The sequence below is a fragment of the Streptomyces xantholiticus genome (assembly GCF_014651015.1).
Classification (GTDB): domain Bacteria; phylum Actinomycetota; class Actinomycetes; order Streptomycetales; family Streptomycetaceae; genus Streptomyces; species Streptomyces xantholiticus.
Genome location: NZ_BMWB01000017.1, coordinates 1 through 57,671, shown reverse-complemented (window position 1 = coordinate 57,671; position 57,671 = coordinate 1). Strand labels below are relative to the sequence as shown.

Below are 57,671 nucleotides of genomic sequence, written 5' to 3'. Positions count from 1 at the left end.
TTCCCGATCATCCTGGCCCTGGTCCCGTTGTTCTACGTCATGAACAACATGGCCCTGCTCAACACGATCCACGGCCTGATCCTGGTCTACATCGCCTACTCGCTGCCGTTCACGGTCTTCTTCCTGACCGCCTTCTTCCGCACCCTGCCCTCGTCGGTGGCGGAAGCGGCGTTCATGGACGGCGCGTCGCACACCAGGACGTTCTTCCAGGTGATGCTGCCGATGGCGAAGCCCGGACTGATCAGCGTCGGCATCTTCAACTTCCTGGGCCAGTGGAACCAGTACATGCTGCCGACGGTGCTGAACACCGACGAGAGCAAGAAGGTCCTGTCGCAGGGCCTGGTCCAGCTGGCGGTGAGCCAGGGGTACAAGGGTGACTGGTCGGGACTCTTCGCCGGCCTGGTGATGGCGATGCTGCCGGTTCTCGCGGCGTACATCATCTTCCAGCGGCAGGTGGTCGCCGGGCTCACCGCGGGTGCGCTCAAGTAACGACGTCCACCCCGCCGCCTCCGTCCCGCCCGTCCGTCCGTCGCGCACCAGCGCGGCGGACGGGCTTTTCTCTGTGGCGGCCCCCACCGGGCGCCCCGCCCGGCCCGGACGGGGCGCAGGCCGGTTCCGTCGTGGCTCCGCGCTCATCGGAGTTTGACGCCGCTCAAGGTCTTGACGGAATAAGCCCGAAAAGGTTGAACTCAGAGTTCACAAGTTGGAGAGACGCCGGGCAAAGCCCTTCGGGCGTCCCGGCCGGGGGCGGTCGTCGCGCCGCCCACCGGGGGCAGGAGTGGATGAGTCAATGGAGACTCCGGGATCGCAGACATCTCTGCACCGGGCCAATCTCGAACGCGTCGTGCGCGCAGTCCGCATGGCGGGCTCGCTGACGCAGGCGGAGATCGCGAGGAGCACCGGCCTCTCCGCGGCCACCGTCTCCAACATCGTCCGCGAGCTGAAGGACGGCGGCACGGTGGAGGTGACCCCCACCTCCGCGGGCGGCCGCAGGGCCCGCAGCGTCTCGCTCAGTGGTGACGCCGGCATCGTGATCGGCGTCGACTTCGGCCATACGCATCTGCGCGTGGCGATCGGCAACCTCGCTCACCAGGTGCTCGCCGAAGAGGCGGAGCCGCTCGACGTGGACGCGTCGTCCGCCGAGGGTTTCGACCGGGCGGAGGCGCTGGTCAACCGGCTGATCGAGGCCACGGGTATCGGCCCGGGCAAGGTGGTCGGCGTGGGGCTCGGCGTACCGGGCCCCATCGATGTGGAGTCGGGCACCCTGGGCTCCACGGCGATCCTGCCGGGCTGGACGGGCATCAATCCGAGCGAGGAGCTGTCGGCCCGCCTGGGCGTGCCGGTCTACGTGGACAACGACGCCAACCTCGGCGCGCTCGGCGAGCTGGTGTGGGGCAGCGGCCGTGGGGTCAAGGACCTGGCGTACATCAAGGTGGCCAGCGGTGTGGGCGCCGGGCTCGTCATAGACGGTCAGATCTACCGGGGCCCCGGCGGTACGGCCGGCGAGATCGGGCACATCACGCTGGACGAGTCGGGCCCGGTCTGCCGCTGCGGCAACCGAGGCTGTCTGGAGACCTTCGCCGCGGCCAGATACGTGCTGCCGCTGCTGCAGCCGAGTCATGGGGCGGAATTGACCATGGAGCGCGTCGTGCAGCTCGCCCGGGAGGGCGACCCGGGCTGCCGCCGTGTCGTGGCCGATGTCGGCCGCCACATCGGCAGCGGCGTGGCGAACCTGTGCAACCTCCTCAACCCGAGCCGGGTGGTGCTCGGAGGTGATCTGGCGGAGGCTGGAGAGTTGGTACTGGGGCCGATCCGCGAGTCCGTCTCCCGCTATGCCATTCCCAGTGCGGCGAGGCAGCTCTCGGTGGCTCCGGGAGCTCTGGGCGGGCGTGCGGAGGTGCTCGGTGCGCTGGCCCTCGCACTCAGCGAAATGGGTGATTCAACACTTTTGCAAGGGTCTGACAGTGCGTCGCCGGTCGGCGCGCCCGCCTTCACTTAGATAACGAATGGCACCGTTGTCATCTCGTTAAGGATTTACTCCTTGACGCTGACGGCGGGGCCGAGTTGACTCCAAGCCACCTCGGCCGCAGCGACGCGGCCTCGTCAGGGAGGTTTCTCATCGTGAACGCACATCTGCGTCGTGCCGCTGTTGCTGTCGCCGCCACTGCGATGGCCGTATCGCTGGCCGCTTGCGGACAGGCCGGCGACTCGGGCGAGAGCACGAGCGAGTCGAGCCCCAAGAAGGGCGACGACATCACGATCGGCCTTCTCCTTCCGGAGAACCAGACCGCTCGTTACGAGAAGTTCGACAAGCCGCTGATCGAGAAGAAGATCAGCGAGCTCACGAACGGCAAGGCGAAGGTGGTCTACGCCAACGCCAAGCAGGACGCCACACAGCAGTCCCAGCAGGTCGAGACCATGATCACCAACAAGGTGGACGCCCTGATCCTGGACGCCGTGGACTCCAAGGCGATCGCCAACAGCGTGAAGAAGGCCAAGGACGCCAACATCCCGGTCGTCGCCTACGACCGCCTCGCCGAAGGCCCCATCGACGCCTACACCTCCTTCGACAACGAAGAGGTCGGCCGGGTGCAGGGCAAGGCCCTGCTCGAGGCCCTGGGTGACAAGGCCAAGGACGGCCAGGTCGTCATGGTGAACGGCTCGGTCACCGACCCGAACGCCGCGCTGTTCAAGAAGGGTGCCCACTCCCAGCTCGACGGCAAGGTGAACATCGGCAAGGAGTACGACACCAAGGAGTGGAAGCCGGAGAACGCCAACGCCAACATGGAGGCCGCGATCTCGGCCCTCGGCAAGGACAAGATCGTCGGTGTCTACTCCGCGAACGACGGCATGGCGGGCGGCATCATCACCGCCCTCAAGGCCGCCGGTGTCTCCCCGCTCCCGCCGGTCACCGGCCAGGACGCCGAGCTCTCCGGCGTGCAGCGCATCGTCGCGGGTGAGCAGTTCATGAGCGTCTACAAGCCGTACGCCCCGGAGGCCTCGGCCGCCGCCGAGATGGCCGTGGCGCTCGCCAAGGGCGAGAAGCTCGACGCGCTCGCCAAGGCCAAGGTCGACAGCCCCACGAACCAGGGTGTTCCGGCCGTGCTCGTCCCGGTCGTCTCGCTGACCCAGGACAACATCAAGGACACTGTCATCAAGGACGGCGTCTACACGGTCCAGGAGATCTGCACCGCGAAGCTGAAGGCCGCTTGTGACAAGCTCGGCCTGAAGTAGGCCCAGCTCGCCGGAGCCCCCGGGTCCCATCGGGGCGCTCCGGCTGCTTGCCGGGGCATGAGGCGCCGCGCCGGGACGCGCGAGTCCCGACGCCTCCGGAGCCGGAGTCCGGCCGGGGTGGCGACGTCCCGCAGAAACCTTTCGGTGCCCCGCCCCTCCCTTCAGCCCCCGCCGGGGGGCCGGGGCATCGGATGGAACGCTCGCCCGTTTCTTCGTATTTTCATTCCATACGCTCAGCCTCCGCCCCGCCTCACCCCGGCGGTGCGGCATCCCCGCCGGTCAGGCGGCGAAGGAGATGGTTCACGTGTCCGCTACGCCCGTGTTGGCGTTGCGCGGGGTCTCCAAGCGGTTCGGTGCCGTGCAGGCGCTCACCGACGTAGAGCTTGAGGTCCACGCCGGTGAGGTGGTCGCACTCGTCGGCGACAACGGCGCCGGAAAGTCCACGCTGGTCAAGACGATCGCCGGCGTGCATCCCATCGATGAAGGCGACATCGAATGGGAGGGCAGGCGTGTGGCGATCAACCGGCCGCACGACGCCCAGGCCCTCGGCATCGCGACGGTCTACCAGGACCTCGCGCTCTGCGACAACATCGACGTCGTCGGCAACCTCTACCTCGGCCGGGAGCTGCACAAGCGCGGCGTTCTCGACGAGGTCGAGATGGAGCGCCGTGCCCTGGAGCTCCTCAAGACGCTCTCGATCCGGATTCCCAGCGTCCGTATCCCGATCGCCTCGCTCTCCGGCGGTCAGCGCCAGACCGTGGCCATCGCCCGTTCGATGCTCGGCGAGCCCCAGCTCGTCATTCTCGACGAGCCCACCGCCGCACTCGGTGTCGAGCAGACCGCGCAGGTGCTCGACCTGGTGGAACGGCTCCGGGAACGCGGCCACGCCGTGATCCTCATCAGCCACAACATGGCCGACGTCAAGGCCGTCGCCGACAAGGTCGCCGTACTGCGACTGGGCCGCAACAACGGGATCTTCGAGGTCAAGTCGACCTCGCAGGAAGAGATCATCTCCGCCATCACCGGTGCCACGGACAACGCCGTGACCCGCCGTGCGGCGCGCAACGCGGAGGTTCAGAAGTGACCACAGAGAAGACCTCCACCGCCGACGCACCGGTCGTCAACCCGGACGCCGCGCACGACGCGCTCACGGCCGTCGACCCGCGGCTGCTGGTGCGCGAGCAGGGCCTCAAGGGCTACTGGTCGGAGTTCAAGCGGAAGATGCACGCCGGAGACCTCGGGTCCATCCCGGTCGTCCTCGGTCTGATCATCATTGCCGCGATCTTCCAGAGCATGAACTCGCAGTTCCTCTCGGCGAAGAACATCACCGACATCTCGGTCACCATGGTCGGCACCGGGATGATGGCCGTCGGCATCATCTTCGTGCTGCTGCTCGGCGAGATCGACCTGTCCGTCGGCGCCGTCAGCGGTGTCTCCGGCGCGCTGGTGGCCGTGCTCAGCGTCACCCACGGCATGAACGAGTGGCTCGCCGTACTCATCGCCCTCGTCGGCGGTGCGGCCATCGGCGCCCTGCACGGCTTCTTCTTCGCCAGGATCGGCGCGCCCGCCTTCGCCGTCACACTGGCAGGTCTGCTGTTCTGGCAGGGCTTCATGCTCCAGATGCTCGGTGACACCGGCACGATCAACCTGGACTCGGAGGGCGTGGTCGGCCGGATGACCACGTACTTCTTCTCCGACATCGCGGCCGCCTACGGCCTCGCCGCGGCCGCCGTGGCCGTGTTCTTCCTCTCGTCGTTCTTCGACAACCGCCGCCGTGAGGCCGCCGGCGTGCCGTCCCGGCCGCTGTCCGACACACTGCTGCGGACGGTGCTGCTCGCCGTCGTGGCCTTCGCAGCCGCAGCCGTCTTCAACCAGTACCGCGGTCTGCCGCTGGCCCTGGTGCTCTTCCTCGCCGCCCTGGTGGTCACGGACTTCGTACTCCGCCGCACCTCCTACGGCCGCAAGGTGTTCGCCCTCGGTGGCAGCGTCGAGGCCTCGCGGCGCGCCGGTATCAACGTCACCGCCGTCCGGATCTCGGTCTTCACCATCGCGGGCCTGTTCGCGGCCGTCGGCGGTCTGTTCTGGGCGTCCAAGATCGCGGCGGCCAACCAGAGCGCCGGCGCCGGTGAGCTGCTGATGAACGTCATCGCGGCAGCCGTCATCGGCGGCACCAGCCTCTTCGGTGGCCGGGGCCGCACCTGGAACGCGCTGCTCGGTGCGATGGTGATCGTCTCGATCCAGTACGGCCTGGCGCTGGAAGGCATCAGGACCCCGGTGGTCTACATGATCACCGGCGGTGTTCTGCTGGCGACCGTGGTGATCGACTCGATCACCCGTAAGACACAGAAGACCGCAGGTCGCGCCTAGTACCACCACACAGTGCCCGGCACCGCACCGCGGTGCCGGGCACTGCTGTGCCTACGTCATAGGCCTGAAACAGAACGCACGGCCCTGTGACCGAGCCCGTGCGCGGAACATTAGACTCGGTCAATCGGCAACGCACGATCAGCTTCGACTCGATCAGCTCGAAGGCAGCTCGAATGCAAGGAGGCACGGTGACACAGCCGCGCGCAGCGCGTCCTTCAAGGGTGGTGGGCGACGGGTCGGATCTGCTGTCCGGGATCAAGGGACCGCGTGACCTGGACCGGCTCGGCCCGGAGCAGTTGGAGCAGCTGGCCGCAGAGATCCGGACCTTCCTGGTGGACGCCGTCTCCAAGACCGGCGGACACCTCGGACCCAACCTCGGCGTGGTCGAGCTGACCATCGCCCTCCACCGTGTCTTCGAGTCCCCGAAGGACAAGGTCCTCTGGGACACCGGACACCAGAGCTACGTCCACAAGCTGCTGACCGGCCGCCAGGACTTCTCCAAGCTCAAGATGAAGGGCGGCCTGTCCGGCTACCCCTCTCAGGCCGAGTCCGAACACGACATCATCGAGAACTCGCACGCCTCCACCGTGCTCGGCTGGGCCGACGGCCTCGCCAAGGCGAACGAGGTGCTCGACAAGGACGACCATGTCGTCGCCGTCATCGGCGACGGGGCCCTCACCGGCGGTATGGCCTGGGAGGCGCTCAACAACATCGCCGCCGCCAAGGACCGCCCGCTCGTCATCGTCGTCAACGACAACGAGCGCTCTTACGCCCCCACCATCGGCGGCCTCGCCAACCACCTGGCCACCCTGCGCACCACCGACGGCTACGAGCGCTTCCTCGCCCGCGGCAAGGACCTCCTCGAGCGCACGCCCGTCGTCGGCAAGCCGCTGTACGGCACCTTGCACGGTGCCAAGAAGGGCCTCAAGGACTTCATCGCCCCCCAGGGCATGTTCGAGGACCTCGGTCTGAAGTACGTCGGCCCCATCGACGGCCACGACATCGAGGCGCTCGAGTCGGCCCTCGCCCGTGCCAAGCGCTTCCGCGGCCCGGTCATCGTGCACTGCCTCACCGAGAAGGGCCGTGGCTACCAGCCCGCGCTCCAGGACGAGGCGGACCGCTTCCACGCCGTCGGCAAGATCCACCCGGACACCGGGCTGCCCATCTCCAGCTCCGGCCTCGACTGGACCTCCGTCTTCGGTGAGGAGATGGTCAAGCTCGGCAAGGAGCGCGAGGACATCGTCGCCATCACCGCCGCGATGCTCCAGCCCGTCGGCCTCGACAAATTCGCCAAGGCCTTCCCCGACCGGGTCTACGACGTCGGCATCGCCGAACAGCACGGCGCGGTCTCCGCGGCGGGCCTGGCGACCGGCGGCGTGCACCCCGTCTTCGCCGTCTACGCCACCTTCCTCAATCGTGCCTTCGACCAGGTCCTGATGGACGTCGCCCTCCACAAGTGCGGTGTGACCTTCGTACTGGACCGGGCCGGCGTCACCGGCACCGACGGCGCCTCCCACAACGGCATGTGGGACATGTCGATCCTCCAGGTGGTCCCCGGCCTGCGGATCGCCGCCCCGCGCGACGCCGACCAGGTCCGCGCACAGCTGCGTGAGGCGGTCGAGGTCGACGATGCGCCGACCGTGGTCCGCTTCTCCAAGGGCGCGGTCGGCCCGGCCGTCAAGGCCGTCGGCAAGGCCGGCGGCATGGACGTTCTGCGCCGCGACGAGGCCGAGCGGCCCGACGTGCTGCTGGTCTCCGTCGGCGCCCTCGCCCCGATGTGCCTGGAGATCGCCGACCTGCTGGACGCCCAGGGGATCTCCACCACCGTGGTCGACCCGCGCTGGGTCAAGCCCGTCGACGAGGCGCTGGCGCCGCTCGCCGAGCAGCACCGGGTGGTCGTCACCGTCGAGGACAACAGCCGCGTCGGCGGAGTCGGCTCCACGATCGCCCAGGCGCTGCGCGACGCGGGCGTGGACGTGCCGCTGCGGGACTTCGGCATCCCGCCGCGCTTCCTCGACCACGCCTCCCGGGGCGAGGTGCTGGCCGAGATCGGCCTGACCGCACCGGACATCGCCCGGCAGGTCACCGGACTGGTCTCCAAGCTCGACGGCCGCATCGACAGCGAGGCCGTCGAACCCGCCCGCGACTGACACCGGCTCTCGGGTGCGCCGACCGGACCTCCGTCCGGTCGGCGCACCGAGCGGCATCGTCCCGTGCCCGGCGTGCCGAAACGACCTCGATGGCCGGAACCGCCGAACAGGCGCATGGACGCGCCTGTTGACCGACCGACAGGCCCGTCTCCAGCCGATATCGGGACACAGCGCGCCGATCGTGTGCGACGACGTGGCGGACTGTTCCCAGGGGGTACCCCCTGTAAGGGTGGTCCCTTCGGCCCATTCGGTCGAACCCACCCGTTCCGGCTCTCCACGGACCACGCACCGTCCCGATCATGGCGGGGACGACAAGTGTGGAGGTGCAGGGGTGAGCACAGATACCGACCCGTCCGGCGGCACGCAAGGGATCTTCCGGACCAAGCCAGTCGAGCAGTCGATCAGGGACACAGAAGAGCCGGAGCACGCACTCAAGAAGTCCCTCTCCGCCGTGGACCTCACGGTCTTCGGCGTCGGCGTCATCATCGGCACCGGCATCTTCGTCCTCACCGGCACCGTTGCCAAGAACAACGCCGGCCCGGCGACCGCACTCGCCTTCGTCGCATCCGGCATCGTCTGTGCCCTGGCCGCGCTGTGCTACGCCGAGTTCGCCTCCACGGTCCCGGTGGCCGGCTCCGCCTACACCTTCTCGTACGCCTCGCTCGGCGAGCTGCCCGCCTGGATCATCGGCTGGGACCTGGTGCTGGAGTTCGCGCTCGGCACGGCGGTGGTGGCCGTCGGCTGGTCGGGTTATGTGCGATCGCTCATGGACAACGTGGGGTGGAACCTGCCCGCGGGGCTGCAAGGCCCTGATGTGGAGGGCGGGACTTTCGACCTGCTGGCCTTCCTTCTCATCCTGGTGCTGACGGCGATCCTCGTCGTCGGCATGAAGCTCTCCGCACGGATCACCGCGGTGGTCGTGGCCATCAAGGTCGGCGTGGTGCTCATCGTCATCGTCGCGGGCCTCTTCTTCGTCAAGGCCGCCAACTACGACCCGTTCATCCCGCCGGCGCAGAGTCAGGAGTCCGGCTCCGGCTGGGATGCGCCGCTGGTGCAGCTGCTGTTCGGCTACGAGCCCACGAACTTCGGCGTCATGGGCATCTTCACCGCCGCGTCCATCGTCTTCTTCGCCTTCATCGGCTTCGACGTCGTGGCCACGGCGGCCGAGGAGACCAAACTGCCCCAGCGTGACATGCCGCGCGGCATCCTCGGCTCGCTGCTCATCTGCACCGTGCTCTACGTCGCCGTCTCCCTCGTGGTGACGGGCATGCAGCACTACAGCGAGCTCTCCGTCAGCGCGCCGCTCGCCGATGCCTTCAAGTCCGTCGGGGCACCGTTCTTCGCGGGCGTGATCAGTTTCGGCGCCGCGGTCGGCCTGACCACGGTGTGCATGATCCTGCTGCTGGGCCAGACGCGGGTGTTCTTCGCGATGAGCCGGGACGGTCTGCTGCCGCGGTTCTTCTCCGTGACCCACCCACGCTTCCGCACGCCCTACCGCCCGACGATCCTGCTCGGGGTGATCATCGCGATCGTGGCCGGCTTCACCAGCATCAACGAGCTCGCCACGCTGGTGAACATCGGCACCCTGTTCGCGTTCGTCGTCGTGGCGCTCGGCGTGATCATCCTTCGCCGCACCCGGCCCGACCTCCACCGCGCCTTCCGCACCCCATGGGTGCCGGTGATCCCGATCCTCTCGATCGCCGCGTCGGTGTGGCTGATGCTCAACCTGCCGGGCGAGACCTGGTTCCGTTTCGCCGTCTGGATGGCATTCGGCCTCATCGTGTACGCCGCCTACGGGCGCAGGAACAGCCGACTCGGTCGCCAAGGCGCAGACGCCAAGTACTAGCTCGACCAGGTCCCGTCCGGCGGGCGCACGGCGCGCGGGCCCACGCACCGCGCGCCGTGCGCCTCGGCACGCCGCCGAAGCTCCCGGTCCGCAGTGACGACCACACAGGTCCGGCCGGCCGCCGCCTGTACGGTATCCACGATCAGGTCGTCGCCGCTGCCGTGCGCCGACACCACCCCGACGCCCGGCACCGGGCCCACTCCGCGGGCGGCGCCCTCCACAACGAGCACCACCTCCAGCGGCCCGGGCCATCCGTCGATGCCCTCGGCAGCCACCCCCACCAGCCCGTCCCGCAACCGCTCGGCGGCCCCGCGCCGGTCGCGCCACCACGCGTCGGGAACGGAGCCGACGACGTTGGCGCCGTCGACGATCAGAAGTACGGGAAGTGTGTCCATGGGGTCAGGGTCGCAGGCCCGGGGGCGGACCATGGGAAGCCCCGGGCACCTGGTGGGATCCGGGTGCCCGGGGCTTCGGGAGAGGCTCGACGCTCGTCAGCCGCCCGTGGCGGGTGACTTCTTCGCGGATTCGGGGATCTCCGCGTCGTTGCGGATGGCCTTCCACAGCTCGGTCGCCTGCGGCTCGGCGGCGACGACACGGTTCGGGTCGATCTTGTCGTAGGCGACGGGGAGCATGATCGTCTCCATCGAGGCCGGGTCGACGCCGTCCATGCTGCGGGCGAATTCGGCGAGCTTGGTGAGCGAGTCGAGACCGGAGTCGGTCGTCAGCGACTGGGTGAGCGAGTCCGCGATCTTGTACGACTTGGTGGGACTGCCCAGCAGGTCCTGTGACTTGACCTCGCTGAGCAGCGCCATCATGAACTGCTGCTGCAAACCGATACGACCCAGGTCGCTGCCGTCACCGATACCGTGCCGCGTTCGGACGAACGCCAGGGATTCCGTGCCGTTGAGCTTGTGCGACCCGGTCGTGAGATCGAGGCCGGACTCCGTGTCGCGAATCGGCTCGTCGACGTTGACGGTCACTCCGCCTATCGCGTCGACCAGCTCCTTGAATCCGGCGAAGTCGATTTCCAGGTAGTGGTCCATCCGGACTCCGGACATCTTCTCCACGGTCTTCACGACGCACGCGGGACCGGCGAGGGAGTAGACGGAGTTGAACATCACGCGCTCTTTGGGCGGCAGGGCGGAGCCGTCGGACTTGACGCACTCGGGCCGGGCGACGAGGGTGTCGCGCGGGATGCTGACCGCCGTCGCGCTGGAACGGCCCTCGGGTATGTGGATCATGAGCGCGGTGTCCGAACGGGCGCCGCTGACGTCGCCCCCCGCGAGCCCGCCGTTGCCGCCGGCCCGGGAGTCCGATCCCAGCACGAGAAGGTTCTGACCGCTGGTCGGCAACTTCTGAGGCCGGTCGTCGCCGATGGCCTTGTCGAGGTCGACGCCCTTGATGTTGCCGTCGAGGCTGCTGTACAGCCAGTAGGCGGTGCCTCCCGCGGCCAGCAGGAGGACGAGCGCGACTCCCAGAGTGATCTTGAGACCGCGACGGCGCTTGCGAGGAGCGGATCTGCGCCGCTTCCTCCCGTGTCCGTCCCCCTGCGGGCCCGGTGGCGTGGCGGCGTCGTGGCTCATCCTGTCTCGAGTCCTCAAGTTCATTGCCCTGGAGGGGCGGTGGAATGCGTGGGACTCGGGTGGGGGGTGTGACCGGTCCTTGAATGCATGACTGACCGTGCACTATAGACAAATTTTCGACCTCCTGCGGTCGGTTACATTCTTCGGCGTTCAAAATCCCTCCACGTGCGGTCGCCGAATCGACTCGGCCTCACAGCCGGCAAGCACCGAAGGTGCCGTCCCACGGCCCGTCTTCATCACAGGCAAGGAACCTCGTGACCGACATACGTCCCGGAGTCGTCAAGGCAGTGATCCCCGCGGCAGGCCTGGGTACCAGGTTCCTGCCCGCCACAAAGGCGACGCCCAAGGAGATGCTGCCGGTCGTCGACAAACCGGCGATCCAGTACGTCGTCGAGGAAGCGGTCGCCGCCGGGCTCGAGGATGTGCTGATGGTGACGGGCCGCAACAAGCGGGCGCTGGAAGACCACTTCGACCGTCACTACGAACTCGAGCACGCTCTCGGGCGCAAGGGCGATGAGCGGCGTCTTTCCGCCGTGCGTCAGTCGTCGGACCTGGCGGCCGTGCACTATGTGCGCCAGGGGGATCCGCGCGGGCTCGGGCACGCCGTGCTCGCGGCGGCGGCCCATGTCGGCGACGAACCCTTCGCCGTGCTTCTCGGTGACGATCTGATCGATCCGCGCGACCCGCTGCTCTCCCGGATGATCGAGGTGCAGCGCGAGCTCGGCGGCAGTGTCGTCGCGCTCATGGAGGTACCGGAGAGCCAGATCCACCTGTACGGCTGCGCAGCCGTAGAGGTCGGTGAAGCTGCGGACGTGGTCCGCGTCACGAGTCTTGTGGAGAAGCCCGAGCCCGGCAAGGCGCCCAGTTCGTACGCGGTCATCGGCCGGTACGTACTCGACCCCGGCGTCTTCGAGGCGCTGCGGCGCACCCCTGAGGGGCGGGGTGGTGAGATCCAGCTCACCGATGCCCTGCAGCAGTTGACGCAGATCGAGGCGGCCGGCGGTCCGGTGCACGGGGTTCTCTTCAAGGGCCGGCGATACGACACCGGCGACCGCGGCGACTATCTGCGGGCGATTGTGAGGCTGGCCTGTGAGCGCGAGGACCTCGGTCCGGACTTCCGGCAGTGGCTGCGGGACTGGGTGCGGGACGAACTCTGATCGAGCGGCCGACTGATGGTCCATTTCCGGCTATTGCGGCATGTTTGCCTTTCTGTCGCTCCGTGTTCCGCTGCGTGGGGACAGGAATGCGCCCGGTGTTATTGTCGCCCAGTTCATGCAGGAGAGGTGGGTCCGAGGACATGGCGCGACGCAAACGTGCGGTGGTGGGTGCCGGCGTTCCCGTCTCCGGCCAGGACCTGTCCGGACCCGGGGTCGCCGCTGCCGTCGGTTCGGGATCCACGCCCACCGCGAGCTGGTTGTTCCTCGGTCGTGACGGTCGGCTGACTGCTTACTGCTCCGTGCCGGAGGGAATCGCCCGATGGACGGAGTCCGAGCCCGGGTCCACGAGGTGGATCGGCCCCGAGCTTTTCCCCGTGGACGACTGGACGGGGTATGCCGTCTTCAGTCAGGGATCGGACGGCTATGTCTACTTTGCCGGAATGCGGTACCGCGAAGGTGCCATGGGCGGCCGAGAGATCGTCTTCGCCACGCAGTTCCAGACGGGGCGCCCGCTCAGCGGATGGCATGTACTGGGTAACCCCTTCCGTGGAGAAGACGACGGCACTGCGTCCGAAAGGCTCGGCCACCCCTTCGTCGCCGCTGACGGTTCAGGCGCGCTCCATGTCTTCATCCACTGTCTCGGGCACTCGGTGCGCACCCGCAGGCGGGACCCCGGAGGCAACTGGGAGTCATGGGCGGGCATGGACAACAGATGGGTGCGTACGCCCCTGGTGGCGGTACCCACGTCCACGGGTTCGATCCAGGCCCTCGCGACGTACAGCAAGGGAGTCGTGCACTGGGCTCGAGACGCGTCGGACAAGGCCTTTCGCCTCCTCGGCCGCCCCGCCCAGCCCGCGGTCGAGCTGACTCATACGGGGCTGGAGACGGGGCCGGGAAGTGTCACGTTCTACTGGCGTCACCCGGCCGACGGTCAAGTCGTCGCATATCGCGCCCAGGCGGACGGGTCGAACGCGCCGGCTGTTCTGACGTCCCTGGGTGGAGCGGCGGGCGAGGGGCCCGTCGGCGCGGTGCGCGCATCGATCAACGGATACGACTGCACCGTACTGGTCCAGCGTGGCGCACACGGTGCCCCTGAGGTCGCCGCCTATCCCACCGAGGGGGAGGTGTACGGCACTTGGTGGGCGCCGGTCGGTGAAGCATGCGTCGGCTGGCCTGCCGTTCAGGTCGACGGCATGGGGCGTGTCGTGCTTGCGACGATTCGCCCCGATGGTGCCCTTTGGGTCACCCGTCAGGACATGCTCGACCCGGGCCTGGCCTTCGAGGCGTGGCGGGAAGTCGGCTGACCGCAGCCGTCGTGCGGAGAGTGGGATGCCTCACGTGTCGGCGTCCCTTTCGTGTGACGAGGTCGGCCCGTGACCCCCGATGACCTTGCTTTGTTGCGGAAGTTGGCCAAATCTTCCGTAATCGCACGCGATGATCCACGGCTGTTGTCGAATCTGATCGTGTCCTATTATGTGCGGGCCCTGTGAAGGACAGATAAGCGTTCACTGCCGTTCATCGACGGACAGCGCGCCATTTACGGGGCTGTTGGCAGAGACGCCGGTGAGGGCAGGTCTGCCAGCGGCCGACGTCGCCGTAGGCCGCCGCAGATTGATCAACGGAGGAGCGCGCTTTGTTCGATAGGCCTCGGCTGAGCATCGTCGTGCCCTTCATGGACGTCGAGCAGTACCTGGACGAGTGTCTGGAGTCGATCGCACGCCAGACGTTCAAGGAGCTCGAAGTCATTCTCGTCGATGACGGCTCGACCGACTCGTCGACCCGCATCGCGGGGGAGTTCTGTGCCCGTGACCCCCGCTTCAAGCTGATCCGGCAGGAGTCGCACGGCCCTGGCCACGCCCGCAACACCGGTATCCGCGCCGCTCACCCGGCGGCCGAGTTCCTCGCCTTCGTCGACGGCGACGACGTCATCCCGGAGTACGCCTACGAGCTGCTCATCCGCCGGCTCGAGGGTTCGGAGTCGGACTTCGTCTCCGGCAATGTGCAGATGATGAACTCCACCAAGAAGTGGCAGTCACCGCTCCACAAGGGCCCGATGGCGAAGGACCGGCGTCACACGCACATCACCCGGTTCGAGGCGCTGATCTACGACCGCACGGTCTGGAACAAGGTGTTCCGGCGCTCGTTCTGGGATCACCACTTCATTGCATTCCCGGAAGGGGTCCTGTACGAGGACTCCTGGGTGAACATGGTTGCCCACTTCCGTGCGAACAAGGTCGATGTCATCAATGACTTCGTCTACTTCTGGCGGCGCCGCGACGGTGCGGCCGCGCCTTCGATCACCCAGCGGCACACGGAGCTGAGCAATCTCCGTGACCGTGTCGCGGCCGTGCAGTCGGTCAGCCGGTTCTTGGGCGGCCATCGCTCCCGTGCGTTCCTCGAGCACAAGCGCAAGTACGACCTCGCGTGCCTGAAGTCGGACCTCATGCTGCATCTCAAGGTGCTGCCCGACGCGGACGAGGAGTACCAGCAGGCCTTCATGGAGTGGGCCAACCAGTTCCTCGACGAAGCCGACCCGGACATCATCGACGACCTCACCGCCGAAGCCCGGGTCAAGTGGCATCTGGTCCGCTTCTGGAAGCTCGACGAGCTCCTCGAGGTCATCGCGTTCGAGCGGAAGGGCGGCCCGATCCCGGTGCGCCGCCGCTTCCGCCGCTACCTCAACTACCCCTACCTCGGAGACCGCCAGGTCGGTGTCGACAAGAAGGCGTACCGGCTCGACAAGGAACTGTCCCTGCACGGCTCGGTCTCCGGCGCACACTGGAAGGGCGAATGGCTGCACCTCTCGGGCGCCGCCTACATCCGCTTCATCAACGTCCACAAGCGCCGGATGTCCGTGAAGGCCCTTGCCCTGCGGAACAAGAAGCAGGGGCGGACGCTCGTCACCACCGCGAAGACCACCTACTACCCGCAGGCCACCGAGCACTCCAACCAGAACCGCTACTGCTACGACTGGTCCGGCTTCGAGACCCGGATCGACACGACGCGGCTCAAGCGCAAGGGGCAGTGGGTGGAGGGCACCTGGGACGTGGCCGCCGGCGTGCTGAGCCGTGGTCTGTTCCGGTACAAGGGGCTGGCGCGTGGCGGCGCGGGAAGTGCCTCCAACCCTCCGTACCGCTATGTCGACAAGAACACCCGTATCGTGCCGCTGTTCCTTCAGGGAACGCTCAAGCTCCGCGTGGAAATCGTCCGGTGCCGCATCACACGTCACCGTGTCGTCGGCAACCGGCTCGAGCTCGGCGGTGTCTACCTCGGTCCCACCGTCCCCGAGTGGGGCAAGTTCCGGGTGCGCAGCCTCAGCGGCGCTGCCCAGCACGACTCCTGGGTCCACTTCACCCACGGCGGCGAGGGCTGGTGCACCTTCACCACCCGAATACCGCTCAGTGGGCTCGTCCCCGGTTCACGGGGCGAGGAGGACGACAACGTTCCCCGCTCCTGGGGCATGGGCAGCAACGGGTGGAAGACCACGCTGCACGTCGAGGGTCGCAAGGCGCCCATCTACCCCGTCATGGCGGAGGAGACCCCGGACGGCCGCTACCGAATGCCCCAGGCCCTCCAGGCGCCCGAGGGCGATCGCGAGGTGGTCGTACACCGCAACGGCTCCGGATATGTGGTCCTCTTCGAACGGGCCACGCTGCCCACGGCCACGCACGTCACCTGGCACGAGGACGGCTCGCTCGAGATCCACGGCAGGTACACGGCGGCCGACCGGTTGTCCGCGAGCGAGTACCTCGCCTCCCATGTGATCGTCCGCTCGCGGGCCCAGGGGGCCGAGCGGGAGTTCCCGATCGTCTGGAACCGTGACACGTTCCGGTGCGTGGTCACCCCGGCCGCCGTACGTACCCTCGCCGGCAGCATTCCGCTCGCCGGCGGGCGCTGGGACTTCTTCCTGCGTCGGCAGGACCTCTCCACGGTCGGGCCGGAGGAACGTCAGGAAGACCTGATGATCAAGCTCGAGCAGGAGCTCATCGGGGAGTTGCCACAGGAGTTCGAGCACGGTGGGCGACGCTACGATCTCCAGTCCGAGGCCTACGACCGCTTGTCGCTCCTCGTCCACTCGGCGATGCCCGACCACGCCCGCGGCCCGTACCGGCAGAAGCTGCTGCGCACCAAGGCCTACCCCGCGTCCCGTCGCCAGCCGGTGCGCGACGCCGTGCTCTTCGACGCCTTCAAGGGCAGCCAGTACTCCGACAGCCCCCGCGCCCTGCACGAGGAACTCGTGCGACGTCGCGTCGGCCTGGAGCACCTGTGGGTGGTGCGCGACGACCAGGTCCAGGTGCCGCCCACCGCGACGCCCGTGCGGATGTGGTCCCCCGAGTGGTACGAGGCCCTGGCCACCAGCCGGTACGTCGTCGCCAACAACCACCTCCCCGACTGGTTCCAGAAGCGGGAAGGCCAAGTCGTCGTGCAGACCTGGCACGGCACACCGCTGAAGAAGATCGGTCACGACATCGAGGCCATCCACTTCGCCGACCAGCGCTACCTGGAACGCGTCGAGAAGGAGGTGCAGAACTGGGACATGCTGGTCTCGCCCAACAGCTTCTCCACCCCGATCCTCAAGCGGGCCTTCGGCTTCCCCGGGGAGATGGTCGAGTGCGGCTACCCGCGCAACGACATTCTGCGCCGGCCCGGCATGGAGCGACGGGAGCAGGAGATCCGCCGCCGTATCGGGCTGCCGGAGGGCAAGCGCGTCGTCCTGTACGCACCGACCTGGCGCGACGACCAGTTCTACGCTCCTGGCAAGTACAAGCTCGACTTCCGCATCGACCTGGAGGCCGCCCGGGCCCGTCTCGGAGCCGACCACGTCCTCATGGTGCGCCGTCACCCCAACGTCGTGGACCCGGTGCCGGGCGCCGGCGACGGATTCGTCTTCGACGTCTCCGACTACCCGGACATGGCCGACCTCTCCCTGATCACCGACGTGATGATCACGGACTACTCCTCCCTGATGTTCGACTACGTCAACACCGGGCGACCCATCCTGTTCTTCACGTACGACCTGGACCACTACCGCGACACCCTGCGCGGCTTCTACTTCGACTTCGAGCACAGCGCCCCCGGCCCTCTCCTCTACACCTCGGATGACCTGGTCGCGGCCATCCGCGACATCGACCGGATTCAGGAGCTCTACGCCGAGCGGTACCGCTGGTTCCAGAACGAGTTCTGCGACCTGGACGACGGCTACGCCGCCGCGCGGCTCGCCGACCGGATGCTGGTCTCGGGTGACGATCTCTCACCCGAGCACGCGCAGGCACCGGCCGTCGGCACCGTCGACACCCGGCACGCAGGGCGGGCCATGACCCCGATCCGGTGGAGCCCCCAGCAGTGGTTCACCGCCCAGCGCCCATCCGCAGAGCTCGTCCGCGCGACGCCCACGCAGCAGCCTGCTCCGGCACACGATGCGGCTTCGCCGCAGCAGACGGCCGTCTCGCAACCGCCGCAGCAGCCGCACGCGCAGCTGCCGCAGCTCATGCCGGCGCGGCTCCAGCAGCCGACCGGCGGGCTCGCGCAGACGCCGCCCACCGGGGACCGGACCCACGAAGGCGTGATCGTGTGACGCCGACGGCTCCGCCGGCCGGCCGGCCGGCGGCGTTCCCGATCGTGCCGGACGGCCCCGGCACCCGATGACCACCCCGCCGTACGCGCCCCGGGCGCTCGGTCCCCTTCCCGACGCGAGGGCCGAGCGTCCCTTCGGCGTCGCCTCAGTCGCTGCCGGCGTCCACCCGGATCAACAGGGCCCGGTGATCGGAAACGCCCGTGTCGCGCACCGAGCACATGGTCCTCGGCAGTCCGGTGAACAGGTAGTCGAGCTTGCGACCGGAATCGTGCGTCGGGCGCCCGGACCGGTCGGAGGCGGACGCCTGGTCGCACTCCCGGTAGTTGCGGTAGACGCCCGCCGGCCACGCCCAACCGACCGGAGTGCGGTCCCCGGGCGGTCTGAGGTTGAAATCGCCGCCGAACACGGTGCGCCGCTCCGGCACCGCCGCCATCAGCGCCTTCAACTGGTCGTCCCGGTACTCGCGGCCGGGGTGCGCCCGGTCGCTGCCGGACATACTCAGGTGGGCGTTGCACACCCGGACGTCGTGGGCCGTGACCGTCGCGCACAGGATGCCCCGCTGCAGCCCGACCGCGGGCTGCGGCGAGGACACCACGCGCACCGAGGACAGCGGATGGGCCGAGAGAATCGCGAAGCCGGCCGCGCCCTGTCCGCGACCGTCGCACCCGACCGTGCGGTCGTGCCCGGTGCCGTCGCGCCAGGTGTAGGGCCGGAAGGACAGACTCCAGGACCGGCCGAGGGCTTTGCGCACCAACTCGATCTGCGCCGCGCACGTCTCCTGGAGGAGGACGACGTGTGCCCCGGCGTCGACGAACCGCCTCACCTCCTGCCCCTTGGCGGCGGCGCTTCCGGTGTGCGCGCAGCCCCACCGTTGGACGCCGCACATGTTCCAACTCGCCACCGTCAGAGTGCGGGTGGCGGAGAGGGAACGCGTCGGACTCGGGGCGGTCAGCACCGCTGTCGCGGTGACGAGGAGTACCGCCAGGGCGAGGGCAAAGGCCGCGGCCGGCACTCCACGGCGTCGGTGGAGGCCGGCCTGGAGCAGGGACGCCAGAAACATCTCGACATCATGTCCGATCAGCCGATCCAGCGCCAATGTGCCGACCCGTCCCCGTTTCCGGAGCGCCTGGTCCTGGGTGTGCCCGCCCGGCCGGCTCCGAAGAACCGTCATGAGACTGGAGTTCCGTAAATGTCCAAAGCACCCTCGAACGGGCGGAAGTTGTTCAACGGCATCGAGGCCTCGGGGACGTTTCCGGTCGAGTACCGCTTCTCCCACGCGAAGAGCGGCAACCGCCACCTCGTCGTGGTGTTCGCCAATTTCTCGGCGCCCGAGGACTACGGATGGTCCAACGGCGTCTTCGACAACGTACGCGCCAACATCCTGTGGATCCGCGACCGCTTCGACGGGATGAACGCCTATTACCTGTGCCGGAACATGGACTTCGGTCTGGCGGACTCGGTGCAGATGCTCATCGCCAACTTCGTGCGGGCGCTGCGGCTGACGCCCGACCAGGTCACCCTGTGGGGCGGATCCAAGGGCGGCAGTGCGGCCCTGTACTTCGGACTGACCTACGGCTACCGGAACATCGTGGCCATCGTCCCCCAGTTCCTCATCGGCGACGCCCTGGAGAAGCGGCACCCGAAGGTCTCCGCCTATATGCTCGGCGAAGGGACGCCGGCGCACAACGCACGGATCCTGGACGCGCTCATTCCCGATCTGGTGCGGAGCCAGGCGAACCGCGGCGCCAACATCTACCTGCTCTCCTCCCCGCAGGACGAGCACTACGCCGTGCAGGTGGAGCCGTTCCTCGGCATCTTCCAGGGTTACGAGAACTTCAACTACCTGCACAGCGAATCGCCGACGATCACCGGCCATGCCACGGCGACGAGGCGAAACGTGCCGGCGCTGGTCGGTCTGCTCAACCTGCTGGCCGACGGTTACGCCCCGCGTCTTGGATTCGCGCGCCACGCCCAGGAGGAGTTCGACCGCGACCAGTCGGCCGTCGACGCCTACCTCGGCGCCACAGCGAAGGTCCAGAGCGCCGCCGCGTTCCCGCCCCCGGTGGTCACGACCCCGGGCTTCAACAGTGAGGTTCCCGTCACCGGCCTCCGCTTCACGGGGCAGGCGCCCGGGGCGGTGCGGGTGAGCATGTGGGAGAACGGCAAGTTCCTGGCTTCTCCGCAGGTCGCCCCGGACGGCGCCTGGTTCTGGGAGCCGGAGAAGCCGCTGGCTCGGGGCAAGCATCTGGTCAAGATCTTCGCGGTGGCTCCGGCCGGCTTCCATTCGGCCCGGGTGGAGGTTCCCTTCACGGTGTCGGACCGGGTCGAGGTTTCCTACACGGCCGTGGAGGGGGCCCCCGGCCACGGCGCACCGCCGGCCGCCGTAGGGGCCGTGCATCCCGGTCACTTGCTCCGGCCGCCGGTCGTCTCGGCGCCCGGCCCCCAGCAGCAGGTGGCGACGGCGGTCGCATTCCACGGGCTCGCGCCGGGCGCGGCGCAGGTCCGCTTCCGTGGGAACGGCGGGCTCCTGGGCGCGGTCGTGGTCGCGCCGGACGGGAGCTGGGGCTGGGATCCGGGCTGGCCGTGGCCGGAGGGGCCGCACCTGGTCGAGGTCGTCGCGGTGGACGCGCACGGCATGGAGTCCCCGCCCACGCCGGCCGCCTTCACCGTCATGAACGCATCCGCGCCGACCGGATACTTCACGCCGGGGTACTGACGACCGACCGCCGCCGATTCCGAACTACTCACGAGTGGAAGCCGCACATGTCCAAAGCAGCGTCGAAGGGGCGCGACATCATCACCGGGATCGACACGTCCGGTGCGTATCCCGTCGAGTACCGGTTCGCCCACGCGAAGAAGGGCAACCGCCATCTGACGGTGGTGTTCGCCAACCTTGCCGCTCCGGACGACTACGGCTGGTCGACCGGTGTCCTCGACGACCTGCGGTCGAACATCCTCTGGATCCGTGACCGTTTCGAGGGCGGGCTCACCTACTACCTGTGCAAGGAGATGGACTTCGGCGTCGAGAGGTCCGTGATCGACCTCATCACCAGGGTGATGAGGTCCCTCGACCTGACGCCGAACGACGTCACCCTGTGGGGCAGTTCGAAGGGCGGCAGCGCCGCCCTCTACTTCGGGCTGCGGTACGGGTTCCGGAACATCGTGGCCTGTGTTCCCCAGTTCCTCATCGGCACCTTCGTACGGGAGGTCTATCCGAACGTCGGCCGGAGCGTGCTGGGCGAGGGTCTCGCGGAGCAGGACGTGCGGGTCCTCGACGCGGTCATCCCCGATCTGCTGAGGGCGGGCGCGAACCAGGAGGCCAACATCTACCTGGTCTCGTCTCCGCAGGACGAGCAGTACCCGACCCAGGTCGAGCCCTTCCTGGGGATGCTGCAGCGGTACCCCAACTTCAACTTCGTCTTCAGCGAGTCCCCGTTCATCACGGAGCACACCAAGGTGACCGTGCGGAACGTTCCGCCCCTCCTCGCGATCGGCTACCTGCTGGTCGACGGAATCGCGCCGCGCATCGGCACGATCCGCAACGGCTACGAGGAGCCCGACCGGGACACATCGGCCATCGACGCCTTCCTCGCCTCCACCGCGAAGGTGAAGGCGACGGACGCCTTCCCGCCCCCGGTGGTCACCGTTCCGGCGGCAGGCGGCATGGTGCCGCTCGCCGGTTCGCGCTTCACCGGGTACGCCCCGGGGGCGGTTCGGGTGAGCCTGTGGGAGAAGGGCAAGTTCCTGGGTTCGCCGAGCGTGGCCCCGGACGGCACCTGGGCCTGGGAGCCCGCCAAGCCGTGGGCCGGCGGGGAGCATCGCGTCAAGATCTTCGCGGTGGACCCGGCCGGCTTCCACTCGCCGACGAGGGAGGTCCCCTTCACAGCGGCGGACGGGGCCGCCGCGGCTACGAGTGCGGTTCCCGCCGGCGCCGTGTCCGGTGCGCCGGCACCGGTGCGCGGCCCGGTCCCCGCCGCACAGGGCGTGCTGCCGCCGGTCGTCTCGAGCCCGGGCCCGCGGCAGCAGGTGGCGGGGACGACGGTCGCCTTCCACGGCGTCGCCGCGGGCGCGGTGCAGGTCCGGTTCCAGCAGAACGGCGCGCTGCTGGGGATGAGCGGGGTCCGGCCGGACGGGAGCTGGGGCTGGGATCCGGGCTGGCCGTGGCCGGAGGGGCCGCACCTGGTCGAGGTCGTCGCGGTTACCGCGCACGGCATGGAGTCCCCGCCGGCCCCGGCCGCTTTCACCGTCATGAACGCGTCCGCACCGGCCGGGTACTTCGCCCCGCGGAACTGAACTCCGTCGTCGATTCCGAACTACTCACGAGTGGAAGCCACACATGCCCAAAGCAGCGTCGAAGGGTCGCGAGCTGATCCAGGGGATCGACACCTCCGGTGCGTATCCCGTCGAGTACCGGTTCGCCCACGCGAAGGGCGGGAACCGGCATCTCGTCGTCGTGTTCGCCAACTTCGCGGCCACCGACGACTACGGCTGGTCCAACGGCGTCCTCGACCCGGTGCGGGCCAACATCCTCTGGATTCGCGACAGGTTCCACGGCAGTAACAGCTACTACCTGTGCAAGGAGATGGACTTCGGCCTGGAGCAGTCCGTGGCCGCTGTCATCACCAAGGTGATGAAGGCCCTGGACCTGACACCGGACGACGTCACGATGTGGGGAGGTTCGAAGGGCGGGAGTGCGGCGCTCTTCTTCGGCCTGCGGTACGGGTTCCGCAACATCGTCTCCCTGGTGCCCCAGTTCCTCATCGGCACCTACGTGAGCAAGAGGAACCCCAGGGTCGCCCGGTTCATGCTGGGCGAGGGGGTGCCGGAGGAGAACGTACGGATCGTCGACGCGATCATTCCCGACCTCGTGCGGTCGGGCGTCAGCCGGACGACCAACGTCTATCTGCTCTCCTCTCCGCAGGACGAGCAGTATCCGGAACAGGTCGAGCCGTTCGTGGGGCTCTTCCAGGGATACGACAACTTCAACTTCATCTACAGCGAATCCCCCTTCATCACCGGCCACACCCAGGTCACCAGGCGCAACGTCCCCTTCCTCATGGGACTCGTGAACATGCTCGCCGACGGACTCCCCCCGCGACTCGGCCTGGTGCGCAACGGCTACGAGGAGCCGGACCGTGACACGTCGGCCATCGACGCCTACCTGTCCGCCAACTCCCGGGGCAAGGGCACCGACATCGCGCCGCCCGTGGTCGCGCACCCGGCGCTCCATGCCCAACTCCCCAGGGACGACGTGTACTTCAGCGGGACCGCCGAGGGTGCCGTACGGGTGAGCCTGTGGGAACACGGCAAGTTCCTGGGATCACCCTCCGTGGCGCCGGACGGCACCTGGTCCTGGAAGCTCAGCAAGCCGTGGAGCAAGGGCAAACACCTGGTGAAGTGCATCGCGTGGGACGCGGCCGGAGGCCACACGAAGGGCGTCGAGGTCCCGTTCACCACGGTCGACGCGGCGGCGGCCGTCACCGCGCCCGGGATGCCGGGGCCGGCCGTGCCCCAGGGCATCGCGCCCGCCATGTCCGGGGCGCCACTGGGGGCACCGGTGGTCCAGGCCCCCGGCTCGTACCAGCAGGTCATGGGAGCCGTCGTACAGTTCACCGGCTTCGCCGGCGGGGCCGCACGGGTGGGGTTCAGAGCGGGCGGCACGCTCCTCGGCGTGAGCCCGGTCGCCGCCGACGGACGGTGGACGTGGGACTCCGGCTGGCCCTGGCAGGAGGGCGTGCACAACGTGGAGGTGTTCGCCGTGGACGCCGTGGGGACCGAATCACCGGCGGCCGTCGTGCCCTTCGAGGTGCTGTCCGCAGCCGGGGCCTCGCGGTTCGCCCACTGACCCACCACGGGGCGCGGTGCCCCATGGGGCATGGAAGAAGGGCCCCCGCTCGAGCGGGGGCCCTTCTTCCATTGCCGGTGTCTACGCGGGAAGGCTCGCCACGCCCGGTGCCAGGAACGGCTTGCCGTTCACGCGCTGGGAGACGCCCTCGCGGTCCAGGTACGGCGTGATGCCGCCCAGGTGGAAGGGCCAGCCGGCGCCGGTGATCAGGCAGAGGTCGATGTCCTGGGCCTCGGCCACGACACCCTCTTCGAGCATCAGGCCGATCTCCTGCGCAACGGCGTCCAGGACGCGGTCGCGGACCTGCTCCTCGGTCAGGACCGTGTCGCCCTGCTTGAGGAGGGCGGCGACCTCCGGGTCCAGCTCGGGCTTGCCCGAGTCGTAGACGTAGAAGCCGCGCTTGCCGGCCTTGACGACCGCGGCCAGGTTCTCGGAGACCTTGAAGCGCTCCGGGAAGGCGCGGTTCAGGGTCTCGGAGACGTGGAGGCCGATGGCCGGGCCGACGAGCTCCAGCAGGACCAGCGGCGACATCGGCAGGCCGAGCGGCTCGATGGCCTTCTCGGCGGTGGCGACCGGGGTGCCCTCGTCGATGACGTTCTGGATCTCGCCCATGAAGCGGGTCAGGATGCGGTTCACGACGAACGCCGGGGCGTCCTTGGTGAGGACCGCGGTCTTCTTCAGCTTCTTGGCGACACCGAACGCGGTGGCCAGCGAGGCGTCGTCCGTCTTCTCGCCCCGCACGATCTCCAACAGGGGGAGGACGGCGACCGGGTTGAAGAAGTGGAAGCCGACCACGCGCTCGGGGTGCTTGAGCTTGGCGGCCATCTCCGAGACCGACAGCGAGGAGGTGTTGGTGGCGAGGATCGCGTGTGCCGGGGCGACCGCCTCGACCTCGGCGAACACCTTCTGCTTGACGCCCATCTCCTCGAACACGGCCTCGATGATGAAGTCCGCGTCCGCGAAGCCCTCGGCCTTGTCGAGCACACCGGTCACCAGGGCCTTGAGGCGGTTGGCCTTGTCCTGGTTGATGCGGCCCTTGCCGAGCAGCTTGTCGATCTCGGCGTGGACGTAGCCCACGCCCTTGTCGACACGCTCCTGGTCGATGTCGGTCAGCACGACCGGCACCTCGAGGCGGCGCAGGAACAGCAGCGCCAGCTGGGAGGCCATCAGACCGGCGCCCACGACGCCGACCTTGGTGACCGGGCGGGCCAGCTTCTTGTCCGGCGCGCCGGCCGGGCGCTTGGCGCGCTTCTGCACGAGGTTGAAGGCGTAGATACCGCTGCGCAGTTCGCCGCCCATGATCAGGTCGGCCAGCGCCTGGTCCTCGGCGTCGAAGCCCTTCTGCAGGTCGCCGTCCTTCGCGGCCTCGATGATGTCGAGGGCGCGGTACGCGGCCGGGGCCGCGCCGTGCACCTTGGAGTCGGCGACGAACCGGCCGCGGGCGACGGCCTGGTCCCAGGCCTCGCCGCGGTCGACGTCGGCACGCTCGACGACGGTCTCGCCCTTGAGGACGGACGCCGTCCAGAGCAGGGACTGCTCGAGGAAGTCGGCGCCCTCGAAGATCGCGTCGGCGATGCCGAGCTCGAAGACCTGGCTGCCGCCCAGCTGCTTGTTCTGGCTGAGCGAGTTCTCGATGATCACCGAGACGGCGCGGTCCGCACCGATCAGGTTCGGCAGGATCGTGCAGCCGCCCCAGCCAGGGACCAGACCGAGGAAGACCTCGGGCAGCGAGAAGGCCGGGATCGCCTTGGAGACGGTGCGGTAGGTGCAGTGCAGACCGATCTCGACGCCGCCGCCCATGGAGGCGCCGTTGTAGTACGCGAAGGTCGGCACGGCCAGGCCGGAAAGACGCTTGAAGACGTCGTGGCCGCCCTTGCCGATCGCGAGCGCGTCGGAGTGCTGCTTCAGCAGTTCGACGCCCTTGAGGTCGGCGCCGACCGCGAAGATGAACGGCTTGCCGGTGACACCGACAGCGACGATGGCGCCCTCGGACGCCTCCTTCTCGACCTGGTCGACGGCGGCGTTGAGGTTCGCCAGCGACTGCGGGCCGATGGTGGTCGGCTTGGTGTGGTCCAGGCCGTTGTCCAGCGTGATGAGGGCGAAGCGCCCGGCGCCGCCGGGGAGGTCGAGGTGGCGCACGTGCGCCTGGGTGACGACCTCGTCCGGGAACAGCTCGGCCGCGCCCTTCAGGAGTTCAGCGGTGGTGCTCACTTGTCGCCTCCGGCGTCCTTGTGGTGCGGGTTCTCCCAGATGACCGTGGCGCCCATGCCGAAGCCGACGCACATGGTGGTCAGGCCGTAGCGGACCTCCGGCTGCCCCTCGAACTGGCGGGCCAGCTGCGTCATCAGACGCACACCGGAGGAGGCCAGCGGGTGACCGAACGCGATGGCGCCGCCGTACTGGTTGACGCGCGGGTCGTCGTCGGCGATGCCGTAGTGGTCGAGGAAGGCCAGGACCTGGACGGCGAATGCCTCGTTGATCTCGAAGAGGTTGATGTCCTCGATCGAGAGACCGGCCTTCGCGAGGGCCTTCTCGGTCGACGGGATGGGGCCGTAGCCCATCACCTCGGGCTCGACGCCGGCGAAGGCGTACGAGACGAGGCGCATCTTGACCGGGAGGCCGTTCTCGCGGGCGAACTCCTCGGAGGCGATGATCGAGGCGGTGGCGCCGTCGTTCAGGCCCGCGGCGTTGCCGGCGGTGACACGGCCGTGGACGCGGAACGGCGTCTTCAGACCGGCCAGGCTCTCCAGGGTCGTCCCCGGGCGCATCGGCTCGTCGGCGGTGACCAGGCCCCAGCCGGTCTCGCCGGCCTCCGGGTTGGTGCGGCGCACGGAGACCGGGACCAGGTCCTGCTGGATCTTGCCGTCGGCGTACGCCTTGGCGGCCTTCTCCTGCGAGCGCACGGCGTACTCGTCGGTGCGCTGCTTGGTGATGTGCGGGTACCGGTCGTGCAGGTTCTCTGCGGTCATGCCCATGAAGAGGGCCGACTCGTCGACGAGCTTCTCGCTGACGAAGCGCGGGTTCGGGTCGACGCCCTCACCCATCGGGTGGCGGCCCATGTGCTCGACACCGCCGGCGATGACGGCGTCGTACGCGCCGAAGGCGATGGAGCCGGCGACGCTCGTGACGGCGGTGAGCGCACCGGCGCACATGCGGTCGATCGAGTAGCCCGGCACGGACTGGGGCAGACCGGCGAGGATGCCGGCGGTACGGCCGAGGGTCAGACCCTGGTCACCGATCTGCGTGGTCGCGGCGATGGCGACCTCGTCGATCTTCTTGGGGTCGAGGGCCGGGTTGCGCCGCAGCAGCTCCCGGATGGCCTTCACGACGAGATCGTCGGCGCGGGTCTCGTGGTAGATGCCCTTCGGGCCCGCCTTGCCGAACGGGGTGCGGACGCCGTCAACGAAGACGACGTCCCTGACGGTACGAGGCACGATGGCTCTCCTCCAGGGTGCGGGGTGGCACTGCTGCGGCGCACATCGCTGAGCGTGCGCTTGCTTCCCTCATGCTACTTGCGGGTAACCGGGGTGCACAGTCCCGGGGGCGGGAGCGGTGAACGTCACACGTGGGTGGGGTGCGGGGTGACGCCCGCGGCGGGCATGTTCCCCGTCCCGCCCCTACCCGAAACCGGGGCAGGAGCCCGGACCGGTACCGCGCTCCGCGCCGTGTCGGGGTCGCCGGATGGCTGGATTTCGCTCCGCGAAATCACCCTCGCCGGCGCTTGGGGCACGGAGGTCCGGGGGCCGAGCCCCCGAAACACCGCGCGAAGCGCGGTACAGGGTCCGGGGGATGCCCGGTTTCGGGGGCGGGGCGGGCAGGGGAATGGCCCCGACCCTGAGCCCCGCCCGCGGCTACGCCGCGCCCGTGGACAGCGCGCGCGCCAGCAGTGGCGCGACCAGTTCGACCTGCCAGGGGCGGGCCGCCAGCTCCGTCAGGGCGTCGGAGACGGACCCCACCGTCACCTCGGACGGCGGCTCCCAGCAGACACGCCGCACCGTGTCCGGCGTGATCAGGTTCTCCTGGGGCATGTTCAGCTCCTCCGCCAGGTCGGAGACCGCCGCCCGCGCGGCGGAGAGGCGGGCCGCGGCGGCCGGGTCCTTGTCCGCCCAGGACCGCGGCGGCGGCGGGCCGTTCAGCGGCTGGCCGGGCTGGGGCAGCTCGGAGTCCGGCAGGGCCTTCGCCCGCTCGACCGCCGCCTGCCACTGCTCGAGCTGACGCCGGCCCATCCGTTGCCCGAACCCGGGCAGCGCGGTCAGCGCGTGCACGTTGGCGGGCAGCGCGAGCGCGGCCTCGATGATCGCGGCGTCGCCGAGCACCTTGCCGGGGGAGATGTCACGTCGTTGGGCGACCCGGTCGCGGACCGTCCACATCTCCCTTACGACGGCCATCTGGCGTCGGCGGCGCACCTTGTGCATCCCGGACGTGCGCCGCCAGGGGTCACGGCGCGGGGGCGGCGGCGGGGCGGCAGCGATCGCGTCGAACTCCTGGTGCGCCCACTCGAGCTTGCCCTGCCGGTCGAGGTCCTTCTCCAGCGCGTCGCGCAGATCGACCAGCAGCTCCACGTCGAGCGCCGCGTACCGCAGCCACGGCTCAGGCAGGGGGCGGGTGGACCAGTCGACGGCCGAGTGGCCCTTCTCCAGGGCGTAACCGAGGACGCTCTCGACCATGGCGCCGAGCCCGACCCGCGGGTGGCCGCCGAGCCGTCCGGCCAGCTCGGTGTCGAAGAGCCGGCTGGGAACCATGCCTATTTCGCGCAGGCACGGCAGGTCCTGGGTGGCGGCGTGCAGGATCCACTCGGCGTCGGCGAGCGCGTCGCCGAGCCCGGACAGGTCGGGGCAGCCGACGGGGTCGATGAGCGCGGTGCCGGCACCCTCGCGACGGAGCTGTACGAGGTACGCGCGCTGTCCGTACCGGTAGCCGGACGCGCGCTCGGCGTCGACGGCCACGGGACCGGTGCCGGCCGCGAAGGCGGCGATCACCCCGGCCAGGGCGTCCTCGTCGGCGACCACCGGCGGGATGCCTTCGCGGGGCTCCAGCAAAGGGATCGGCAACCCTGCGGCAGGGACGTCGTCGTCCGAGGGGGCGCCCCCGGTGGTTCGCAGTGCTGTCTCTGCTGCGGTCTCTTGGGCGTCGGTCACGTGTCAAGGGTATCTGTGAACGGAACGCGCCCGTCGACGGAACGTTCCGTCGACAGGCACGGAGAGATGTCACGTCATCAGTGGATGATTCCGGTGCGCAGCGCCACGGCAACCATGCCGGCGCGGTCCCCCGTTCCCAGCTTGCGTGCGATACGGGCCAGGTGGCTCTTGACGGTCAGTGCGGACAGGCCCATCGAGACGCCGATCGCCTTGTTGGACTGCCCCTCGGCGACGAGGCGCAGCACCTCGACCTCGCGTCCGGACAGCTCTCGGTAGCCGCCCGGGTGGCTCGGGGCACCCGGGGGGCGGCGGTGCATTCGATTGGCCGCGGCACCGATGGGGGAAGCGCCGGGGCGGGTGGGGTGGCCGATGTTGGTACGCGTGCCGGTGACCACGTACCCCTTGACGCCGCCGGCCAGCGCGTTGCGCACGGCGCCGATGTCGTCGGCGGCGGACAGCGCCAGCCCGTTGGGCCAGCCCGCCGCGCGGGTCTCGGACAGCAGGGTCAGCCCGGAACCGTCGGGCAGGTGGACGTCGGCAACGCAGATGTCGCGCGGGTTGCCGACGCGGGGACGAGCCTCCGCGATGGACGATGCCTCGATCACGTCACGTACTCCGAGTGCCCACAGGTGGCGGGTGACGGTGGAGCGGACGCGCGGGTCGGCCACGACGACCATGGCCGTCGGTTTGTTCGGGCGGTAGGCGACCAGGCTTGCGGGCTGCTCGAGAAGAACGGACACCAGGCCTCCTGGAAAGGTGCGGGACGGCGCCGGCTCGGGGATGAAGCCGGGGCGAACCGTGCAGTTAGGTCATTGACCTCTTCGGCAGCGAACCCGTCCGCCTTTAGGGAATGATCACGATTTGGTGAGTAATAATTGGGGCAATTCGGACAGGCGATCGATCATCCTACGAGCGAACCGTTCAAGTGCGTCCTTCCTGTGCACGGCCGCGTCAGTGTCCCCTGCCACGGCCGCCCCCAAATCAGGCCTGCTGCGGGCCGCGGCGCTGCGGAAGGTTCACCACGCCCGTCGCGTTGTCGGCCTGACCGGCCGGCGACGGGGGCAGCCCGGCGACCTGGCAGAGCAGATCGCACCAGGCCACGAGGTGTGCGGCGGTGTCCGGTGCACCGCCGGGACCCTCCCGGGGGGTCCATGACGCACGGATCTCGATCTGCGTCGCCGGACGGCGCTCTGCGAGTCCACCGAAATAGTGAGACCCCGCGCGGGTGACGGTGCCGCTCGGCTCCCCGTACGACAGTCCGCGCGCCTCCAGCGCGCCCGTCAGCCACGACCAGCACACCTCGGGCAGCAGCGGATCGGCCGCCATCTCCGGCTCCAGCTCCGCGCGCACCAGTGTCACCAGCCGGAAGGTGCCGTGCCACGCGTCGTGGCCGGCGGGCTCGTGCAGCAGTACGAGACGCCCGTCCGCGAGGTCGTCCTCGCCCTCGACGACCGCCGCCTCCAGCGCGTAGGCGTGCGGTGCGAGCCGCTGCGGGGGCCGCGTCGGATCGATCTCGATCTCCGGCCGCAGCCGGGCCGACCGCAGAGCCTCGACCGCCTGACGGAACGCAGACGGGACGGCGCCCGGTTCGGCACCCGCTTCCGCGCTCCCCTTGTCGTCAGCGCTGTTGGAATGATCGGAAAAGTGTCCCTGAGCCGCAGCCATGCGGGGAAGAGTAGGCGGAACGGGAGCTTCGCGCAGGGAGGGACACCCACGCCGGGGCGGGCACTTCCCGCGCGCATGCGAAGATTCAGTGCGTGAGCGCCAACCACAGCCCCGCGGGCCACCAGACGACGACGTACGACTCCGCTTTTCTGAAGGCGTGCCGCCGTGAGCCGGTGCCGCACACGCCGGTCTGGTTCATGCGTCAGGCGGGCCGCTCACTGCCCGAGTACATGAAGGTGCGCGAGGGCATCCCGATGCTCGAGTCCTGCATGCGGCCCGAGCTCGTCACGGAGATCACGCTGCAGCCGGTACGGCGGCACAAGGTCGACGCCGCGATCTTCTTCAGCGACATCGTGGTGCCGCTGAAGGCGATCGGTGTCGACCTCGACATCAAGCCGGGTGTCGGCCCGGTGATCGCGGAGCCGATCCGTACGCGCGCGGACCTCGCCCGGCTGCGGGACCTGACGCCGGACGACGTCCCGTATGTCACCGAGGCGTTCGGAATGCTCACCGGTGAACTGGGAGCCACCCCGCTGATCGGCTTCGCGGGCGCGCCGTTCACCCTCGCCAGCTATCTCGTGGAGGGCGGCCCCTCGCGCAACCACGAGAACACCAAGGCCCTGATGTACGGCGACCCGCAGCTGTGGGCCGACCTGCTGGACCGCCTCGCGGAGATCACCTCCGCCTTCCTGAAGGTCCAGATCGAGGCGGGCGCATCGGCCGTGCAGCTCTTCGACTCGTGGGTCGGCGCCCTCGCCCCCGCCGACTACCGGCGCTCGGTGATGCCGGCCTCGGCGAAGGTCTTCGAGTCGGTCGCGGCGTACGGCGTCCCGCGGATCCACTTCGGGGTCGGTACGGGCGAGCTGCTGGGACTCATGGGAGAGGCGGGCGCGGACGTGGTCGGCGTCGACTGGCGCGTCCCCCTCGACGAGGCCGCACGCCGGGTCGGCCCCGGCAAGGCGCTCCAGGGGAACCTGGACCCGGCGGTCCTCTTCTCCTCGCCGGAGGCGGTGCGCGAGAAGACCCGCGAAGTGCTGGACGCGGCGGCGGGGCTGGAGGGGCACATCTTCAACCTGGGGCACGGGGTGCTGCCGACGACGGACCCGGACGCGTTGACGCGGCTGGTGGCGGACGTGCACGAGGCGACCGCGCGGTAGGCGTCGGACGGACAGCCCCCGTCGCCGGCGCTGCTCGAGCCCGGCGACGACTGACGCGGGGCTACATACCCGCCTTCCGTACCGCTGCCGTCGCCTTGCGGGCCGCTACCAGGACCGGGTCCCAGACGGGGGAGAACGGCGGGGCGTAGCCGAGGTCGAGGGCCGTCATCTGTTCCACCGTCATGCCCGCAGTCAGGGCGACCGCTGCGATGTCCACGCGTTTGCCCGCGCCTTCGCGGCCCACGATCTGGACGCCCAGCAGACGGCCGGTGCGGCGTTCGGCGAGCATCTTGACCGTCATGGGGGCGGCGCCCGGGAAGTAGCCGGCGCGGCTGGTGGACTCGATGGTCGCGGTCACGTACCGCAGGCCCACCGCCCGGGCGTCCTTCTCGCGCAGTCCGGTGCGGGCGATCTCGAGTTCGCAGACCTTGCTGACGGCCGTGCCCACCACGCCGGGGAAGGTGCCGTAGCCGCCGCCGGCGTTCGCGCCGATGATCTGGCCGTGCTTGTTGGCGTGGGTGCCGAGCGCGATGTGGCGTTCCCGACCGGAGACGAGGTCGAGGACCTCGACGCAGTCGCCGCCCGCCCAGATGTTGCCGTGGCCGCGGACCCGCATCGCCAGGTCGGTGAGGAGGCCGCCGTGGCGGCCGAGCGGCAGGCCGGCGGCGCGGGCGAGGGTGGTCTCCGGTTCGACTCCGATGCCGAGGACGACCACGTCCGCGGGGTACTCGGCGTCGTCCGTGGTGACCGCCCGGACACGCCCGTCGTCACCGGTGGCGATCCCGGTGACGGCCGTGCCGGAGACCGTTGTGATGCCCATGCTGGACAACGCCTCGTGGACCAGCCGGCCCATGTCCGGGTCGAGGGTCGCCATCGGCTGCTCGCTGCGGTTGACGATCGTGACCTCGTAGCCGTGCTTGAGGAGTGCCTCCGCCATCTCGACGCCGATGTAACCGGCGCCGATGACGACCGCCCGCCGCCCCTCGGTACGGGCGAGGGTGTCCAGCAGCGCCTGGCCGTCGTCGAGGGTCTGCACGCCGTGCACTCCGGGCGCGTCGATGCCCGGCAGAGGGGGGCGGATCGGGCGGGCGCCGGTCGCGATGACCAGCTTGTCGTAACCGGTCCATGAATCGGCGCCCGTCTCGACGTCGCGTGTGTGCACCCGGGAGCCCGTGACGTCGATCTCCGTCACCTCGGTGCGCATCCGCAGGTCGATGGCCCGTTTGCGGTGTTCCTGCGGGGTGCGCGCGATCAGTTCGTCGCGCTCGCCCACGTCGCCGCTCACCCAGTACGGGATGCCGCATGCCGAGAACGAGCTGAAGTGGCCGCGTTCGAACGCGACGATCTCCAGCTCGTCCGGCCCCTTCATCCTGCGTGCCTGCGATGCGGCGGACATGCCCGCCGCATCGCCCCCGATGATCACCAGACGTTCGGTCGCTGCCATGGGGAACACGCTACGGGGAAGGGGCTGTTCAGTCCTCGGTGACCGGGGGAGCGACCGGAAGTGTGGCCGGCGGGGCCGCGGGGGCGTCCGCCCGCTCGGGCAGCCGGGGCCGTACCAGCCACCGCCACGCCGCGTACAGCAACGCGCCCACCGCCGCGAAGGGCGCCACCGCGCCGATGGCCACCGCGATCCAGCGCAGCGTCGCCACCAGCGCGTCCCAGCCGCCGCCGAGCGCGTCCAGGAAGCCGGGGCCGTCGTTGTCCTTCTGCGGCTCCTCCCGTTCCTTCTCCGACAGCGTCAGCGTGATCGTCGCCATCGAGGTGCGGTCCTTCAGTGCGGCCTGCTGCGCCAGCAGCGACTCCAGGTCGGCCTGACGGGTGCTCAGCTGCCCCTCGAGCGTGACCACGTCGGACAGCGCGGTCGCCCGCTCCATCAGCTTCCGCACCCTGGCCACGCTCGCCCGCTGCGTCGCGATGCGGCTCTCCACGTCCACCACCTGGTCGGTGACGTCCTTGGCGTCGGCCTTGCGGGCCAGCAGCTTCCCGGCGCCCGCCAGTTCCGTCAGCACCTCGTCGTAGCGTTCCTGCGGGACGCGCAGCACGAGCTGTGAGGTGACGTGGGTGTCGTCGATCCGTTCCGTGGTCTCGTTCTCCACGTGTCCGCCGGCGTCCCGGGCGGTCGTGCGGGCCGCGGCCAGTGCCTTCGTGGCGTCCTTGACCTCCACGTCGAGCGTGGCGGTCCGGATGACGTGGGACTTCTGCCGCACCGTGGCCGGCTTCTCGGCACCGCCGCGGTCCGCGCTGCCCTCCGGCTGCTCCGTGGCGGCCTCGTCCGCCGCGTATCCGGGGCCTGCCGCGCCCTCCGCCGCCTCCTGCCCGGCCGGTTTCGCCGCACTCTTCGAGTCGCCGGAATCCGAACCACCTGCGCCGCACCCGGCGAGGGCGAGCGAGGCGGTCAGAAGCAGCACCGCGAATGGACGTCGTGAACGCATACCGGCCCCCGGGGGAAGTGTGGCGACGAACTCGCAGGTTCGACGTACGAGGTGCCCACGGGGGTTGCCGGATTACGGTTCCGAAGCGGTCACGGTCATGACTCGGAACGGCGTTTGAGAGAGTTGGACCATGAACGTGGACACACCTGCGCGTCATGTCGTGGTCATCGGGGGCGGCATCGCCGGCCTCGCCGCCGCGCACCGGCTGCTCGCCCCCGGCGTGCGCGTCACCCTCCTCGAAGCCACCGACCGGGTCGGCGGCAAGCTGCAGTTCGGCGAGATCGAGGGCGTACGCGTGGACCTGGGCGCCGAATCGATGCTCGCCCGCCGCACCGAAGGCACCGACCTCGCCCGTGCGGTCGGCCTCGGTGACCACCTCGAACCGCCGGCCACCGCGACGTCCGCGGTGTGGACCCGTGACGCCCTGCGGCCCATGCCGAAGGGGCATGTGATGGGCGTCCCGGGTGACGCCTCGGCGCTGGCCGGGCTGCTCTCGCCCGAGGGCCTCGCCCGCATCGAGCAGGAGAAGGACCTGGCACCGTCCGAGGTCGGCGACGACGTCGCCGTCGGCGCATACGTGGCGGAGCGCCTCGGCCGCGAGGTCGTCGACCGGCTCGTGGAACCGCTGCTCGGCGGGGTGTACGCGGGGGACGCCTACCGCATCTCGATGCGCGCGGCCGTGCCGCAGCTGTTCGAGGCCGCCAGGACCCACGCCTCCCTCCTCGACGGTGTGCGCCACATCCAGGCCAGGGCCGCCGGGCAGCAGACGGGGGGACCGGTCTTCATGGGCCTCGCCGGCGGCATCGGCACACTGCCGGGTGCCGTCGCCGACGCCGTACGGGCCCAGGGCGGCGACATCCGTACCGAGACGCCCGTCCTCGGCCTCGCCCGCACCCCCGCCGGCTGGCGGATCCGCACCGACCGCGAGACGCTCGCCGCCGACGCCGTCGTGCTGGCGACGCCCGCGTGGTCCGCGTCGGCGCTCCTCGCCGACGAGTCACCTGCCGCTGCGGCCGAGCTCGGGCGCGTCGAGTACGCCTCCATGGCGCTGGTCACGATGGCGTTCCGGCGCGCGGACGTGGCCGGGATGCCGGCCGGGAGCGGGTTCCTCGTCCCGCCGGTGGACGGCCGCACCATCAAGGCGTCCACGTTCTCCTCCAACAAGTGGGGCTGGGTCGGCAGCGGCGCCGGCGATCTGTTCGTGCTGCGCACCTCCGTCGGCCGCTACGGCGAGGAGCGGGCCCTCGAGCGAGAGGACGCCGAACTCGTCGACGTCTCCCTCACCGACCTCGGCGCGGCGGTCGGACTCACCGCCAGGCCGGTGGCCACGGAGGTCACCCGGTGGACCGGCGGCCTGCCCCAGTACCCGGTCGGGCACCTCGCCCGCGTCGCCCGCGTGCGCGACGAGGTCGCCAAGCTGCCCGGCCTGCGGGTCTGCGGCGCCGTGTACGACGGTGTCGGCATCCCCGCCTGCATCGCGAGCGGACAGCGCGCGGCGGACGAGATCCTCGCCACGCCGACCCTGGCGCCGGGCACGGAACGCGAGGCGGGACAATAGCCGTATGAGTGCGCCAGAAAAGATCCCGAACGCAGGCAAGAAGGCCAAGGACCTCAACGAGGTCATCCGGTACACACTGTGGTCCGTCTTCAAGCTTCGAGATGTGCTGCCCGAGGACCGCTCCGGCTACGCCGAGGAGGTCCAGGAGCTGTTCGACCAGCTCGCCGCCAAGGACGTCACCGTGCGCGGCACGTACGACGTCTCCGGGCTGCGCGCCGACGCCGACGTCCTGATCTGGTGGCACGCGGAGACCGCGGACGAGCTGCAGGACGCGTACAACCGCTTCCGTCGCACCCGCCTCGGACGCTCCCTCGAGCCGGTCTGGTCGAACATGGCGCTGCACCGCCCCGCCGAGTTCAACAAGGCGCACATCCCGGCCTTCCTGGCCGACGAGACGCCGCGCAACTACGTCTCCGTGTACCCGTTCGTGCGCTCCTACGACTGGTACCTGCTGCCCGACGAGGACCGTCGTCGGATGCTCGCCGACCACGGCAGGATGGCCCGCGGCTACCCGGACGTCCGCGCCAACACGGTGGCGTCGTTCTCGCTCGGCGACTACGAGTGGATCCTGGCCTTCGAGGCGGACGAGCTGTACCGCATCGTCGACCTGATGCGTCACCTGCGTGCTTCCGAGGCCCGTATGCACGTGCGCGAAGAGGTCCCGTTCTTCACCGGCCGCCGCAAGGATGTGGCGGACCTGGTGGCGGGGCTCGCGTAGCGTTCCCCCAAGAACCCGACGGCTGAGTTTCCGCCCGACCGAAGCGGATACTCAGCCGTCCGTGTGACCCGGAAGATCAGACGGTGCGCGGCAGCTTCCGTTGCTCCGCCCGCCGGTCCAGCGACACCGGGTCCGGCTCCGGGTGCGGCGCGCACGATGCGCGCCGCACCGGCGTCTCACCCCGTAGCAGGTAGTCCTCCAGATAATCGTTGACGCAGGTGTTGCTGCCGCCGCCGATGCCGTGCGTGCCAGCGTCCTCCTCCGTGATCAGCACCGAGCCCTCCAGCCGGCGCTGGAGCTCGAGCGCTCCCGCGTACGGGGTGGCCGCGTCCCGTTCGGCGGCCAGGATCAGCGTGGTGGGCAGCTCACCCGGCGCGGTGCGCACGTCCAGCGGCTGCTGCCGCGGCGCGGACCAGAAGGCGCACGGCAGGTTCATCCAGGCGTTGTCCCACGTCTCGAACGGCGCGCGCTGCGCGAGCAGCGAGTTGTCGATGTCCCAGGTGCGCCAGTTCTCCGGCCAGGGGGCGTCGTTGCACTCGACCGCCGTGTAGACGGCGTTGCCGTTCTCCGCGGCCTTCGCGCTCTTCGGCTCGGGCGCCGCCTGGGCGATCAGCGGTTCGGGGTCGCCCTTCAGGTACTCCGACAGCGCGCCGGCGCGCAGCGGCCAGTAGCCGTCGTAGTAACCGGCTCCCAGGAACGCGGCGTGCAGCTGGCCGGGGCCCACCGTGCCGCCCGCGGGCTTTTGTGCGAGCCGCGCGCGTACCTTCTCGTAGCTGCGCGCCACTTCTTCGGCCGTCGCACCCAGCCCGTACGTCTTGTCGTGCTTCGCCACCCAGGCACGGAAGTCGGCCCATCTGGTCTCGAAGGCTTCCGACTGGTCGAGGTTGTTGCGGTACCAGATCCGCTCCGGGGCCGGGTTGACCGCGGAGTCGAAGACCATGCGGCGTACATGGGACGGGAACATCGTCGCGTACAGCGCGCCGAAGTACGTGCCGTACGAGGCGCCCATGAAGGTCAGCTTCTTCTCGCCGAGCGCAGCCCGCAGGACGTCGAGGTCGCGGGCGTTGTTCAGCGACGTGTAGTGGCGCAGCGCCGCGCCGTTCTTGTCCGCGCAGCCCTTCGCGTACGCCCGGGCCTGCGCGATGCGCTCCTTCTTGTACGAGGCGGACGGGTGGGTCATGGCCTGGGTGGGCGCCTTGAGGAAGTCCTTCGGTGCCTGGCACGACAGCGGGGCGGAACGCCCGACGCCGCGGGGCGCGTAGCCGACGATGTCGTACGCCTCCGCGATCCGCTTCCACTCGGGCTGCTCGGCCGCCAGCGGAAAGGTCATGCTGGAGGCGCCGGGACCGCCCGGGTTGTAGACCAGGGTTCCCTGCTGCTCGGACTTCTTGCCCCTCGCCCCGACGCGGCTGACGGTCAGTTCGATCTGACGCCCCGACGGGTCGGCGTAGTCGATCGGGACCTTGACCGTGCCGCACCGGACGGAGTCGGGGAGCTTCTCGACGGCGGGGCAGCGGCCGAAGTCGATGCCGGCCGCGGCGGCCCGCTCGGCGGCGACCGCGGTGCCGCGGGACTCGGCGCCGACAGTGGTCGTGCCGTCGGCGGGGGCGACGGTGATCGAGGTGAGGACCAAGGAACCGAGGCCCGCCACGGCCCCGTACTTCGCGGATGTTCTCATCGCGTTCCCTTCGTGCGCGGGGCGGCCGGGCAGCAGCCACGGGACGAAAGGGATCTTTGGCAGGGGCGGTTCGGGAAGTAAAGCACCGGCTCGGCGGTGTCGTGGTCAATGACTCCGATGCCGGTCCGTCAGGAGCCGCCGCCGCAGCTGGAACCGGATGACCCTCCCGACCCGCCGCAGCTGGAGCTTGACCCGCCGGATCCGCCGCAGCCGGATCCGCCGCCCGAGCCGCCGCAGCCCCCGGAGCCCGGGGACGAACCGGCGCACCACACGGGCTCACCGCCGAGGTACACGTCGTACGAAGACCGGCCGCCGAGGGACGTCGACGTCGTACGGACCCTGGCCGCAGCGGTCAGTTGCGCCCGCAGTCCCGGATCCGGCACACCCCGCAGGCCCTGCAGGACCACCAGCTCGGCCGGCCCTTGCGGCCGGGAGTGCGCGGTCCGGTACGAGCGCAGCGCCCTCAGCCCGGCCGGGGTCAGGCGCCGTCGGGCGCGGCTCGCCTGGAGGCCGCCGATCAACGCGCCGGCCACCAGAACGGGGAAGACCAGGAACACGAACGGTATGCCCCGCTCGCCGGACGTGTCCCCCATGAACTCGACGACGGTGATGACGAACGAGACCGGCAGGCCGATCGCGCAGAGCACGGCCTGAGCCGCGCCCCATGCGGCGAGCCCGGGGCCGCTGCCGGGCGGCGCCATCAGCCCGCGCGCGGCGAGGACGTCGCCGACCTCCTGCACGGCTGCACTGCGCATCGTCCGCAGCCGCACGGTGTGCAGCGCGCCGTACGGGGCGGATGCCAGCTCGGCGAAGAGCGCGCGCTCCACCGGGTCCTGGGCGGCCGGCCGCAGCACGGACAGGACGCCGGGCCCGCCGACGACGATCCGGCCGTCCGCATGCAGCGCGGCGAGCGCTGCGTCGACGACCCGGGCCGGGCCGCCCGCCAGGAACGCCGCCTCGTGGACGTCGTGCACATGCGCCCCGTAGGCCGGGGAGGCGGGCCGCGCCGCGGAGACCCGGACGATCAGCAGGACGGACGAGACGGCGACGGCGACGTACACGGCGAACGCGAGCAGCGCCATGGCGCTCACCTCCCGACGAGCGCGGAACGCGCCGCCCGCACCAGCCTCGTCGCCCTGCGCGGCGGCCGTGCGGCGGCCCGCTCCTGCCACCAGAGCGTCAGCCTGCGGCGGACGTCGCCGTCCTCGAAGCGGCCGGTCGCCAGCAGGTGCTCCGCGAACTCGAGCGCGTCGCGCCGGTAGCCGGCGTGCATGGGGCGGTTCCTGGCGTACGCGAGGAACGAGGGGCGGTAGTCCGTGCCGAGGATGTGAGGCAACTCGGGCGCGACCTTCGCCACGACGTCCGCGCGCTTGGCGGCGAGCGCGCGGCTCTGTACGCGCAGGCGGCGGGCGTCGAAGCCCTCGGGTGCGGGGGTTCCCGCGACCAGCGCGGACAGCAGCGCGGCCTGCGCGAGCGCGAGGTGCTGCCGGCTGGGGGCGGGGTCGGCGAGGGTGTTGCCCTCGCCGGATGCGGCCGTTTCCACGAGGACGGGGCCGGGGGTGCGCGTGGCCGCGCGGACGGGGCCGGGGGTGGGCGTGGCCGCGCGGACGGGGCCGGGGGTGGGCGTGGCCGCGCGGACGACGTGGCGGTGCCGCTGGGGCCGCTGCGCGGGGCCGTGGAAGTCGCCACCTGCGGCGCACACGTCCCCGCCGGCCGCCGCCAACGTCGTCCGGATCGCCGCCAGTTCTCCCTCCAGCTCCGCCCCCGCGGGAAAGTCGTCGTCGCGCTCCAGCAGCACCCCCGGCGGCCTCACCCTCGCCCGGAGGGCCGACAGGACGTCCAGCACCGGCTGAGTGACGGGGTGCGCGTGCGTGTCGTGCCAGACGCCGTCGCGTTCGATGCCGCCCGCCACGTGGACGTAGGCGATCGCCTCCACCGGGAGTTCGTCCAGTGCCGCCGACGGGTCCTCGCCCCGGTTGACGTGGTTCGTGTGCAGGTTGGCCACGTCGATCAGCAGCCGTACCCCCGTCCGTTCGACGAGCTCCGCGAGGAACTGGCCCTCGGTGAGCTCCTCTCCCGGCCAGGAGATCAGCGCCGCGATGTTCTCCAGCGCCAGCGGCACCGGCAGCGAGTCCTGCGCGATGCGCACGTTCTCGCACAGCACCTCCAGCGCGTCCCAGGTGCGCGGGACGGGCAGCAGGTGGCCCGCCTCCAGTGCGGGGGAGGCGGTCAGCGCGCCGCCCGCCCGTACGAACGCGATGTGTTCGGTGACCAGCGGCGCATCCAGCGCCTCCGCGCGTTCGGCCAGGTCGGCGAGACGCTGCTTCGAGGGCCGGTCCGCGCCGCCGAGCCCGAGGGAGACGCCGTGCGGGACGACGCGGACGCCGCGCGAGCGCAGCCGGAGCAGCGAGGGGGGCAGATGGCCGGGGCAGACGTTCTCCGCGACGACCTCGACCCAGTCCAGTCCCGGCAGCCGCTCCACCGTGTCCGCGATCTGTGGCCGCCAGCCGATGCCGATGCCGAGTTCCATGGTCCCCTCCTCCGCTCACGTCCGACGTGTGACGGTGCTGGGGTCATGGCCCCGTCACGGCGACGCGAATCCGAAGGAGGGGACGTTCAGAGGTTGATTTGAGGTTCCGGCCCGCCGGGGCCGGAGGCCTCCGTCCCGTTCGTCACCCCGCCGGGACGGGTTCCTGGGGCGCCGGGCGGTCGGTGTTGACCGCGGTGGGCGTACCCGGCTGCGGTGTGGGGCGGGACGTGAACGACTGGTCCCCGGTCGGTGTGGCCGCCGGCGGCGACGGCGGCAGGTTGCCGTCCGGCGGCGGCGGGCCGCTCGGGCTGGCCGTGGCGGTCGCCGCCTCGCCGTTGGCTATGGCGTCGAAGTCGACCCGGCCGGTCTGCTCCAGCATGGTGATGTGGTCGAGCACCGTCTGGTTCGCGTCCGTCGCCAGCTGCCGTATGAGCGTGTTGCGGGTGGTGTGCCTGACCTCGGCGACCAGCGCGAAGACCTTGCCGTGTGCGGTCCGCAGGAGTTGTGCGAACTTGCGCTCGTACTCCTCGCCCTGCGCCGCGGAGAGCTCCCGCAGCCAGCCCTGCTGCTGCTCGGTCGGCTGGTTGGGCAATTCGACGCCGAGCTGTGCGGCGACGTTGCGCGCCCGCTTGTCCAGGTCGGTGTGGCCGACGACGAGGTGGTCGCCCGCAGCCCTGATGGCTTCCGTGGGCGCACGTTCTATCGCCTGCTGGCCGGCGGGCAGCTCCCACAGGCCGGCCAGCCGCACCTTGACCAGAAAGTCGCGGTCCGTGGCCGACAGCGGCCCCCACTGGGTCGCCACACTTGAGGCGTTGAGATTGTCCTGACCGGTGCCGGAACGGTCGGCGTAGGACCACACGGGGAAGGCGAGTGCGCCGACCGTGACGACCAGGGCCGCGATGATGAGTGCTGTTCCGTTGATGCGCCGCAACAATGTGCCTCCAGAGCCGATGCGTTACACGGCAACCGACCGCCTGCTGAATGGCCGGTCAGCCCGCCGGTCGACTGCCGGCCAGACCCTAGCCGGTCAAACTACTGGGCGGTACTGTGAAGTACGCAGCCGGGGCCCGGATCGTTCAACGGCCCGCCCGTCGCAGGCATGTGGAGCGGCCCGGCCCGTTCCCTCAGCGACGGATGGTGGGCGACCACCGGGCACGAGCCGGGAGCGGTCTCGGTGAGGGCGCGGTCCGGCATGCGCACTGATGCGCCCTCGTTCCTTGCGTCGCCGTTGAGGCCCCGCCGCGTGCCGAATTCGGCCGAGGCCGTGCCGCTGGGAGTGGACTGCTCGACTGTCACGGCGTGCCCTCGCGTTCCCCGCGGTCGCCCAGGCCCAAAGCAGCTCTCGAGCAGCTCGATGCTGCCCGACGAGCTGAATCGCAAGAACGGTCGGCCGCTTTGGAGCTGAATCGCAAGAAGGATCGGCCGTTTTGCAGCTGAATCGCAAGAAGGATCGGCCGTTTTGCAGCGAGATGTCGAGAGGCCCTTCGACGGCACCGCGGTCAGACGATTCTGATGGCTGCTGTCGGGCACCGCTCGGCGGCCTCCATCACCGCCGCGCGCTGCTCGGCGCCGGGGGCGGCGTCGAGCAGGATCACCGTGCCGTCCTCGTCGTTCTGGTCGAAGACAGCAGGGGCGGCGAGCACACAGGTGCCTGCGCCGCAGCAGAGGTCCTTGTCGGTCTCGATCCTCATCACTGGCGTCCCCTCACCAGCGTACGGGCAGTTTTGGGACGCCGTAGGTCACCATCATCTCCCGGGTGCCGATGTCCTGGGCCGGAACGGCGAGCTCCAGCCGGGGGAAGCGGCGTAGCAACGACTCGTAGCCGATGGACAGTTCCAGGCGGGCCAAGTGGTGGCCCATGCACTGGTGGGGCCCGCTGCCGAAGGCGACGTGCCGGGTCGTGCCGCGCCGGATGTCGAAGGTGTCGGGGTCCTCGAAACCCTGCGGGTCACGGTTGGCCGCGGGCAGCGACACCGTGACGACCTCGCCCTTGCGGATGGACTGCCCTTCGAACTCGAAGTCCTCGGCCGCAACACGGATCGGCCCGATCTGCACCACGCTGAGGTAGCGCAGCAGCTCTTCGACGGCGTCGTCCATGAGAGACCAGTCGGCGCGCAGGGCGGCCAGCTGCTCGGGGTGGCGAAGCAGGGCGTAGGTGCCCAACGCCAGCATGTGGGTGGTGGTCTCCAGCCCGGCGATGAGCAGGACGGTCGTGATGCCGAGCAGCTCTTCGTCGGTCAGCTCGGTCTCGACGGTGAGCCGGCCCAGGATGTCCGGGCCCGGTTCCTTGCGCGCGGCGTTGATCAGGGCGTGCAGCATGCCGGCGAGCAGCACCATCGACTGCTGCATCTCCTCGCCGCTGCTGGAGAGGCTGAAGAGAACGTCGACGTGGTGCCCGAACGGCGCACGGTCCTCCTCCGGCAGCCCGAGCAGCTCCGAAGTGACCAGCATGGGCAGCGGCTTGGCGAACGCCTCCACCAGATCGACGGGTCCGCCGCTGCTCTCCGTGTTGTCCAGCAGGCGGTCCGTCATCTCCTGGATGCGCGGCCGCAGTTCCCTCACCCGCCGAAGGGTGAAGTGTTTGCTCAGCAGGCGGCGGTAACGGGTGTGCTCGGGCGGGTCCATGTTGACGAACATGCCCGCGGGCAGGGCATCGGTGCTCAGCTCGGAGCCGGGCACTTTGACCGGAGAACGCTTCCCGGCCGGCAGTGAGCTGAACCGGACGTCGCCCAGCACGGCACGCGCGGACTGCAGGCCGGTGACCAGGCGGCCGAGGTGCCCGTCAGGGTACCGCAGCGGGGTCACCGGGCATTCCTCGCGCGCTTCCGCGAAAGGTGCCGGCGGGTCGAAGGGACAGCCCGACGGGCGCGCCGTCGGGAAGGGCCTCGCCGAGCGATTCTCGGATTCTCGCGATTGCGTCATGGACGATGAGACCTCTTCGTCAGAGGAAGATAGGGGAAGGGTTATACGGCCCATCACTCTCCTACAACTGCCCCTAGGGTTCTCCTTAGTGATGCGCACCGGCCACCGGCGTCCGATGGCGGCACTGAATACGCCAATCCGGGATTCCCCTAGACCTGATCCCGTACCACGCCGGAAAAGCGACCGCAGGGCCGAAACTGGGGTCACACCGCCATGTGTGCGGTGCCTTTTCGTTCTCTGTGTGGGTGGGTGGAGCGCAATATGGTCGAGTCCGGGCTCAACGGAACGGGGAATCGGGCCGGTTCGGTTTCGTCGGATTCGGCCGATGGGACGGCCGTCATCGGTCTGGCCTGCCGGCTGCCGGGGGCCGCCGATCCGGCCGCCTTCTGGCGGCTGCTCAGCGAGGGCACGGACGCGATCACCGACGTCCCCCCGGACCGCTGGGACGGGGCCGCCGTGGCCGACGCCGACTCGTCCTTACCGGGCAGGACCGATATCCGCCGGGGCGGATTCCTCGACCGCATCGGCCACTTCGACGCCGGGTTCTTCGGGCTCTCCCCCAAGGAGGCCGCGGCCATGGACCCGCAGCAGCGGCTCGTCCTGGAGCTGGCCTGGGAAGCGCTGGAGGACGCGCACGTGCGCGCCGGGACGCTGCGCTCCACCCGCACCGGCGTGTTCGTCGGCGCCATCTGGGACGACTACGCGACCCTGCACCACCGCTCCGGACTCACGGCCATCTCCCCGCACACCGTCACCGGTTTGCACCGCAGCATCATCGCCAACCGGGTCTCGTACTTCCTCGGCCTGAACGGCCCCAGCATGACCGTGGACTCCGGCCAGTCCTCCTCCCTGGTCTCGGTCCACCTGGCCTGCGAAAGCCTCCGCAAGGGCGAATCGACGATCGCCCTCGCGGGCGGCGTGAACCTCAACATCGTCCCCGAGAGCACCCTGGGCGCCGCCAAGTTCGGCGGCCTGTCCCCGGACGGCCGCTGCTTCACCTTCGACGCCCGCGCGAACGGCTACGTCCGGGGCGAGGGCGGCGGCATCGTCGTCCTCAAGCCGCTGGCCCGGGCAATCGAGGACGGAGACCCCGTCTACTGCGTGATCCGCGGCAGTGCGGTCAACAACGACGGCGGCGGCGACGGGCTGACCGTACCCCTGCAGTCCGGGCAGGAGCAGGTGCTCCGGCTCGCCTACGAACGGGCCGGAGTCGACCCCGCCCACGTCGGCTACGTGGAACTGCACGGCACCGGCACCAAGGTCGGCGACCCCGTCGAGGCGGCCGCGCTCGGCGCGGTGCTTGGCACGGCGCGCGAGCCCGGCCGACCGCTGCGGGTCGGCTCCGCCAAGACCAACGTCGGCCACCTCGAGGGCGCCGCCGGCATCACCGGCCTGCTCAAGGCCGCCCTGTCGCTCCGCCACCGCGAACTTCCCGCCAGCCTCAACTTCGACACCCCCAACCCGGCGATCCCGCTGACACGGCTGAACCTCCAGGTGCAGACCGAACACGCCCCCTGGGAGACCCAGGATGACCGCCCGCTGCTTGCCGGGGTCAGCTCGTTCGGCATGGGCGGCACCAACTGCCACATCGTGCTGGCGGAGCACCGTGCCACGGCGGACGGGCCGGAAGCCGGCACGGATTCGGGCACGGATTCGGGCACGGGTACGCGTACGGACGGGGTGACGGGCACGGCACCGGTGCTGTGGCCGCTGTCCGCCAAGACCGCCTCCGGGCTGCGAGCCCAGGCCGCCACCCTGCTCTCGCACGCCGAGGCGCACCCCGGCCTCGCACTGCCTGACGTCGGCTGGTCGCTCGCCACCGGCCGCACCGCCTTCGAGCACCGGGCCGTCGTCGTCGGTCACGAACGCGAGGACTTCCTGCGTGGCCTGCGCGAGCTGTCCACCGGCGGAATCGACGCCGCACTGACCACGGGCCGCACCGGCCCGCGCGGCAAGCTCGCCTTCCTCTTCTCGGGCCAGGGCAGCCAGCGAGCCGGCATGGGCCGCGAACTGACCGAGGCGTTCCCGGCGTTCGCCGCCGCGCTGGACGAGGTGTGCGCACAGCTCGACCCACGCCTGCAGCGGCCGCTGCGCGAGGTCATGTTCACCCCCGAGAACTCCATGGAAGCGGCCGAACTCGACCGGACCATCTACACACAGACCGCACTGTTCGCCGTCGAGGTCGCCCTGTTCCGGCTGCTGGAAAGCTGGGGCCTCACGCCTGACGTGCTGATGGGCCACTCCATCGGGGAACTCGCCGCCGCGCACGTGGCCGGCGTCCTCTCGCTTGCCGACGCCTGCGCCCTGGTCGCAGCGCGCGGCCACCTGATGCAGGAACTCCCCACCGGCGGGGCCATGATCGCGATCCAGGCCGCCGAGGACGAGGTCCGCGCCCGCATCGGCGACCGCACGGACCGCATGAGCATCGCCGCGCTGAACGGCCCGGACTCCGTCGTCGTCTCCGGCGACGAGGATCTGGTCACCGAGATCGCCGAGGCCTACGCGACCCTGGGACGCAAGACCAACCGGCTGCGGGTCAGCCACGCCTTCCACTCCCCGCACATGGAACCCATGCTGGCGGAGTTCCGCCGGGTGGCCGAAGGCCTGACCTTCCACGCCCCGCGCATCCCGATCGTGTCCAACGTGACGGGCGAGTCGTCCGAGGGTCCCGGGGAGTACGAAGGCGTAACCGCCGAGTACTGGGTCCGCCACGTCCGTGACGCGGTCCGGTTCGCCGACGGCGTCGCCCGCCTCGACGAGCAGGGCGTCCGCACGTACCTGGAACTCGGCCCCGGCGGTGTGCTGACCTCCATGGCCCGTGCCGGCGCCGCCGCCGACGGCGATGCCCTGTTCGTACCCGCTCTGCGTGCCCGCCGTCCCGAGGCGCAAGCCCTGCTGGCAGCGGTTGCCTCGCTGCACGTGCACGGCGTGGGGCCGGAATGGACCGCCCTGTTCGACGGACGAGGCGTACGTCGTAAGGTCGCGCTGCCCACCTACGCGTTCGAACGGCAGCGGTACTGGCTGGACCGCGACACCACGTCCCCGGCCGCCAACACCGGGGCACCTGCCGTCCCGCAGCCGGACGCGGACGCCGGGACTGCTGGCGCTGTCGGGAAAGCGGGGACCGTCGGCACCGGGAGAGCGCCCGCCGGCGCCCTGGCACAGCGGCTGGCCGGCCTGCCAGAGGCCGAACGCGACGAAGCCGTGCTCGACCTGGTCCGCGCACACATCGCTGCCGTCCTGGGACACGCCGAAGCCCGCCAGGTCCAGATCGAGTGGACGTTCAAGGACCTCGGCTTCGACTCGCTCAGCTCGGTGGAACTGCGCAACCAGCTCGGCGAGGCCACCGGGCTGCGCCTGCCCAGCGGACTGCTGTTCGACCACCCGACCCCTGCCGCGCTCGCCCGCCACCTCGGCGCGCAATGCGTGGGCGAGAGCACGGCGGTCGCCGCGCCCGGGATGCCCGGGACGGTGGCCGACCCCGACGAGCCCATCGCCATCGTGGCCATGAGCTGCCGCCTCCCCGGCGGAGTGCGCTCGCCGGAGGACCTGTGGCGGCTGGTCGCCTCCGGCGGCGACGCCATCTCCGGATTCCCGACGGATCGCGGCTGGGACGTCGAAGCGCTCTACGACCCGGAGCCCGGCACCGCCGGCAAGTCCTCGACACGGCAGGGCGGCTTCCTGCACGAGGCAGCCGAGTTCGACGCAGGCTTCTTCGGCATCAGCCCCCGTGAGGCCGCCGCCATCGACCCGCAGCAGCGGCTGGTCCTGGAGACCGCCTGGGAGGCCTTCGAGCGCGCCGGCATCGACCCGGCCACGCTGCGCGGCTGCCGGGCGGGTGTGTTCATCGGCGCGACGGCACAGGACTACGGTCCCCGGCTGCACGAGCCGGTCGACGGCGTCGAGGGCTACTTGCTGACCGGCACGACAACCAGCGTCGCATCGGGCCGCGTGGCCTACTCGTTCGGCCTCGAAGGCCCGGCCGTCACGGTCGACACGGCGTGCTCGTCTTCCCTGGTCGCCCTGCACCTGGCCGTCCAGTCGCTGAGGAGCGGCGAGTGCACGATGGCCCTGGCCGGCGGTGTGACCGTGATGTCCACGCCCGGCATGTTCGTGGAGTTCAGCCGTCAGCGGGGTCTGTCGGCGGACGGCCGGTGCAAGGCGTTCGCGGCCGGTGCGGACGGCACCGGCTGGGCCGAAGGCGTAGGCATGCTGCTGGTGGAGCGGCTCAGCGACGCCGAGCGCAACGGCCACCAGGTGCTGGCGGTCGTGCGGGGCAGCGCGGTGAACCAGGACGGCGCGTCCAACGGTCTGACCGCGCCCAACGGTCCTTCCCAGCAACGCGTGATCCGGCAGGCCCTGGCGAACGCGGGCCTGTCCTCGGACCAGGTCGACGCGGTCGAGGCGCACGGCACGGGCACGCGGCTCGGCGACCCGATCGAGGCGGAAGCCCTCATGGCCGCCTACGGCCAAGGGCGGGACAGCGACCGGCCGCTGTGGCTGGGCTCGCTGAAGTCCAATATCGGTCACACGCAGGCCGCGGCGGGTGTGGCCGGCGTGATCAAGATGGTGATGGCGATGCAGCACGGCGTGCTGCCGCAGACCCTCCACGTGGATGAGCCGACGCCGCACGTGGACTGGTCGGCGAGCGGCGTGCGGCTGCTCACCGAGGCGGTGGAGTGGCCTGACAGCGACCTGCCGCGCCGCGCGGCGGTGTCCTCGTTCGGCATCAGCGGCACCAACGCGCACGTCATCGTCGAACAGGTCCCGGCGAGTGAAGCACCCGCCCGTGAGGCGGCTGCTGTGGGACCGGTTCCGTGGGTGCTGTCGGCAAGGAGTGAGGCGGCGCTGCGGGACCAGGCGGGTCGGCTGCTGTCCTTCATGGACGCGGAGGGTGCCGGTGCTGGGCCGGCTGATGTCGGGTTCTCGCTGGCCACGTCGCGTGCGGTGCTGGAGCGTCGCGCGGTGGTCGTGGGTGAGGACGTTGCCGAGTTGCGGCGGGGGCTGGAGGCGATTGCTTCCGGTGCTGCTCCGGTGGGCGGTGCTACGGGGGGCAAGGTCGGGTTCTTGTTCTCGGGTCAGGGTTCGCAGCGGTTGGGGATGGGGCGCGAGCTGTACGCGGCGTACCCGGTGTTCGCTTCGGCTTACGACGAGGTGTGCGCGTCGCTGGACGCGCCGGTCGATGTCGACTCCGAGGAGCTGAACCGGACCGGTTGTACTCAGCCTGCGCTGTTCGCTGTTGAGGTGGCGCTGTTCCGGCTGCTGGAGTCGTGGGGTATCCGGCCGGATTACGTGGCGGGTCACTCCGTTGGTGAGATCGCGGCCGCTCATGTGGCGGGTGTGCTGTCGCTTGAGGATGCGGCGAGGTTGGTGTCGGCGCGTGCTGCGTTGATGCAGGCGCTGCCTGCGGGCGGTGCGATGGTTGCCGTGCAGGCGACCGAGGACGAGGTGCTGGCGCACCTCACCGAGCAGGTGGGTATCGCGGCGGTCAACGGCCCGCGGTCCGTGGTGATTTCCGGTGCCGAGGACGCCGTGCTGGCGGTCGCCGCGGTCTTCACGCAGCAGGGTCGTAGGACGTCGCGGTTGAAGGTCAGTCATGCGTTCCACTCGCCGTTGATGGATCCGATGCTGGAGGAGTTCGGCGAGGTCGTCCGCGGCCTGACCTTCGAGGAGCCGCAGCTCCCCGTCGTCTCCAACGTCACCGGCCGTCTCGCCGAGTCGTACACGCCCGAATACTGGGTCCGGCACGTGCGCGAGGCCGTCCGCTTCGCCGACGGTGTGCAGACCCTGCACGACCTGGGCGTGAGCACCTTCGTCGAGATCGGCCCCGGCGGCGTCCTCAGCGCCCTCACCCAGGGCTGCCTCGACGACGACGCCGTCACCGTCCCCGTACTGCGCACCGACCGCCCCGAGCGGTACGCGATCGTCACCGCCGTCGGCCGGCTCCACACCCACGGCGTCTCCCCGGACTGGCAGGCGCTCTTCCCCGGCGCTCGCCGCGTCGACCTGCCCACCTACGCCTTCCAGCGCGAGCGCCACTGGCTCGATGCGCCTCAGGTGGCAGTGGCCGGCGCCCCGGAGGCGATGGACGCCGAGTTCTGGAACTCCGTCGAGAGCGAGGACCGTGCATCCCTCGGGGCGCTCCTGGGACTGGAGCCCGCCGAACTGGACGTGGTCGCACCCAAGCTGTCCGCCTGGCGCCGGCAGCGGCGCGAGCAGTCCACCGCCGACAGCTGGCGCTACCGGATCACCTGGCAGCCGCTCGGCGACATCGGGAGCGCCGCTCCGCCGGGGACCTGGCTCTACGTGGTCCCCGAGGAGACCGCATGGGCCGCGGCGATCCACGGCGGGCTCACGGAACTCGGCGTCGAGCTCGTCCCGTTCGTCGTGGGCGAGGACAGCAACCGCGAGTCGCTGGCCCGGAGCCTGGCCGACGCCTGTCATGGGCAGGCCGCCGGCATCGTGTTCGCCGCGGCAGGGGCTGAGGCAGGGACGGGCGCCCTCCAGCGGCTCGTCCTGCTCGTCCAGGCCCTCGGCGACGCCGGGATCGAGGCACCGCTGTGGTGCCTGACCACCGGCGCGGTGTCGACCGGCACCTCCGACCCGCTCACCGACCCCGCCTCGGCCCGGATCTGGGGCTTGGGCCGGGTCGTCGCCCTGGAACAGCCGCAGCGCTGGGGCGGGCTCGTCGACCTGCCCGCCGAGTTGGACTCCCGCTCGCTGGAGCGACTGGCCGGCCTGCTGGCCCAGGCCGACGAGGACCAGCTCGCCGTACGCGCCTCCGGTGTGTCCGGCCGTCGTCTCGTGCGCGCGCCGCAGAGCGCGGCACCGGTGGACGAGCCCTGGTCGCCGCGCGGCACGGTGCTCGTGACCGGCGGTACGGGTGCGCTCGGCGGGCATGTGGCCCGCTGGCTGGCCACGGCCGGAGCCGAGCATCTGCTGCTCACCAGCCGCCGGGGCCCCGACGCTCCGGGCGCCGCCGAGCTCAAGGCGGAGCTGGAGGAACTGGGCGCTCGGGTCACCGTAGCCGCGTGCGACGCGGCCGACCGGACTGCGCTCGCCGAACTGTTCGACCAGCACACGGTGAACGCTGTGGTGCACACCGCAGGGGTGCTCGACGACGGCCTGGTCGAATCGCTCACGCCCGAGCGCCTGGACCACGTGCTGCGCCCCAAGGTGGAGGCCGCGCTTCACCTGCACGAGCTCACCCGCGACCGCCAGGATCTCGACGCCTTTGTCCTCTTCTCGTCGATGACCGGCGTCTGGGGCAACGGCGGCCAGGGCGCCTACGGTGCCGCGAACGCCTTCCTCGACGCCCTCGCCGAACAGCGCCGGGCGCAGGGACTGCCAGCACTCGCCGTCGCGTGGGGGTCCTGGGCGGACGGAGGCATGGCCGACGGCGCCGCCGGCGACCACCTGCGGCGGCGCGGCGTCCGGGCGATCGCGGCCCTGCCCGCGATCTCCGCGCTGCACGGCGCGCTGACCCACGGCGAAACGTCCGTGACCGTCGCGGACGTGGACTGGGACCGCTTCGTCCCGGCCTTCGCCGGCACACGCCCCTGCCCGCTGCTGCAGGGTGTGCCCGAGGCCCGTGAGGCCCTCGAAGCGCGCGCCCAGGCCGCGCAGGGCGCCGAAGTGCCCGCGGCCGCGCTGGTCCAGCGCCTCCTGGGTGCCACGCCGGAGGAGCAGGACCGCGTCCTGCTGGACCTGGTCCGGGAGCAGGCCGCCTCGGTGCTCGGCCACACGGTCAAGGGCGCCTTCGAGGCCGACCGGACGTTCCGCGCCGACCGGACGTTCCGCGAGACCGGCTTCGACTCCCTCACCGCCGTCGAACTGCGCCACAGGCTCAACACCGCCACCGGGCTGAAGCTGCCCACCACCGCCGTCTTCGACTACCCGAATCCCACCGCCCTCGCCCGCCATCTGCGCGAGGAACTCCTCGGCCGGCAGGGGCCGGAGGCGGAAGCCACGAAGGCGACGGCCGCCGCCGCGACCGACGAGCCCCTCGCGATCGTCAGCATGAGCTGCCGCTTCCCGGGCGGAGTCCAGTCGCCGGAGGACTTGTGGGAGCTGCTGCGCTCCGGCCGCGACGCGGTCTCCGGCTTTCCCACCGACCGCGGCTGGGACATCGACTCGCTCTACGACCCCGACCCCGACCGGCCCGGCAGGACGTACGCGCGCGACGGCGGCTTCATTGACGGTGCCGACCGCTTCGACGCCGGCCTCTTCGGGATCTCGCCGCGCGAAGCGCTGGCCATGGACCCGCAGCAGCGCCTGCTGCTGGAGACCGCGTGGGAGGCCTTCGAGCGCGCCGGCATCGCCCCCGCGTCCGTCCGCGCCGACCGCACCGGGGTTTTCATCGGCACCAACGGCCAGGACTACGCCAACCGGCTGCGCAACGCACCCGAGGAGAACGAGGGATACGCGCTCACGGGCAAGGCGGCCTCGGTCGTCTCCGGCCGCATCTCCTACACGTTCGGCCTTGAGGGCCCGGCGGTCACGGTGGACACGGCGTGCTCGTCGTCGCTCGTGGCCCTCCACCTCGCCGCGCAGGCACTGCGGAGCGGCGAGTGCACCATGGCCCTGGTCGGCGGCGTCACCGTCATGACCACGCCGGACCTGTTCGTGGAGTTCAGCCGCCAGCGCGGTCTGTCCGCGGACGGCCGGTGCAAGGCGTTCGCGGCCGGTGCCGACGGCACCGGCTGGGGTGAAGGCGTCGGCATGCTGCTGGTGGAGCGGCTCAGCGACGCCCAGCGCAACGGGCATCAGGTGCTGGCGGTGGTCCGGGGCAGCGCGGTGAACCAGGACGGCGCGTCCAATGGCCTGACCGCGCCCAACGGACCTTCGCAGCAGCGGGTGATCCGCCAGGCCCTGGCCTCGGCCGGACTGACGCCCGCCGACGTGGACGCGGTCGAGGCGCACGGCACGGGTACGAAGCTGGGTGACCCGATCGAGGCGCAGGCACTCATCGCCACGTACGGCCAGGAGCATTCCGACGACCGGCCGGTGTGGCTGGGCTCGGTCAAGTCCAACATCGGTCACACGCAGGCGGCCGCGGGTGTGGCCGGTGTGATCAAGATGGTGATGGCGATGCAGCACGGCGTGCTGCCGCAGACCCTGCACGTGGACGAGCCGACCGCGCACGTCGACTGGTCCGCGGGCGCCGTGCGGCTGCTGACCGAGCCGGTGGACTGGCCCCGGACCGCCGGGACCCGCAGGGCCGCGGTGTCGTCCTTCGGGATCGGCGGCACCAACGCGCACACGATCATCGAGGAGGCGCCCGCCGCGGCCGCGGCCGAGCCGGCCGGGGAGCACCGGCCGGTGCCCGTACCGTGGGTGCTGTCGGCAAAGAGCGAGGCGGCGCTGCGGGCACAGGCGGAGCGCCTGCTGGCCTTCGCGGCCGACGACATGTCGCCTGTCGACGCCGGATTCTCGTCGGCCACGACGCGATCGGCGCTGGAGCACCGGGCTGCGGTGATCGGCACCGATGCAGCCGAGCTGCGGGCGGGGCTGGAGGCCCTTGCCGCCGGCGAAGCGGCAGCGAACGTGGTCGCTGGACGCGCTCATTCGGCGGGCAAGGTCGGGTTCTTGTTCTCGGGGCAGGGTTCGCAGCGCCTCGGCATGGGGCGGGAGTTGTACGAGGCGTATCCCGTCTTCGCCGATGCGTATGACGAGGTGTGCGGGTGGCTGGACGCGCCGGTCGACGTCGACTCCGAGGAGCTGAACCGGACGGGGTCGACGCAGCCTGCGCTGTTCGCGGTCGAGGTGGCGCTGTTCCGGCTCCTCGAATCCTGGGGCGTGCGGCCGGACTATGTGGCCGGTCACTCGGTCGGCGAGATCGCGGCGGCTCATGTGGCGGGTGTGCTGTCGCTTGAGGATGCGGCGAGGTTGGTGTCGGCGCGTGCTGCGTTGATGCAGGCGCTGCCTGCGGGCGGTGCGATGGTTGCCGTGCAGGCGACCGAGGACGAGGTGCTGGCGCACCTCACCGAGCAGGTGGGTATCGCGGCGGTCAACGGCCCGCGGTCCGTGGTGATTTCCGGTGCCGAGGACGCGGTCACCGAGATTGCCGAGGTGTTCGCCGGCCAGGGTCGTAAGACGTCGCGGTTGAAGGTCAGTCACGCGTTCCACTCGCCGTTGATGGATCCGATGCTGGAGGACTTCGCCGAGGTCGTCCGCGGCCTGACCTTCGAGGAGCCGCAGCTCCCCGTCGTCTCCAACGTCACCGGCCGTCTCGCCGAGTCGTACACGCCCGAATACTGGGTCCGGCACGTCCGCGAGGCCGTCCGCTTCGCCGACGGCGTGCAGACCCTGCACGACCTGGGCGTGAGCACCTTCGTCGAGATCGGCCCCGGCGGCGTCCTCAGCGCCCTCACCCAGGGCTGCCTCGACGACGACGCCGTCACCGTCCCCGTACTGCGCACCGACCGCCCCGAACCGCAGGCGATCACCACCGCGTACGCCCAGCTGCACGTCTGCGGCGTCGAAGTGGACTGGCACGCCTTCTTCCCCGGCGCTCGCCGCATGGGCCTGCCCACCTACGCCTTCCAGCGCGAGCGCTACTGGCTCGACGCCCCCGCCACCGCCGGTGACATGCGGGCCGTGGGCCAGGACGAGGCCGGCCACCCGCTGCTCGGTGCCGCCGTGCCGCTGGCCGACGGCGACGGGCACCTGCTCACCGGGCGGCTCTCGGCGCACGCACACCCGTGGCTGGTGGATCACGCCGTGAACGGGGTCGCCCTCCTACCGGGAACCGCGTTCGTCGAGCTGGCGATCACCGCTGCCGACGCCGTGGGCTGCGACCTGCTGGAAGAACTGACACTGGAGACACCGCTGCTCGTGCCCGGGCGCGGCGGCGTTGCCCTGCAGGTGCGCGTCGGCGCCGACGACGGCTCGGGCCGCAGGCCGCTGACCGTGCACTCGCGCATCGACGACGGCGATGCGTACGCGCACGAGGACGAGCCCGAGCGGACGTGGGTCCGGCACGCCTCCGGCTTCCTGGCGGTCGCCACGGGCCCGGTGGACGGCTCGCTTGCCGCATGGCCGCCCGTGGGCGCGAAGCCGGTCGACGTCGACGGATTCTACGACCGGCTCGCGGGCATGGCGCTCGACTACGGCCCCGTCTTCCAGGGGCTGCGCGCCGCATGGCGCAGCGGGGACGACTTCTTCGCCGAGGTGGAACTGCCCGGCGCGGAGCGGTCGGACGCAAGCGCGTACGGCCTGCACCCCGCGCTGTTCGACGCGGCCCTGCACACCGTATGGCTGGGCGCGGTCGAGCCCGAGGCCGGGACGGGGAACGGGCTGCTGCCGTTCGCCTGGAGCGGCGTGCGCCTGGCGGCCGCCGGAGCCTCGGTCCTGCGGGTGAAGGTCTCGCGGGCCGGCACTGGCACGTCCACGGTGTCGCTGGTGCTGGCCGACGGCGCCGGCGAGCCGGTCGCGCAGGTCGACTCCCTGACGCTCCGCCCGGCACCCGCCGACCGGTTGCGCGCCGGTTCCGGCGGCGACGACTCGGTCTTCGGACTGGAGTGGAGACCGGTCAGCCTGCCGCCCGCGCCGAGCGGCATGAGGATCGAGATGTACGAGGACCTCGCTGCTCTTCAGGCCCCGGGCGCGCTGCCGGACGCCGGAGCCGGAGCCGACGCCGTGGTCGTGCCGTGCCCGACCGGGACCGGCGCGGACACGGCCACCCGGGTCCGCGAGGTCACCGCCGCCGTGCTGGAGCTGGTGCAGTGGTGGCTGGCCGAGGAACGCCCGTCACGTCTGGTGCTGGTGATGCCCACGGGCGACCTGGCCCAGTCGGCGGTCCGCGGGCTGGTGCGCTCGGCGCAGAGCGAGAACCCCGACCGCATCGTGCTGGTCGAGACCGATACCGATGGCGACAGCGGTGACTATGCCGGTCTCGCCGGGCTGCTGCCCGGCCTGATCGCCCTCGGTGAGCCGCAGGGCGAGGTGCGCGCGGGCGAGGTCCGGGTGCCGAGGCTGGTCCGCATCGCCGCGCCGCACGCGGAGACGGAGCTCCCCGACCTCGGTTCCGGCACCGTCCTGCTGACCGGCGCGTCGGGCGGGCTGGGCGGACTGTTCGCTCGCCATCTGGTCGCCGAGCACGGTGTTCGCAGCCTGCTGCTCGTCAGCCGCCGCGGCGGGGACGCACCCGGTGCGGCCGAGCTCGCCGCCGACCTGATCGCGCAGGGCGCCGATGTCACCTGGGCCGCCTGCGACGTGGCCGACCGCGATGCCGTGCGTGAACTCCTGACCGGGCGGAGCCTGTCCGCGATCATCCACACCGCCGGTGTCCTGGACGACGGCATCATCGGTTCGCTGACTCCCGAGCGGCTGGACGGCGTGTTCCGCCCCAAGGTCGACGCGGCGCTGAACCTGCACGACCTGTCCGGTGATCTGTCCGCGTTCGTGGTCTTCTCCTCCGTGGCGGGCACTCTCGGCACGCCGGGCCAGGGGAACTACGCCGCCGCCAACACCTTCCTCGACGCCCTCGCCGAGCACCGCCGTGCTCAGGGCCTGCCCGCCACCTCGCTGGCCTGGGGCCTGTGGGCGCAGGACAGCGAGAGCGCGATGACCGGCAGCCTCGATCACACCGATCTCACCCGCATCAAGCGCATGGGCCTCGCCCCGATCCCGTCGGCGGACGGGCTGCGCATGTTCGACGCGGCCCTGGCCACCGGGCGGGCGGCGGTCGTCCCGGTCCGGCTCGACACCTCCGCCTTCCGCGACGGACAGGGACAGCAGGCCGTTCCGCCGGTGCTGCGCGGACTGGTCCGGGTCGCGCCGGTGCGGCGCGCGGCAGTGGCGGCGGCGAAGGCGGCCTCGTCCTCCCTGGGGCAGCGGCTGGCCGGGCTGCCGGAGGCCGAGCGCGAGCAGGCGGTGCTGGACCTTGTGCGTACCGAGGTCGCCGCCGTGCTCGGCCACGCCGGCGCACAGTCGGTCGGCGCGGACGACTCGTTCAAGGACATCGGGTTCGATTCGCTGACCGCCGTCGAACTGCGCAACCGGCTCAACTCGGCCGTCGGCATGCGCCTGCCCGCCACACTGATCTTCGACTACCCGAACCCGCTCACCCTCGCCCGCTTCCTGACCGCCGAAGCCGCGGGCTCCAGCGAGGCGGTGGCCGTGCCGGCGATTGTCTCCACGGCCACCGGCGCGGCGGACGAGCCGATCGCGATCGTCGGCATGGCCTGCCGCTACCCCGGCGGGGTGCAGTCGCCTGAAGACCTGTGGCAGCTGGTGTTCTCCGGCCGAGACGCGGTGTCGGGCTTCCCCGAGGACCGAGGGTGGGACGTCGAGAAGCTCTACGACCCGAACCCCGACCAGTGGGGGACCAGCTACACCCGAGAGGGCGGTTTCCTGCACGACGCGGCCGAGTTCGACGCGGAGTTCTTCGGGATCTCGCCGCGTGAGGCGCTGGCGATGGACCCGCAGCAGCGGCTGCTGCTGGAGACGTCGTGGGAGGCGTTCGAGCGGGCCGGCATCGATCCGGTCTCGGTGCGGGGGAGCAGGACCGGTGTCTTCGCCGGCGTGATGTACCACGACTACGGCGGCCGCGTGCACACCTCGCCGGCGGGCCTCGAGGGCTACCTCGTCAACGGCAGCGCGGGCAGCGTCGCTTCGGGCCGGGTCTCGTACACGTTCGGGCTTGAGGGGCCTGCGGTCACGGTCGACACGGCGTGCTCGTCGTCCCTGGTCGCCCTGCACCTGGCGACTCAGGCGCTTCGGAGCGGCGAGTGCTCGATGGCCCTGGTCGGCGGCGTCACCGTCATGGCGACTCCCTCGACGTTCGTGGAGTTCAGCCGTCAGCGCGGTCTGTCGGCGGACGGCCGGTGCAAGGCGTTCGCGGCCGGTGCGGACGGTACGGGCTGGGCCGAGGGCGCGGGCGTGCTGCTGGTGGAGCGGTTGTCGGATGCCCGGCGAAACGGGCACAAGGTGCTGGCGGTGGTCCGCGGCACGGCGGTGAACCAGGACGGTGCGTCGAACGGTCTGACCGCGCCCAACGGTCCCTCCCAGCAGCGTGTCATCCGGCAGGCCCTCGCGAACGCGGGCCTGTCTCCTGCCCAGGTCGACGCGGTGGAGGCGCACGGCACGGGCACGCGGCTCGGCGACCCGA

33 protein-coding genes (1 of these 33 running past the window's edge) are annotated in these 57,671 nt (G+C 70.6%); 17 read left to right on the top strand and 16 right to left on the bottom strand.

Going from position 1 to position 57,671, the window contains the following annotated elements; translation table 11 throughout:
• From IE198_RS23095 to IE198_RS23065, 7 genes are all read left to right on the top strand, one after another.
• Positions 1–489, top strand: the 3' portion of a protein-coding gene (locus IE198_RS23095) for a carbohydrate ABC transporter permease (protein ID WP_189889640.1). It extends 438 nt beyond the left edge of the window; 489 of the gene's 927 nt are visible here — the last part of the coding sequence; its start codon lies off the left edge, out of view; its stop codon occupies positions 487–489.
• A gap of 301 nt (positions 490–790) precedes the next feature.
• The gene (locus IE198_RS23090; protein ID WP_189889638.1) at positions 791–1,999 is read left to right on the top strand and encodes an ROK family transcriptional regulator; all 1,209 of its coding nucleotides are present in this window, start codon (positions 791–793) and stop codon (positions 1,997–1,999) included.
• A 122-nt stretch (positions 2,000–2,121) separates the two neighbouring features.
• On the top strand, positions 2,122–3,234 hold the full coding sequence (locus IE198_RS23085; protein ID WP_229834252.1) for a substrate-binding domain-containing protein: 1,113 nt from the start codon (positions 2,122–2,124) through the stop codon (positions 3,232–3,234).
• A gap of 295 nt (positions 3,235–3,529) precedes the next feature.
• Positions 3,530–4,318 carry an ATP-binding cassette domain-containing protein gene (locus IE198_RS23080; protein ID WP_189889636.1) on the top strand — a complete coding sequence of 263 codons (789 nt, stop codon included), beginning with the start codon at positions 3,530–3,532 and terminating at the stop codon, positions 4,316–4,318.
• The gene (locus IE198_RS23075; RefSeq protein ID WP_189889634.1) at positions 4,315–5,601 is read left to right on the top strand and encodes a sugar ABC transporter permease; all 1,287 of its coding nucleotides are present in this window, start codon (positions 4,315–4,317) and stop codon (positions 5,599–5,601) included. The genes IE198_RS23080 and IE198_RS23075 overlap by 4 nt, the downstream gene beginning before the upstream one ends.
• Before the next feature lie 188 nt (positions 5,602–5,789).
• Positions 5,790–7,751 (top strand): 1-deoxy-D-xylulose-5-phosphate synthase, encoded by a 1,962-nt coding sequence (gene dxs / locus IE198_RS23070; protein WP_373299942.1) that lies wholly within the window; start codon positions 5,790–5,792, stop codon positions 7,749–7,751.
• Between the two features lie 331 nt (positions 7,752–8,082).
• Complete coding sequence (locus tag IE198_RS23065; protein ID WP_189889632.1) at positions 8,083–9,597, top strand: amino acid permease; 1,515 nt, start codon at positions 8,083–8,085, stop codon at positions 9,595–9,597.
• On the opposite strand, the gene IE198_RS23060 is transcribed toward IE198_RS23065, so the two are convergent.
• Together IE198_RS23060 and IE198_RS23055 are read right to left on the bottom strand one after the other, a co-directional pair.
• Entirely contained in the window at positions 9,594–9,992 is a 399-nt protein-coding gene (locus IE198_RS23060; protein WP_189889630.1) for a PIN domain-containing protein, read from the bottom strand. The genes IE198_RS23065 and IE198_RS23060 overlap by 4 nt on opposite strands.
• A 96-nt stretch (positions 9,993–10,088) precedes the next feature.
• Positions 10,089–11,180, bottom strand: a complete 1,092-nt coding sequence (locus IE198_RS23055; RefSeq protein ID WP_189889628.1) for an LCP family protein — start codon at positions 11,178–11,180, stop codon at positions 10,089–10,091.
• A gap of 254 nt (positions 11,181–11,434) precedes the next feature.
• On the opposite strand from IE198_RS23055, the gene galU reads away from it, so the two are divergent.
• The 3 genes from galU to IE198_RS23040 all read left to right on the top strand — a co-directional run bounded on the left by galU (position 11,435) and on the right by IE198_RS23040 (position 17,912).
• Positions 11,435–12,337, top strand: coding sequence for a UTP--glucose-1-phosphate uridylyltransferase GalU (gene galU / locus IE198_RS23050; protein ID WP_189889626.1), 903 nt, complete (start codon positions 11,435–11,437; stop codon positions 12,335–12,337).
• A gap of 140 nt (positions 12,338–12,477) precedes the next feature.
• Positions 12,478–13,641, top strand: coding sequence for a hypothetical protein (locus IE198_RS23045; protein WP_189889623.1), 1,164 nt, complete (start codon positions 12,478–12,480; stop codon positions 13,639–13,641).
• 329 nt (positions 13,642–13,970) lie between these two features.
• Complete coding sequence (locus IE198_RS23040; RefSeq protein ID WP_189889621.1) at positions 13,971–17,912, top strand: CDP-glycerol glycerophosphotransferase family protein; 3,942 nt, start codon at positions 13,971–13,973, stop codon at positions 17,910–17,912.
• Between the two features lie 145 nt (positions 17,913–18,057).
• Here the strand turns inward: IE198_RS23040 and IE198_RS23035 are convergent, their stop codons facing one another.
• On the bottom strand, positions 18,058–18,972 hold the full coding sequence (locus IE198_RS23035; RefSeq protein ID WP_189889619.1) for an endonuclease/exonuclease/phosphatase family protein: 915 nt from the start codon (positions 18,970–18,972) through the stop codon (positions 18,058–18,060).
• Positions 18,973–19,101: 129 nt separating this feature from the next.
• On the opposite strand from IE198_RS23035, the gene IE198_RS23030 reads away from it, so the two are divergent.
• From IE198_RS23030 to IE198_RS23020, 3 genes are read left to right on the top strand one after another with little or no spacing between them, the layout of a single operon-like run.
• Positions 19,102–20,628: a hypothetical protein gene (locus IE198_RS23030; protein ID WP_189889616.1), complete on the top strand. Its 1,527-nt coding sequence runs from the start codon at positions 19,102–19,104 to the stop codon at positions 20,626–20,628.
• A 47-nt stretch (positions 20,629–20,675) separates the two neighbouring features.
• Positions 20,676–22,205 (top strand): hypothetical protein, encoded by a 1,530-nt coding sequence (locus tag IE198_RS23025; RefSeq protein ID WP_189889614.1) that lies wholly within the window; start codon positions 20,676–20,678, stop codon positions 22,203–22,205.
• A gap of 43 nt (positions 22,206–22,248) precedes the next feature.
• Positions 22,249–23,757 carry a hypothetical protein gene (locus IE198_RS23020; RefSeq protein WP_189889612.1) on the top strand — a complete coding sequence of 503 codons (1,509 nt, stop codon included), beginning with the start codon at positions 22,249–22,251 and terminating at the stop codon, positions 23,755–23,757.
• Positions 23,758–23,838: 81 nt separating this feature from the next.
• Here the strand turns inward: IE198_RS23020 and IE198_RS23015 are convergent, their stop codons facing one another.
• From IE198_RS23015 to IE198_RS22995, 5 genes are all read right to left on the bottom strand, one after another.
• Positions 23,839–25,968 carry a 3-hydroxyacyl-CoA dehydrogenase NAD-binding domain-containing protein gene (locus IE198_RS23015; protein ID WP_189889610.1) on the bottom strand — a complete coding sequence of 710 codons (2,130 nt, stop codon included), beginning with the start codon at positions 25,966–25,968 and terminating at the stop codon, positions 23,839–23,841.
• Positions 25,965–27,191, bottom strand: coding sequence for a thiolase family protein (locus IE198_RS23010; protein ID WP_189889608.1), 1,227 nt, complete (start codon positions 27,189–27,191; stop codon positions 25,965–25,967). Before IE198_RS23010 ends, IE198_RS23015 begins: the two co-directional genes overlap by 4 nt.
• Positions 27,192–27,608: 417 nt before the next feature.
• Entirely contained in the window at positions 27,609–28,895 is a 1,287-nt protein-coding gene (locus IE198_RS23005) for an HRDC domain-containing protein (protein WP_189889606.1), read from the bottom strand.
• Positions 28,896–28,972: 77 nt separating this feature from the next.
• Positions 28,973–29,635 (bottom strand): helix-turn-helix transcriptional regulator, encoded by a 663-nt coding sequence (locus IE198_RS23000; protein ID WP_100109794.1) that lies wholly within the window; start codon positions 29,633–29,635, stop codon positions 28,973–28,975.
• A gap of 241 nt (positions 29,636–29,876) precedes the next feature.
• Complete coding sequence (locus IE198_RS22995; RefSeq protein WP_189889604.1) at positions 29,877–30,560, bottom strand: DUF3000 domain-containing protein; 684 nt, start codon at positions 30,558–30,560, stop codon at positions 29,877–29,879.
• Positions 30,561–30,652: 92 nt separating this feature from the next.
• Here IE198_RS22995 and hemE point away from each other — a divergent pair, with 92 nt between their 5' ends.
• Entirely contained in the window at positions 30,653–31,717 is a 1,065-nt protein-coding gene (gene hemE, locus IE198_RS22990) for a uroporphyrinogen decarboxylase (protein ID WP_189889602.1), read from the top strand.
• 61 nt (positions 31,718–31,778) lie between these two features.
• Here the strand turns inward: hemE and IE198_RS22985 are convergent, their stop codons facing one another.
• Together IE198_RS22985 and IE198_RS22980 are read right to left on the bottom strand one after the other, a co-directional pair.
• On the bottom strand, positions 31,779–33,161 hold the full coding sequence (locus tag IE198_RS22985) for an FAD-dependent oxidoreductase (protein ID WP_189889600.1): 1,383 nt from the start codon (positions 33,159–33,161) through the stop codon (positions 31,779–31,781).
• 28 nt (positions 33,162–33,189) lie between these two features.
• Positions 33,190–34,152, bottom strand: coding sequence for a DUF4349 domain-containing protein (locus tag IE198_RS22980; RefSeq protein WP_189889598.1), 963 nt, complete (start codon positions 34,150–34,152; stop codon positions 33,190–33,192).
• 130 nt (positions 34,153–34,282) lie between these two features.
• Between IE198_RS22980 and hemG the strand changes: the two genes are divergently transcribed.
• The gene (hemG, locus tag IE198_RS22975) at positions 34,283–35,710 is read left to right on the top strand and encodes a protoporphyrinogen oxidase (protein ID WP_189889596.1); all 1,428 of its coding nucleotides are present in this window, start codon (positions 34,283–34,285) and stop codon (positions 35,708–35,710) included.
• A 4-nt stretch (positions 35,711–35,714) separates the two neighbouring features.
• Positions 35,715–36,428: a hydrogen peroxide-dependent heme synthase gene (hemQ, locus tag IE198_RS22970; RefSeq protein WP_189889594.1), complete on the top strand. Its 714-nt coding sequence runs from the start codon at positions 35,715–35,717 to the stop codon at positions 36,426–36,428.
• A gap of 76 nt (positions 36,429–36,504) precedes the next feature.
• On the opposite strand, the gene IE198_RS22965 is transcribed toward hemQ, so the two are convergent.
• From IE198_RS22965 to IE198_RS22940, 6 genes are all read right to left on the bottom strand, one after another.
• Positions 36,505–38,106: an alpha/beta hydrolase gene (locus tag IE198_RS22965; protein ID WP_189889592.1), complete on the bottom strand. Its 1,602-nt coding sequence runs from the start codon at positions 38,104–38,106 to the stop codon at positions 36,505–36,507.
• Between the two features lie 128 nt (positions 38,107–38,234).
• Positions 38,235–39,188: a TIGR04222 domain-containing membrane protein gene (locus IE198_RS22960; RefSeq protein WP_189889591.1), complete on the bottom strand. Its 954-nt coding sequence runs from the start codon at positions 39,186–39,188 to the stop codon at positions 38,235–38,237.
• Positions 39,189–39,193: 5 nt separating this feature from the next.
• On the bottom strand, positions 39,194–40,636 hold the full coding sequence (locus IE198_RS22955; protein ID WP_189889589.1) for an MbnB/TglH/ChrH family RiPP precursor modification enzyme: 1,443 nt from the start codon (positions 40,634–40,636) through the stop codon (positions 39,194–39,196).
• 142 nt (positions 40,637–40,778) lie between these two features.
• Entirely contained in the window at positions 40,779–41,567 is a 789-nt protein-coding gene (locus tag IE198_RS22950) for a DUF4142 domain-containing protein (protein WP_189889587.1), read from the bottom strand.
• A gap of 568 nt (positions 41,568–42,135) precedes the next feature.
• Positions 42,136–42,327, bottom strand: a complete 192-nt coding sequence (locus tag IE198_RS22945) for a ferredoxin (RefSeq protein WP_189889585.1) — start codon at positions 42,325–42,327, stop codon at positions 42,136–42,138.
• A 13-nt stretch (positions 42,328–42,340) separates the two neighbouring features.
• The gene (locus tag IE198_RS22940; protein WP_229834251.1) at positions 42,341–43,441 is read right to left on the bottom strand and encodes a cytochrome P450; all 1,101 of its coding nucleotides are present in this window, start codon (positions 43,439–43,441) and stop codon (positions 42,341–42,343) included.
• Between the two features lie 378 nt (positions 43,442–43,819).
• Between IE198_RS22940 and IE198_RS22935 the strand changes: the two genes are divergently transcribed.
• Positions 43,820–57,671, top strand: a 13,852-nt coding sequence (locus IE198_RS22935) for a type I polyketide synthase (protein ID WP_189889579.1), incomplete at its 3' end; no start/stop codon positions are given.

Excerpts from the sequence above, each read along its gene's own strand:
- IE198_RS23090 (WP_189889638.1), top strand. The coding sequence starts at position 791 with ATGGAGACTCCGGGATCGCAGACATCTCTGCACCGGGCCAATCTCGAA.
- IE198_RS23080 (WP_189889636.1), top strand. The coding sequence starts at position 3,530 with ATGGTTCACGTGTCCGCTACGCCCGTGTTGGCGTTGCGCGGGGTCTCC.
- IE198_RS23060 (WP_189889630.1), bottom strand. The coding sequence starts at position 9,992 with ATGGACACACTTCCCGTACTTCTGATCGTCGACGGCGCCAACGTCGTC.
- IE198_RS23055 (WP_189889628.1), bottom strand. The coding sequence starts at position 11,180 with ATGAGCCACGACGCCGCCACGCCACCGGGCCCGCAGGGGGACGGACAC.
- IE198_RS23045 (WP_189889623.1), top strand. The coding sequence starts at position 12,478 with ATGGCGCGACGCAAACGTGCGGTGGTGGGTGCCGGCGTTCCCGTCTCC.
- IE198_RS23035 (WP_189889619.1), bottom strand. The coding sequence starts at position 18,972 with ATGTTTCTGGCGTCCCTGCTCCAGGCCGGCCTCCACCGACGCCGTGGA.
- IE198_RS23030 (WP_189889616.1), top strand. The coding sequence starts at position 19,102 with ATGTCCAAAGCACCCTCGAACGGGCGGAAGTTGTTCAACGGCATCGAG.
- IE198_RS23025 (WP_189889614.1), top strand. The coding sequence starts at position 20,676 with ATGTCCAAAGCAGCGTCGAAGGGGCGCGACATCATCACCGGGATCGAC.
- IE198_RS23020 (WP_189889612.1), top strand. The coding sequence starts at position 22,249 with ATGCCCAAAGCAGCGTCGAAGGGTCGCGAGCTGATCCAGGGGATCGAC.
- IE198_RS22995 (WP_189889604.1), bottom strand. The coding sequence starts at position 30,560 with ATGGCTGCGGCTCAGGGACACTTTTCCGATCATTCCAACAGCGCTGAC.
- IE198_RS22985 (WP_189889600.1), bottom strand. The coding sequence starts at position 33,161 with ATGGCAGCGACCGAACGTCTGGTGATCATCGGGGGCGATGCGGCGGGC.
- IE198_RS22980 (WP_189889598.1), bottom strand. The coding sequence starts at position 34,152 with ATGCGTTCACGACGTCCATTCGCGGTGCTGCTTCTGACCGCCTCGCTC.
- hemG (WP_189889596.1), top strand. The coding sequence starts at position 34,283 with ATGAACGTGGACACACCTGCGCGTCATGTCGTGGTCATCGGGGGCGGC.
- hemQ (WP_189889594.1), top strand. The coding sequence starts at position 35,715 with ATGAGTGCGCCAGAAAAGATCCCGAACGCAGGCAAGAAGGCCAAGGAC.
- IE198_RS22965 (WP_189889592.1), bottom strand. The coding sequence starts at position 38,106 with ATGAGAACATCCGCGAAGTACGGGGCCGTGGCGGGCCTCGGTTCCTTG.
- IE198_RS22960 (WP_189889591.1), bottom strand. The coding sequence starts at position 39,188 with ATGGCGCTGCTCGCGTTCGCCGTGTACGTCGCCGTCGCCGTCTCGTCC.
- IE198_RS22955 (WP_189889589.1), bottom strand. The coding sequence starts at position 40,636 with ATGGAACTCGGCATCGGCATCGGCTGGCGGCCACAGATCGCGGACACG.
- IE198_RS22945 (WP_189889585.1), bottom strand. The coding sequence starts at position 42,327 with ATGAGGATCGAGACCGACAAGGACCTCTGCTGCGGCGCAGGCACCTGT.